The sequence below is a fragment of the Paenibacillus sp. 2TAB23 genome (assembly GCF_052115165.1).
Classification (GTDB): domain Bacteria; phylum Bacillota; class Bacilli; order Paenibacillales; family Paenibacillaceae; genus Pristimantibacillus.
Map to the genome: position 1 here is coordinate 115,344 of NZ_JBFRGD010000016.1, position 57,671 is coordinate 173,014.

The window sequence follows — 57,671 nt, forward strand, 5'->3', positions numbered from 1 at the left end:
TGTATGGTCACATCCAGCGAAGTAGTCGGCTCGTCCGCAATGAGCAGAGACGGCCGACATGCAAGTGCAATTGCAATCATAACCCGCTGACGCATACCACCGGAGAACTCATGGGGATACTGTAGGTAGCGAGCTTCACTATTCGGAATGCCTACAAGCTTCAGCATCTCAATCGCCTCGGCTTTGGCCTGCTGCTTGTTCAGCTTCCGGTGCTTGATCAAGCTCTCTTCGATCTGCTTGCCGATCCGCATCGTCGGATTAAGGGAGGACATCGGATCTTGGAAAATCATTCCGATATCGCGGCCTCTGATACCTTCCATTTCCTTATCGGACTTGAAGGCTAGATTCTGCCCTTGGAATAACACCTCGCCATTTTTTACCATAGAAGGCGGCGATGGCAGCAGCCTCATAATCGTGCGGGCAGTAACGCTCTTCCCGCTCCCGGATTCACCGACGATGCCCAGCGTCTCGCCTTTATGAACTTCAAAGCTGACATGGCGAACGGCTTCTATTTCCTTATCATGAGAAAAGAATGATACGGATAAATCGTTAACTTGAAGTAATGTATGCATATCGTCACCTACGTTGTTATTATTTTCCAATAAAATCCAAAAAGATTTCAAAAAGTAAGTAACTAATTTATATCTCTACCCTATTATATATTGTATAATGATTATAGTTTCAATCCAACCTTGAGGTTATTGACTTTTTTCTATCCTTAAAATAAAATCTACTATATCGATCGGAATAATGCAATTAAAAAAAGCTTGAGCGAAAAGGAGCGGACTAGCTTGATAGGGCACGCTACTGCAACGGGTAATGGCTTTGCTGATCGTTTGGCCGCCATATACCGCAAAATGTTATTACATCCATCTTACAGGCTGCTTCTCCTGCTTGCTGGAGCACCTGTTACGGTTATCGTTTATGTGGCGTATCAACTGCTCAAATCCAAGAGCGGCTACACTCGCATCGTGGAAGAAACGAGAAACAAGCTGCTGCAATCGGGTTATCTGGACGAGCTGCTTCTCGAAGCCCAGGACCAGCTGCAGCGGAAGCATCGCTTCTTCAAGCAGACGGTCAGCGCGGAGCAGACAGCTCGCGAAGCCAAACAGCTCGCCGCACGGAAGTTCGAAGAAACACTGCAAGCGCAGTTAAAGGAACGCATGTCTAGTGAGAGCGGCCTAAAGATTACGTTCGGCGACACTTACCATTCGCTGGCGATGAACCCTTTCTTTATCGTTCTTTCGGTTATCATCGGATTGCCCATGTATCTGCTGATGGCGATCTATGCCAATCCTTATGTGAAATATATCGTAGAACGGCTGTTCATGGCCATTTTCGTTATTTTCGGAGTCGCATTCCTAGTCTTCACGATTCTATACATCTCGCCGATGAATCCGGCAGCGAATCTGCTGGGCGAAACCGCTACAGCCGAACAAATAGCAACGTTCAACCATCTTTACGGATTGGATCAGCCTTATCTGGTTCAGCTATGGAATACGATTAAAGGCATATTAACCTTTGATCTTGGCAAATCATTTGCTGGCAACGAGAACGTAACAACGGCAATCGCGAATAAATTTCCGGTTACGCTAACCTTAACGTTTATCTCGACGTTGATCGCTGTTCTGATCGCCCTGCCAATTGGAATCCTGTCCGCTACAAGGCCGAATTCCTTTCTCGATTATACCTTTATGTTCATTGCCTTGCTTGGACTGTCCATTCCCAACTTTTGGCAAGGGCTAATCTTCATCCTAAATTTCTCTATTAAGCTGCCCTGGTTGCCCGCCACTTATAATCCCGACAATTGGCTGTCCGCGATTATGCCAATCGTCGTGCTTGGTACGGGACTAACGGCTGCAGTAGCCAGAATGACGCGCTCCTCGACGCTGGAGGTCATTCATGAGGATTATATTACGACCGCCAAAGCAAAAGGGCTCGCACGCCGGCATGTCTTGTGGAAGCATGCTGTCGGCAACGCGCTTATCCCGATCATTACGGTTATCGGCCTCCAGTTCGGCGGCATGCTCGGCGGAGCAGCCGTCACGGAGAAAGTATTCAATATTAGCGGTATCGGAAGCTATATCGTAGACAAGCAGTTCATTCCCGATATCCCGAGCATTATGGGCGGAGTTGTCTATACAGCTATTACCATTTCTATCGTGAATGTGATTGTCGATTTGCTGTACGCGTTTTTTGATCCGAGAATTCGTTCCAAAATGAAACAATACTAAAGCAGGTGCTACTTTTGACGAATCCGTCCATCACCAAGCAAGAAGTCCAGTTCCGGCTGAAGTCCAGTCAGGAGTATGGGCAAGCAAGCTTCTCAGGCATCGTATCCTTGGCTCTGGCGATTGTCCTGCTGCTGAACAGCTATATGCCCAGCACGGGAGCTTTCAAGCCTGCCGTACTTATAGCCGGTCTCGCCTATATCGTGTTTACGCTGTTTCAGTTCGGCGTATGGGCGCTAATTCGCAGGGATCTCATTCGAAATGGTGCCATAAAACGTTCTACGAGGTCACTCGGATATGTGTTGCTGCTCAGCTTGCTGAGTGCCAACATATTCATCGCCACCTCTGCTTTCCAGCTTGTGAAGGCGAAGAAAAGCGCTGCCTATACGCTGGCCGCGTATGCATGGCTTACAACGGTGCTCGTTTTCGCCGTTTCCGCGCTTAATCTATTCAAGCCTTATGTAGCAAACGGATTTCTGACTGGCATGTTTCTGCTGATTATAGCCGCTGTGCTGCAGCTTGCCGCACTGCTTCTTATCGCTAGGCATGCCGACAAGGTCATTTTGCCTCGCTGGATGTGGGCGGTTGCTGCCGTGCTTCTCTTGACCTCGGTCAGCGGCAATTTGTTCGCCTTGTTCCTCGGGCTGCTGCTCATCTCCAAGCTTCGCGACAAGGGGCATACGGCCGGTTCCAAGCTTGGCGAAGTGGTAGAGCGCCTTTCCCGAAGCTCAACTTCGATGCTCGGGCTGCTCTTTATTCTGTTTTTGCTTACGTTGTCCATTACGAGCTATCTGACCTTCGATTACGGCATGGCCATCGATAACAATTACAGCTTCATTCTGCAATCGCCGGATCTAGCCTATCCGCTTGGTACGGATAATTTCGGCAGAGATTTATTTTCCCGGATCGTGTTCGGCGCACGAATCTCATTGGTCGTTGGCCTCATGTCCACGCTCATTCCGGTTGTGATCGGCGGCGCGCTTGGCGCCATCTCCGGTTATTACGGACGCCATACGGACAACGTAATCATGAGAGCGCTGGATATCCTGTATGCCATTCCCGGTATATTGCTCGCCATCGCCATCATTGCGGCATTCGGCGCAAGCACCGTCAATCTCATTCTAGCGCTGAGCATCGGAGCCATTCCGACCTATGCCCGAACGATGAGAGCGAACGTGATGCTGGTCTCCACGCTTGAGTATGTGCAAGCTGCGCGCGCGTTCGGTGCAAGCGACGGCGCCATTCTGTTCAAGCACATCGTGCCGAACTCCATCGCGCCCATGATCGTGAAGTCCACGCTTACGATAGGCACGGCAGTCATCTCGACCAGCAGCTTGAGCTATCTAGGACTTGGCGTAGAGCCGCATATTCCGGAATGGGGCAACATCCTCAAGCTTGGCAGCGCGTACCTGGAGACGCATGCCTATACGGCCATTTATCCCGGTCTTGCCATTATTGCGCTCGTACTCTCGTTCAACTTCCTTGGCGACGGCCTGCGCGATGCACTCGACCCGAAGCTGGACTAAATCCAGCTTTATAAACACGTAACTCATTCATATTCCATCGACTTCTACGTTACGAAACCATGAACGGACGATGAATGAATGTGAGTTAAATATAGAAATAGAATATATATCTGGAGGGAATACCATGAAGAACAAAACCAAGCTTGGCGCTTTGCTGCTGCTCAGTGCTTCTATTATGCTCAGCGGTTGCAGCGTAACCACTAAGAACGACGCCGCGGAATCACCGAAGCCGACTGAAGGAACAGAACCAGTCGTTGACAGCAGCCCGGCTGATATCGAACTGCTCGGCATGAGCAGCAATGAGGCTGACATTAACATTATCCGCGATCAGCTGACTAAAAACGGCTTCAACGTGAAGCTCAATGTACAAGCTGATTACGGCAGCTTCAAGTCACAGCAAGACGCTGGCAACTACGATATCGCATTGTCCAGCTGGACAACAGTAACTGGAAATCCGGATTACGCGGTTCGTTCCCTTTTCAAAACAGGCGGGGACTACAGCATTCTAGCGGATGCCGATATCGATGCTCTAATTGATGCTGCTGGCGCTCAAACACCGGCAGAGTATACGGAAACCTACAAGCAATTCGAGCAGCAGCTCGTATTCGACAAAGCCTATATTGCTCCACTGTACAATTCCTTGAAGGCACAAGCGTTCAACCAAGAAGTATTGAACAAAGATTCCGTTCGCATCTCGAAATCCCGTTCGCTTCCATGGGAAGCTCTTGATTTCAAAGACACAGCCAAGCGCGCCAAGGATGCGTTGGTACTGCAATCGACGATGCCGACCTTGACATCGCTTGACCCGATCAAGGGCAATGACGGCTCCATCAATATTATCAATACCAATATGTACGTTCGCTTGGTGAACCTGACGGATGACGATAAAATCACTTCTGACGGCTCCCTGTCTTACAATCATGCAATTGCTGAAGGTAATTCTGATTACTACTTTATCCTAAGAGACAATATTAATTTCGCTCAAATTAAAAACAAGCTTGCCGTAGATACAGGCGAGCGTGTAGGTGCAGACGATGTTATCTTCTCCCTTGATCGGGCGAAAGACAAAAACTCCGTGCCTGACCACCGTACGTTCACGCTTCATGAGCATATTTCAAAAATCGAACTTGTTACCGACGCAGCTTCGCTTGATAGCGTAAAAGTAACAGGCGGCGGCGATAGCGTGAAAGCTGCTCTAGAAAAAGGCCTAGGCGCACCGATTTCTTCACTTGTATCCGACAAAACGCAAGCAAACAGCAAAGAGGGCAAATACCAGGTCGTGAAGCTTACGACTACCGAGCCTTTCCCGCAAGTACTGAACTATTTGGCTCACCAATCCGCTGGTATCGTATCCAAGAAACAAGTGGAGAGCATCAATACGTATGACGTAGCCAAATTCGATGTGAACAAAGACATCCCTTACGGCGACCAGAACACAGTAACGGAAGGCAAAGCATACAACAACACGCTTTATACAAGCGGTCCTTACATCCTTTCCAGCAAAAATGATTACGAAGCTATTTTCTACAAAAACCCTGCTTACTTTAAGGGCACAGACAATGAACCAAAAATCAACAATATCAAAATCCGTTTCATCAAAGACGCGGACAGCAGCTTATCCGCGCTGCGCAGCGGCGAGATCCACCTTTACTACGGCGTTGCCGAAACGAAATACGATGTAGTTAAGAGTGATAGCAAGCTGACGCTTCAAACGATTCCGAGCAACGCGGTTTCTTACCTGCTATTCAACACAAAAAACCGTCCGGTAGCAACTAGCGCTGATTTGAGAAAAGCCGTGCTTTACTCCATCAATCAAGACGAGATTCTTGCCTACTACGGCGGCAATAAATTCAAAGCGGTATCCACGCTGAGCCCGCTTGTTGACACGGGATTAGAGCTGAAAGCCGATTCGGCGAAGGTGAAGGAATTCCTGTCTGCATATAACGCAAGCAAATAAATCTCTATAACAGAAAAAGACTGCCTCAGCTCATCCATGGTGACGGGGCAGTTTTTTTCGCATTTGGCTGATCATATGCAAAACGAAAAGGAGCAACTAAACATGTCCAATATCAATAAGCCAGAAGCAAGTCTCTCTCAGTGGGATGCCCTTATGCTGGAATCGCTTAAAGCACATGGCTGGGCGAATGAAGAATTGATTAACCGAGTTCATACGGGGGATCTTCCTGCGGATAATAGCAAATTCCAATTTGATTATACAGGGTTAATCGCGTTTGCTGCCGAGAATGCGAGCAGCTTCGAGCAAGCCGTGAAGCAGGGCTATCACATCAAATATAATACGATTCGCGGCATTCACAGCTGGATCCTCGTCGCGCTTGGGCAAGAGGCTGAGCTGCTGCTGGAGCCTGGCCATGAGGCGGTAGTTGCAGCCTTGTCAGAGAGTGAAGCCCAGCAACTAACCTCTGTCCTCTCTTTTGGGTGGCAACTGGTTCTGCTAAGCGATGCGCAAGCCTCGGGCGGCAAGGCTTCATACCGGATTGAGCCTATCCAACGTTGATTCCAAACGATTACAGACCAAATAGGATCTTTCGATCAGCATACTCTGCTCATAGAAAGATCCTATATAGAAAGATCTTATTCATAAGAGCGATTTAGATCGCCCTCATACGATTATTCCTTGGGTTATGCTCGACCTCAGCAAGTCCCAATTGCTCCATCAACGGCGGGATATACATACCGAATCTCCCACGGAATCCTTTCTTCAGCCCATACCACCCGCCAATCGGGTTTTCTGCTGAGCGGCCCCATGCTTCTACAGTACCCGCTTTCGCAGGCTTCTGCTCGTCGGCGCTGCCAAGCTCCATCCAGTCACCATGCTGCTTGAGCATAGCATGCAGGTCTTCGATACAACGATAGTCATAATGCAGCACCGTTTTCCCTACTGTGCAGACTATGATTTCTTTTCCATCCTTTTCATCCTTATACATTTCATACTCCGAGGATAGCGGCGGTGTTTTAAGCTGCCATGGATTCTCTTTCGTTCCCATTGCTTCAGGCAAGTCCTCATCTCCTACTGATAGTTTCCGACCCTTGCCAGTATATCATCTTTTCAGCCTCTCACTCTGCAAAACCCCATTGGCATCCACGCGACAGGCGAATTATAATGTTGCAGACGCTTCACCCACTAAGGAAACTAACTGCTCAGAGTCGAACGACTGCCCCTGACGCAGCTTGATCGTCTTCCTCTCTGGGGGGCCATCGAACAATCCCTCTGGGAGCGATAATGCACTCGCATTAAATATTGTGAAGCTTACCGCGTCCTTTGACGCGGAAATAACGGCTGCATATTTTCCATTGTGCAAAAAATGAGGTTTTTTGTACTGCATCCGCTCCTGAATACCCGGAACAGCGGCATGCACGACCTCGCGCAGCTTGCTGCAAAGCTCCCCCTGCCATGGCTCTTTCACCGTTTCAATAAAATTCGATACTTCCTGATTCATCTCTGATTCTCCTTTTCGCCGATCGTATTTTACGATACTTATCCTCTGGAGGCCGGCTGTATGAAGACGGGCCAATATTTGCCTAACTTCCAAATATCATCTTCTTTTGAGCATACCGAGCTGGTCCCGCAGATCAGTCTCTAAGGCCAAGCCTGTCGAGCTGTTCAGCAAGCTAACTTCCTCGCAAAGCAGACGAAGCTCGATCTCTCCCTCCCCGCTGACGCTGGGGTTCGGCATGCGAAGTGCCCAGCGTATAGCCTCCTCTTCGGATTCCACATCAATCAGCGTGAACCCTGCAATAAGCTCGCGCGGGTCCTCGAATGGTCCCGCCAACACTTGCGGCAGCCCCCCGTTCTCAGCATAGGATATGCGTAGTCCGCTTGCGCTCGGCTGTAGACCTTCTGCTGCGAGAAGCTTACCCGCGCTTGCTAAAGCTTCATTGAACGCTGACATACTCGCAATAAGCTCATCGCTTGGCCTCACGCCTGCCTCGGAATATTTAGTCGCTTTCACAATCAACATATATCGCATATGATTTCCCTCCCGTCTTGGAATGCAGGCCTTATGCAAACCTGCCTCTATATAAGCGACGAACGGGAAGCTCGATATTCGACAGACACCATAACCTTCACAAAATATTTTCTCGCAAGCGTAAACGGCTGGCGCCGTCCTCTAAGGCAAAAGCAGTCGTATCGCGGATATATATATAAGCGCATTTATATGTGAATACATTTAAATGCCTATATATCAAAAAAAAGTCTCCTTAGCCGCCGTCAATCCGGGGCAGGAGACTTGCTTCTTATTCACTCGCATTCTGCCGCCCGTCTAAGGAGGAGCTCGCGCTCACGCGCATTGCGTGTCATGGATGCGGCTCGTTCGAACTCTTCTCGAGCTTCATCCATACGGTCCAGCTTAGCCAGGAGATCCGCGCGCACGCTCGGCAGCAGATGATAATCCTTCATTGCGGGCATAGCTGTCAGTTCATCAACAAGCTGCAACCCAAACGCTGGACCAAAAGCCATCGCAATAGCTACCGCACGGTTCAATTCGACGATCGGCGACGGCATGACGCGTGACAAAGCTTCATACAAAGCGGAAATGCGCACCCAATCGGTATCGGCAGCTTGCCGCGCTTTCGCATGGCATGCGGCAATGGCAGCTTGAAGCGCATAAGGCCCCAGCGGGCGGCCCAGCTTCTGCGCACGGTCAAGCGCAGCCAAGCCGCGCCTGATGAGCAGCTGATCCCAGAGAGCACGGTTCTGATCCATCAGCAGGATCGGCTCGCCCTCAACGTTTACCCTCGTTTTGAACCGTGAGGATTGAATCTCCATCAAGGCAACTAAACCGTGAGCCTCCGGCTCTTCGGGTGCGATCTCAGCCAGCACGCGTCCTAGCCGCAGCGCCTCCTGACAAAGCAATGGCCGCAGCCAGCTGCCGCCCGAGGTCGCTGCATAACCTTCATTAAACATGAGATAAATGACCTCGAGCACCGTTGACAGCCTATTCTTAAGCTCTTCGCCTGCGGGAACCTCGAAATCAACCCGCATGGCGGTGAGCGTGCGCTTCGCACGAACAATACGCTGCGCGATGGTCGATTCCGCGACGAGAAAAGCATGCGCGATTTCATCCGTCGTGAGTCCGCACAACAAACGGAGCGTTAGCGCTACGCGTGCCTCCGGGGATAATGCCGGATGGCATGTCGCAAAGATGAGCCGTAGCAGATCATCTCCAACCTCGCCATCTAGCGACATGTCCACCTCCTGCTCCGTATACAGCTCGCTTCCGCGCCCTACCTCTTCGTATTTCTGTTCGCGCAGCCTGCTCCTGCGGATCAAATCAATCGCGCGTCGCTTAGCCGTCGTCATCAGCCATGCGCCCGGATTATCGGGAATTCCAGCTTCCGGCCATTTCTCCAACGCGATAATGAGCGCATCCTGAGCAAGATCTTCCGCGAGTCCCACGTCGCGTACGATGCGTGCCAGCCCAGCGATCAGCTTAGCCGACTCTATTCGCCAGATTGCATCAATCGTTCGCTGGACGGCTTCCTTCGTCATTGCTTCTTAGATCCTTCCATTTTCTCCCGAAGCGCGACTTCCATCGCCAGCGTTTCCGGATTTTGCGTCAAATCCTCCGCCCCCATTATCTGCCGCAGCTCAATTTCCCCTTGACCGTTGCCATGCGGATCCGGCATCCTCATTGCCCATTCAATCGCTTCTTCCCGCGACTTGACTTCAATAAGCGTATAACCCGCGATAATCTCTTTCGCCTCCGTAAATGGACCATCGACCACTTTCGGTTTCTCTCCCGGATTCGGATATGATATGCGAATCCCGTTAGAGCTTGCTTGCAGCCCATCTGCAGCGAGCAGTACGCCTGCCTTGGCCAATTCCTCATTGTAGCGCAGCATCGCCTCCAGCAGCTCCTGACTTGGCATAACTCCTGCCTCGGAATCTGTCGTACCTTTAACAATCATCATAAATCTCATCGTTATTCCCTCCTGAATGTATGATGGATACGCAATGACTAGCCCTCATTCCAACGGCCAATCCCGCTCCTATATAACCGACGAATAAGGGCAGATATAATCGACAGCTCACACTGCAAATATTTCGGTGACAATCATTTTTCTGCTCCTGCTTCCCGAATAGGTATTCGTCATGCCCTTTCCATACTCCTCTTCAACGATCCGTTCACCATTGAAGAAGCAGCCTGATTCCCTGTTCCTGCCGCATGAGGCGCAAAAAAGAGCCAAGCGACTTCATCCGCTCGGCTCTTCCTTTTCAATTCTTAACACGTAAGCTTCCTTATTTATGTGCCTTGGCAACCTGTTCAATCAATGCGTCAACCGCTTCGTCAACCAAGAAAGGGCCATAATTCCATTTGTCCCGCGTCACGTTAATGATTCTATTTTCTTTGATCGCCGGTATCGCTTGGTAGACCGGCTCTTTGAATAGCTCCATCATTTGCGCCATCTCTTCATCCGTCATTTGGGTGAAGAAATAGTCGGCTGGCTTATTCACGAATTGTTCCAAGGAAATCATACTTCCTCCGTCGGCATACTTTTCGAACTGCTCCGGCATCTTGAATCCATAATCATCATAGATCAGCTTGCCAAGTGTACCGCCTTTGCCTCCTAATAAAATTTCCCCCTCGTAAAGGATGAACGTAATGGCGGTCGTACCCTCCGCAATATTGATGTCGATTTGATCACGAATCCGCTGGAGCTTCTCTTCAAACTTAGCGATCCATGCTTCAGCTTCGTCCTTGCGGTTCATAATATCACCCATTGTGCGAAGCGTGTTCACTACATCTGGATCACCGCCCCAGGCTACGGCAATCGTCGGCGCAATTTTCTCATACGCTGCAAACGCTTCTGCTTTGTGATAATCGGGAAGTATAATCAAGTCGGGCTCCAGCGCAGAAATAGCTTCTGCGTTGCCTAATCCCTCACCAATACTCTCCACATCAGCCATATCCTCCGGGTATTGATCCAATGTGCCTTGATCAGCACCTACCGGCTTCAAGTCTAGCGGAAGCAAATAACCGCCATATGTAACAACGACAACTTTGCTAGGATCGGAAGAAATTTCCACTTCACGGTCCAAAGCATCCTTATACATTCTTTTCTCTGCTGGCAATGCGCCAGCCGATTCATTCTTTTGTTCGTTATTTGCCTGAGCAGTCGGCTGCACCTCAGCCCCCGTGCCGCCGCATGCGGCTAACAACAAAGAAAGACTGAATAACAGGCTCACTGCAAAAGAAGGCTTAAATCTAACGTTCATTTCATTCACTCTCCAAGCATTTTGTTGATAATGATTATCACTATTAACAATATAGCTTTCCTCTGCTTGGGGCGCAATGAACGATTCGGGCATAATATTCGTACGAATTGAACCTTTTAACCCGAGACGGTGCATTTTGAATTGCGCTGGCGTAGCGCCAGTCTGCTTTTTGAAAAGCCGGTTGAAGTAGTAGATATCGGTATAGCCTACGCTCTCTGCTATTGTGCGGATGGGGATATCCGTTTCTATGATCAAAGCCTTCGCCTTGTTCATACGTGTGTGCACGAGATATTCCATTGGACTGCTTCCAAACTTACGCTTGAACACCCTTGCGAGATAGTGGGTACTGTAATGAAACACATTTGCCATCGTCTCCATGGGTATGGGTTCCCGGTAATGCTCATGAATATACAGTGCGATCTGCGCGGCCAAATCAGGCTCCGCAAGCTCGGCGCCATCCAGCTGCAGCTGCCGGAATTGCTCATGCACGAATTGATAGAATGAGCCTGCTGCTTGCAGGCGTTCCAGCTCGTCGCCTCTTGTCCAGTGCATATACATGCGCTCAAGCAAGGAAAGCAGCAGAATAGGATCGCTCGCATGGAATGTATAGGGTCTCTTGAATCGAGCAAGCTGCTCCAGCCGCTTCGATATGAAATCACCGGTTAACTCCAATATCGGTTTATATAGAATGAGATAATAATCAAAAGAACGATTCAAACCCTTCAAATGGAGAATAGCATCTTTTCCACCGTGAAGAACGCGAAAGCCGCTTGACGTAACCTCGATGCCATCCAGCTTCAGCCATGCCTCTCCCTGATTGGCAAACAGGAAAGCGTTGGCGGGAAGTCGATATTCTCGCGGCTCCTCCCATGGCTTTAAGACGATATGGCGAATGTCTACTATTTTAACCGGCGTCTGGCTCCATAATCGGATCGTTTCTGACCATTCCATAGCTACACCTCGCAACAAATATATCTCATTATAAATCACGACGGGTAAAAGCGGCTATTTCCACTTTCGAAGAAGACCAATCGCGTTACTCAAGCGATAAAAACCTTCCATACGCCCGCCCGCAAAATTGCGGTGAAGGGTATAGTAAGCTAAAATGTCTTTAATTAGCCACAAGGCGGTGAGCTTCTTAGTGAAGACCGATAAGAGCATGAAAATAACCGAATACGGCTCGCTCGAAGACATGCATTTCAAGCTTCGCGAAATAGAGTCCGTCAGCATGCATATAAACGACTGGAAACTTAAGCTTCAATTTATAGAATCACACCTGCTTCTGGTAGCTGCAAGCGGCCATGGACAACTGAGCGTCGACGGGAGATTTATTGAGCTGCGGCAAGGCAGCGTATATCTATGTGTGCCGGGCCAGCTCGTCGAAGCGGCAGTAGACTCGTTGGATGAGCGGGGGTTTTACCATATCCGATTCGATGTTTTTGCGGATAAAGGACAGCCGATCCTTAACAGCGTCAACGATTCTTTCAGCCGCTTTCCAGTAAAAGGAGAAGTTATCATGTCGTCTCCCGTTACGGTAGGCGCTTTATGCGAAGCCATCTATCATCATATGAAGGACGAGAACCCGCTCCAACGGTTTCGTGGACAAATCCAATTCCAAGAGGTACTGCATACGATTCTGCAGGACGCTGTTCTCGAGCAGGAGTCCGACTCGGAAGCCGTGCTTGAAAACGTAAAAAGCTACATGAAGCAGCATTACCAGCAAGAACTGAGCATCGAGCATTTGGCTAAAGTAGCTGGCATTAGCCCCCGCCATTTCATGCGTTTATTCAAAAAAAGAAATGGCTGCAGCGCAATTGATTATTTGGCGATCTACCGAATTGAACAAGCGCAGCAGCTGATGAGAACGGGCGGACACTATCGCATACGGGACATTGCACGCCATGTGGGCTACCATGACGATATTTATTTTCGGCGCAAATTCAAACAGGTTTCCGGCATACCGCCCGCTGCGTTCATAAAGAACAACAAACAAAAAATCGTTGCCTACGATCCTTTTAACATCGGACAGCTTCTTGCGCTGCAAGTGACGCCATACGCAGCGCCAGCCGAGCATCCATGGACCGATTATTATCAAAGAAAATATGAAACAAGCTCCGTGCTCGGTTTAAGCTCGCGGAATGCCGATAGATTGGAACAACTAAGGCTTGCTGCGCCAGATTATATTGTCGGCTCCGACCATCTGGTCCCAAGCGAGGAACAGAAAAAACTAAATGAAATCGCTCCTTCTTTTTTTGTTCCATGGTTAGAGAACGATTGGCGCTCGCATCTCCGCCTAACCGCACAGTTTTTGGGTCGATCAACCATTGCTGAAGCTTGGTTAGATCAATATGAGCGAAAGGCGGCATTCGCCAGCGATCAGATGAAACAGGTTTTCAAAGACGACAGCCTCCTCATATTGAGGATCGCCGGGGACAGCTTCACGCTGCTAGGCGGCAAAAGCATTGCAACTGTATTTTACGATGATTTGCATATCAGGCGTGCTCAGCATACCTATGAAGAAATATCCGATATGGAGGTAACGCCCGAACAACTCACTGCTATCGACCCGGATCGCATGCTGGTCATCGCAAGCGATGACCCCCATTCCCAGTCCAGCTGGCACACTTTAATGCTCTCTGAACAATGGCGTTCCCTGAAGGCCTATCAGAATGGCAGGATTGACTATCTTCCTGCTTACCCTTGGATTGAATATAACGCTTTTACTCATGATCTTATAGTAGATGAGGTACTGAAGCTATGGCATGATCGTACATGAAATTTTGTCGCTATCGTCAATAGGATGAATGGGCCATTTCAACTATACTCCTTTTATATGATAATGATTATCAATTTTAATTAGCGGCAGTCATTCATCAATTAGATTTACAGGAGGGGCACCACGGAATGAAAAGAAATGTACGCTTATTAACAGGATTAATGATGATCCTGTTGGTGCTGATTAGCACAGCATGTGCAGCAGCGAAAACGGAAACGAACACTACGAACGCAACGACTGAGCCTACTAGCCAGCCGAGCGCAGAAGCACCTGCTGCAGAGCGGGTCATTAATAGCCTCAAAGGAGATATTACGATTCCTGCCGATCCCAAGCGGGTCATCGGGCTTTCCGTCGTATATCCTGAATTTTTGTATGCGCTTGGCGTCACGCCGGTTGCGGTACAAAACTACCATGAGGAATACCCTTCCTATTTAGAAGAGGGATTTAAAGATACGGTGAAAATGGGCATCGCCCAAACGCCTAATTTTGAAGCAATTCTTGCCGCTGCGCCTGATTTGATCATTGCTCCAATATGGTGGTCCGATAAGGATTATGATCAGCTTTCCAAAATCGCTCCAACCATCCTCCTGCCGGAGCGTGATAATTGGAAGGACGAACTGCGTGATATTGCCGGCGTCCTTGGTAAAGAATCACTAGCAGAAACGGTCATAACCGATTTGCAGACGAAAGAAACAGCGGCTAAGCAGAAGCTCGATACCCTTGTAGGGGACGAGACGGTTATGTACATGATGGTCATGGAAAAGGAAATCATCATTTACGGAGAGACAATTGATCGGGGCAGCTTTATTCATGAGCGGCTTGGCCTAAACCCTATTAAGGAATTCCCGCAAGCCGAGCGTTCCATCTCCATATCTTTGGAAAAAATACCTGAATACAATCCAGACCATATCATCCTGCAGCTTAATAATGAGTTCAATGAAGCTATCCAGAACCGCTATAAAGAACTGCTGGACAGCTCGCTTTGGAAAAATATGACTGCAGTTAAAAACAATCATGTTTATACGATGGCTGGCAAAGAATGGTTCAATCTGGGCATGTCTCCACTCGCGGACAGCTATGCGATCGATGAAGTCCTTAACGTCTTTGAGAATAAGCAGTAATTCCGAACACTTATAGCAGGCACGGTTAAATCAAGGCAACTGAAAGAGCTGCTTCTTCAAGCTCCTTCAAGGTCTGATTGCGCCGTGCCTGCTTCCGTATGATGACAGCCTTCGATTTCACTTCATTCAGTCTCCCCGTTTTCCCAAGATCGAACTCGCCATATGCTATTGCTCAACGTCAACCTGCTGAAACATGACTTTTTATGAGAATAGATATCATTTATAATAAGAGAATCCATTGTACATCAATGAGTACGTAGATAGAAGGCAGGTTGCATAAGGATGGACATCAACGATCATATTACGCTGTGGAGCCATGCACATAGCAGAATTGCAGATATTCGACGCGTAGTCCTGAGAGCGGGAGAATCCTTATGCGCCTACACCATTCCAGCAAGTATATTTATGATGTCTGTACGGGGAACGGCGGAGCTGAGCCTGGACGGCTCAGCACATACCGTACTGCGTGTTAAGGTATTTCATGCCGGCAAAGGGGCGCGGCTGGATATACAGGCTGGCGCCGAGGGATTTGAGTATTATGTCATTTATTATAAAGCCAGCCTCGCCATGCCTGTCCGTCATGAATGGATTCGGCTTGCGGAGAAGCTGCGTCCCTTTCATGTCCAATATGGCTTTGTAATTCAAAATCCTTATTTCGGAGAATCCTTGAAGGGCGTTGCAGATATCGGAGAAGGAAACGGCAATGTTGAGATGATCTTGGATATGCAGCCTGATCTTATTATCATGGACGATACCTATCCCGAAATGAATGAGCAATTGCACAAAATCGCGCCGACCGTTATTGTTCCTTATGCATCCCTCAAGACAGTTCATGAAGAAATCGCTTATTTCGGTGAGCTTCTAGGCAAGGAGAAGGAAGCCGAGCAATGGCTTGCCGATTACGATCGCCGCACGGCTGAAGCCAAAGCGAAAGTGCTGAAGGCCGTTCCTGCTGACAGCACCTTCTCCGTTCTTGAATTAATGGATAAGAACGTATCAGCGGTAGGCGCCAATTATGGAAAAGGCGGTCAACCGATCTATGGCGCCTTTGGATTCAAGCCTCCCGCTGTTGTCGGTCCAGAGTTGACCGATCCAGGCTGGGCTTCCTTGTCCAGCGAAACGCTGCCCAAATATGCAGGGGATTATATTATTTTAACATCCGATTCTCATACTCTGGAGGACCTTAAAGCCGATCCCATTTGGAACTCGCTCGACGCAGTCAAGAACGATAGAGTGTTTCTATGGGAATCCAAACGTTCATGGTATTGGGACCCTATTGCTATTCTGAGCCAAACGGAAGAATTGGCGGATTGGCTCGTTAGCATCAAATAGGCATTAGACTTTTTTAAAATAGAAACAGCGGCAGCCATGGACGAGGAAAGAGTCCTTGCTTGCCGCTGTTTTATTGTTTTTGATGACGTGCACGTCTTTTCCCAAATGATAAGTAATCATTCGCCATTGGGCCGCCTTGCACCTCATCCCCCCGACTCTTTGCCTGAGCGATCTATACCGTATAACACATCCATATGCTCCATATGAGCAGTTCCCCAATCGTTTAATGCCTTTAACACAGTGCTTAATCCTTTGCCATAATCCGAGATTGAATATTCTACTTTAGGCGGAATTTGGTTGTATACCTCGCGATGTACGATATTGTTATACTCTAGCTCTCTTAATTGTTGGGTAAGCATCTTTTTGTTTATATCCGGTATCGCTTTTTGAAGCTCGCCGAATCTCATGATGCCGTTTGAAATAAGCTGAAGCAGAATGGCAGGCTTCCATTTTCCCACTAAATATCCAGCGCAGATTCAAACTTACAATATTCTTTCATTGCAATCCTCCACTTCCCTTTGCTATGTAAGGTAACTTTTTAGTGACTACGTTAAGATAAAGTGCCTACTTGTTTGGATTAATGACTTGGGTCTACTATATCATTAGTGGATTTCAAGTACATAGGGAGGTTGTCATTATTAATGAATATCGCAATATGGATCATTCAAGGGCTTGCCGCAATCGGATTTGTTTACTCGGGCGGGTTGAAGGCGTTTCAGTATGAAACAGCCAAAAAATCTTGGGGATGGGTCGCAGACGTTCCAAAAGCGTTCGTCGTCTTTATCGGGTTAGCAGAATTGCTCGGGGCAATAGGACTCATTCTGCCGCAAGCGACGAATATCGCGCCTCTATGGACACCCATTGCCGCAACTGGGCTCGCCGCAGTCGTTCTTCTCGGTGCCATCTTCCATGTTACCCGTAAGGAATACCGGGAAATCGGCATCAATATTGTCTTTTTCGCGTTAGCTTTGTTTATTGCGATCAGTCGGTTTTAGGTCGAGGCTCATCTAACAGCAAAGTAAAGCTTGACTCGGAATTATTGCTAGTCAATATGATGAAGCCGCTCCATTGTTAGAAGCAGCTTCAATCATTTATCCGATTTTTGAATGATCATTTCTTGCTTACTGGCTGCTATGATGCTCCTCTTTACTCTACGCTTATATAAAAACCAAGAAATAAACAGCGACTCACTAGCCTGATGACTTGAAACCTTATTTATATAATAGAAGTCTTCAGGCTCTACTGTCATTTTTGCAATTGGTTTAACGGGGGTATTGCTTATCCATTCATCAAACGAAACCAACGCATTCTTAGCTCTTTCAAAAGTATCTTGGGGCAGGAAATATACAACACCTTTTGTCCAAGGTTTTTGGCTCATCGTGTCCGGAGTCAATGAAAAAAAATAATAATTATTGTTATTGTTGCGTACCTTCAAGCAAGCGTTTCTAAAATGACCAACTAGCTTATTACGATCGAATACCGCATAAAACAATGACCAGATCCCATCTCTTGTCGCAAATACCGCCTCAACGTATTGCCCGTTATATAGCGTCTGTCTTCTGGGCTTAAGCTCCATAATTTCCGTATTATTCGAGCCGTGCAATACAACTGGCTTCGTAGAAGAAATATAATGGATGAATCGATATTTGGGGTAAATGCTTGTATACATAATTTCAAGGTTTCCACTAACCGCCTCCGAATACATTTTATCGTATTCCATTGCCTCATGAGGAGAAAATATTAATAAGGGAGACCGATAAAATAAAATACCCATAACGATTGAAACGAATTTAGTAATCATGTTCGTCTCCTCTGCATGTTTTTGGCCGAATTATGATTGGTACGATCTTATCGTCCATTGTTTGCTATGAAAGACTAACCCCGATGCAAGCAGCAATATATGATTTAATTCGTGAGAAAGAGAAGCAGTAAATTCAGCAAACTCTATCCCCATTGATGTTACTGATTGTTCCTTTTCATTATAAATCATGTAAATGACGTTTCTTGTCTTCATGTGAAATCCTCTCGTTTTACAAGTCTGGGGGAAACGATTTGCGGTACAAAGCTTCTCATTCCATTATATGGTACCATTAATCAAGAATCTAATAATAGACGATTCGTTTGAAGCAATATTCAGCAAATATGATGATATAGATGAATGTAAATTGCTGTCCCGTTTCCCACAGCATATAACTAGCACCCAAACGTTCGACCACATCAAAAAGCCGGCAACCCTCTATACAGCGGGCTGCCGGCTTTTCTCACTCTTTCAATATATATTCGTTACGCTCAGCTGTCTGTTGCACAGTCCGGCTCACTAGAGGTATCAAAAAATCCGTACTAACGGTTAATTTTATCCTTCAGCTCGCCCAGCTTCTCCTGCGCGACACCTTTGAGCTTATCCAGCTTGCCTTCGGCTTGGAGACTCTTGTTATCCGTCGCTTTACCGTAATCATCCTTCACTTCGCCTTTTGCCTGGTTCGCAAGGCCTTTTACTTTATCCTTCAATCCATCTGTATTCATATCAATCAGCTCCTCTATTCGAGTATGCTCTTATCTTACCTCCAAAAGTCTATTCTGAAACATTCAATGAAATCGAATGGTCGCCATTCATCAGCTTCTGAATCTGTTAATCAACAACAAAATGCCTCCTCCATCCAATTGGACGGAGGAGGCTGCTTAGAATTAAGAATGGATATATTGCAAATATTGGAGCAGCCTCTTCAGCATAACCGCGCTTTGGGCCCTTGTCGCGTTCGCCTGAGGAGCGAATGTCGTATCGCCCAAACCTTGGATAATTGATATTCCAACTAACTGCTCAACCGCATGGACAGCCCATTCCGAAATGTCTGCACCGTCGGTAAACTTCTGCAGCTCACCCGTATTATCTGATTGCTTCGTCTGCCCCGCGTACGTGATTGCTCTCGCAATCATGACAGCCATCTGCTCTCTCGTTATACTGGCATTAGGCCGGAATGTACCGCCCTCGAATCCATCGATTAAGCCTGCTTGCTGAGCCGCTCCTACCGCACCTGCGTACCAATTCGACGTTTTCACGTCTATAAACCGCTCATCGACAATAAGTTCCGGCAGCCCAAGTGCTCTTACAAGCAGCGCCGAGAATTCAGCCCGGGTAATGGTATGATCTGGAGCGAATCCTCCATCTGGCTGGCCATCAACGATTAGCTTATTCGCCAGCAGTTCAATCTCCTTTTGTGCCCAATGTCCTTTTAGATCTTTAAAGGTGCGGTTAGACTGGATAATCGCATACACCCCATAATGAGGCGAATGAATTGTAACGGTACCATCGCCAGCAAATTGTGATGGTGCGAAATGGAGCTTATGGCTTGCATCCATCCACACAGCCGTTGCGTTGTTCGAATCAATTGCTGCCGAAAGCCTGATTGTTCGCTTAGCAGCTGCATGATTTGCCCCGTTAAGAGCCTTGCCGTCAACATCCAAGAGGAATACAATCGCTCGATCAAGCATAAGCTCTGCTCCACGCCCGCCGGCGGCTTGCTTGATTGCCTCCATAGCCTTATCCTGCGCATGCGCTATCGTTACCGAGATCATACTTTTTCCGGTTATGTCTCCGATGGATTGCAGTGGAATTTCCAAGGTAATCTCGTTCATGATCACCTCCACGATAGCATTAGGAGCTCCATTTCGACCGTTCAATAGCGCAGCCGCAGGCAAATTCACTTCTACTGCCGAGCCGAGCCCGTCTATTGCAATGACTATATCCCCGTTGCCAGCGGCAAACGCCTTCTCCAGCTGCTCCGATGTCAAAAAGAGTTCTTTGACGATTTGTCCGTTAGCAGACGTTCCCTCTGCGACCCRCACTTCCGTTCGGACACCGCCTAGCCTAATAGTAGCCATGCTCGGAGAAATAATGCCCGGGCTTCCTGAACCTGGCACTGCCACTACGATGCCTGTGACCGAAATTTCCTTGATCGATTCATTGCCTGCACCATCACTGGCGTAAACTGTGTATACACCGTTCGTATGGACACTAAATTGTTTGGCGGCCAAAATGTCCGTGCCCGTTCCCCCATTGAAATCAACAACGCTATGGCTTCCTGGCAGCCACTTCAGCTTTGTCAGCGTATTTCCTGCTGCTGCACCATAGATATCCGCGGTTACCGTTACATCCATCATAGCTCCACCGCTTTCTCCAGCGCTTAGCACCAGATTCGGCGAAATCGCTGCGACACGAATCAAGCTAGTATCCGGCACTGTATATTCGGTTGAAGCGGCTGTACCGCTGCTCACACGCTCAATACCCGCTCCAATTGGCAGATCAAGCCGCGGAGCAATGGCGATCCCATCTTCATCCTCCATCCCTTCCGGAACGGCATACGCAAAGGATAGCTCTGAAATCGGCACATCTTGTGTGCCTGTATATGAAGCGTACACGATCTCTGACGTGCTGCCCGTTCCCATAATAAGAGGTATTCTAGGTGTACCTGTCACAATAACCTCATAACCATATTTCACTGTGAATAGCAGGATTGCCGCTTTTCCATACAGGCGATCTGCTGGAGCTTCTATTACTATGGCTATCCAAGCTGCTTCGAATTGTTCGATGGCGTCTTTAATATCCGTTATGGCAGCATCGATCTGCGCTTGGGTTTGGTTTGCAGCATCATCAGATACAACCTGCGCCACCTCGATTGCGGCTTGCAGCGCGGAACGAGCCGCTGCGGAGGCTTGCCCTGCATTCGTGCCTTCAGGATGATCCGCCAAAGCTTGGTTCGCATCATCCAGTGCCGCATCCAAAACGGCTGTATCTCCTGCTTGTATAACCGCATTCATGAAAACATCCAACGCTGCTATCAAATCGTCAGCGGCAGCATCAACCTGCGCTTGGGTTTGATTGGCCGCATCATCAGATACAGCCTGCGCAACCGCGATTGCAGCTTGCAGCGCAGAACGATCTTCTGCTGACGCTTCTCCAACATCCATGCCTTCAGCATGATCAGTCAGCGCCTGATTGGCATCATCCAGCACATTGTGAAGTGCCGTCATGTCTGGTGTGACGATCGCATCTTTAAATGCCTGAATGGCCTCAACTAAATCTGAAGCCTGATTCTGCAAATCAGCAGCCACATTAAACTGGGTGATGGCATTCACAAAGCTTTCGGCATCTGTCAATGCCTGCCTCAAATCATTGTAATCAGAGGCCGGCACCTGCCCAACAGCCGTACCAGGCATACGGTTATGCAATAGCTGACTTGCCGTTTTTATCGCATCGAATAACATTGTGCCGTCTACAAAGGTGAAACCCTTGCTTGCTGCATACGTCTGTACCCTTGAGCCTGCATAGCTGAAAATTTTCAAATTGGCCGGTATGGCTTGATTGTTATTAAATGAAAGAGGGTCAATGACGGTCATGCCGTTCAGTACCGTTACGCTAGAGAGCATGTTATAACGGAAAGAATAGCCCCCTATGCTTGTTACGCTTTCCGGAATGACTACACTCGTCAGTTGATTGCCTCTAAAAGCAAAATCGCTAATGCTCGTCAAACTTCGCGAAATGTCTACCTGAGTCAGAGCATTGTCAGAAAACGCCTCCTGCCCCATGCTTGTTATGCTATCTGGCATAACCAAGCTCGTAAGCAGATTATTTCTAAAAGCCCTTTCTCCAATATAGGTCAAGCTGTCTGGAAGCTCGACGCTAGTAAGGAAGTTATAGCCGAACGCATTGTTGCCAATGCTCGTCAAGCTGCTTGGGAAAGCGACACTGTTAAGATCAGTAATATAAAATGCCGTTTCATCAATAGCTACGACTGGATATCCACCCAAAGTGTCCGGAATCGTAACATCGGTTGAAGCTCCTCTTGGGAAATCTGTGATGGTCGCAAGATTATCGGTAACCGAATAGGTAAAATCCCCCTCCGTGTCTGCATGCACGAACGGAACATGCGATAAGGCAGCCCAGCACGCCACCATAGCCGTTAATAGGCATAAAGCTATTTTTCTCATGTTTTGTCCCCTCTCTTACTTGAATAAGATGTTTTCTTGGAGCATGACTCGCATGTCACGAGGAAGGTCCTCTTCTCCCCCGTCTTGCCCGCCAGACTCTCACCGTGTTTATACTAACAGCAGAGAATAAAAGAATAGTGAAAGAGCAGCTGCGTGAAAACATAAAAACCCGCGCAGCATCAAGGCTGCGCGGGTTTTCCAGGTATTAAAACTATTTTCGGAAATAAGGTTTCATTGGCGAAACTAGCTTTTCCTCCGCTTTAAACGGTAATTGCATTACTTTCCTAGAAAGCTATCTACTATAAATTCCAATTGCGCGTCTAATGAAAGCGGATCGTTATAATACGAGCCTTTTTCATCAATAAAATAAACCTGATTGTTCTTCACAGCGGGCAGCGTCTTCCACAATTCGCTTCCGTAAACGACATTCGAATCACCGTCATCCCATCCCCAATTGCTTGTAAAGATGTAGTCCCCTGCGTATTCAGGCAGCAGCTCAAGCGTTAAGCTCGCGCCGAACTCCGCTCCGTCAATCAGCTTCTCCTGAATAATGGCTGGAGCCTTAAGCCCAAGGTCTCCGTGAATGATTTCGCCGCCGCGACCGCCTTTATCACCCCAAGCATAAATACCTTTGGCGAACGGCTGCAGTATAGACACCGTCTTGTCTCCCACAACTTCCGCGATCTTCGGCTTAACCTCGGCAATCTTGGCATTCCACTGTTCTATCCATTGCTGCGCTTGCTCTTCCTTTCCTGTAATCTTACCAAATTCCACCAACAGCTCCTGCGGCGTTCCCGCTCCATACTTTAGTCTGACTACCGGCGCGATTTGTGCTAAATTTTCATATTGGGCTTCTTCGATATAATCAAAGGTAATGATTAGATCCGGGTCCAAGTCCAAAATAGCTTCCATGTTTGGTTCAGCGCCAATATCAATGACATCAGTCAGCTTGTCTTTGTGATATGGGCTTTGCAGCGCATCCTGCGTTGCCGCAATAGGCGTAACGCCTAGAGCAAGCAAATTGCCGATCGCGCTTCCCGTCAAATCAATAATGCGTTTCGGTTCAGCTGGAATGGTAACCTCTCCTTTGCTGTCCGTATAGACTTTGGTCGCCGCAGCGCTGCTTGGATTCACAGTCTCGGCCGATCCTTCCTGACTGGCGTTTGAAGCAGCATTCCCGTTCGTGCCTGCATTCGTATTCACAGCATTCGTGGCACTGGAGCAAGCACTAATCAGCAAGGTAAGGCATAACAGCAAGGCTGCTGTTGCTATTGAAGCTGACTTATTTACTTTCTTCACATGTATTCCCCCTCGTAACGCTAAATGATAATGATTCTCGTAGTCTTTGACACTATAGCACTGAGAATCCGCAGTAACAAGGGCAGATTTCATATGAAGCATGGGCAATTCTGATACCGAATCCATATCCTGATAGCTTGCTCTGAATTGTGCTGGAGGCAGGCCGTAGCTTTTCTTAAAGCTGCGGCTGAATGTATGCGCATCAGGGTAGCCAACCAGCTCGGCAATTGCCTGAAGCGAATGGCTGGAGCGAATCAAATAACCTGCGGCTTTCTCCATGCGAATGCGATTGAGCAACCGAATTGGACTCTCATTTAGCCGATTCTTGAACAGCTTCGTCAAATAGCTGACGCTGCAGCCAAAYTGCCCAGCTATCGTCTCTAATGTGACCGGCTTCATATAATGGTCCTGCATGTAACGCAGCACTTGAGCCATCAAATCGGGCTGGACCTGATTTATCCCTTGGCTTTGTATTTGTCCGAACAGCTCATGAACAAATTGATAAAATAGTGTCCTCGCGTGAAAAGCATCGAGCGGACTGTTCATCATCCAATCCTCGTGCATGCGCTCTATTTTTTCCAGCAAAGGCAATGGATAAAGCGGTACGAAGCGATAGGGATATCGAATTAGGCTGTCTCTCTCGATCTGTCGGCTTCGTTTGCTAGAGGCTGGCAGCATCAAAACGGCTTTATATAGAATCAAATAATATTCAAAGGTTTCTTCCGCTAACATCGATAGAATTGCACCGCGCCCGCCATGCAGGATATGGTCTCGTCCCACTGAATGCAGCGCATCATCCATCCTTACCTGGGCATGTCCGCTTCGTGAATAAAGATACACACTCGCCGGCAGACGGTAGCTTTGCAGCTCAGCTCCTGATTCCAGCACCCCATAGCGAATATCCAATACTTTAATGGATGCCTGATTCCAAAATGCAATATGATCATTCAGCTTCATCGCCGTTTACCGGCCCCCATCCGTCGCAACTTTTACTCTTATTATATTGATATTCATTCTCATCGTAAAGAGCGAAGATCGCTAGAAGCCGCGTCAAACAAGGATTCCAAGACATTCCCAATAACCGTAATTACCTTCGTCGTTCGAGCCTCAATCCAGCATTTGGCCGTAAAGCCTAAACCATAAGATTACACATGATAAACGTAGGAATACATCTTCAGCAGGCCGTGCAACTCCTTTATGCTAAGGATATAGGATCATACAAAAATTGCATGAAATTCCATGTTATTTAACGATTAAGAAAACCAATATTTATTAAATATCGGTTTTCTTTGCGTTCTTAATCGTGACAATAAGGGAGGTGGTTGCATAGGGGGACGAAACTGCACTGAAATGTAAGCGCATTATTTATAGGCTCGACATCATTTTAATAGGAGGCGCTTTATGTATCCAATGAGCAAAATGTTAAGCAAAAACCCAATCGCCATCTTGTTTCTCGCCTTTGTTGTACTTCTGTCGCAGTACACGCTGTACCCTCCCGCCGCTTCCGCCGCCGGGGGACCTAATCTTGCTCTAGGCAAGACGGTAACAGCCAGCGGACACGCCGATGTATATGTCGCAGGCCATGTCAATGACAACAACCAAGGCACGTACTGGGAAAGTACGAACAATGCGTATCCGCAATGGATTCAAATCGATCTTGGCACAAGCGCCAGCATCGATCAGCTTGTACTGAAGCTTCCCGCAGGCTGGGGAACGCGCACACAAACGCTAGCTGTTCAAGGCAGTACAAATGGCTCAGCATTCACCAATATTGTCGGCTCGACGAGCTACTCCTTCAATCCTTCAGTCAACAACAACGCTGTGACGATCAACTTTTCCGCAACCAGCACCCGCTATGTTCGATTGAATATCACGGCTAACACAGGCTGGCAGGGCGGACAAATTTCCGAATTCGAAATCTATGGCTCCACGACAACACCTACGCCTACCCCTACTGCTTCTCCAACGCCAGCACCTTCCGGTGCCTATCAAGCTGAGAATGCAGCACTTGCATCCGGCGCGAAAGTAAACACCGATCATACCGGCTACTCGGGCACCGGCTTTGTAGACGGCTACTGGACACAGGGAGCAACGACCACCTTCACCGTCAACGCAGCTGCCGCAGGCAACTACGATGTTACGCTGAAATACGGAAACGCCCAAGGCGGCTCCCGTACACTGAGCATTTATGTCAATGGCTCAAAAATTCGCCAGACAACGCTGGCCAACCTTGCGAACTGGGATACTTGGGGTACAAAAAGCGAGACACTGTCGCTTAATGCCGGCAACAATACCATTGCATACAAATACGACTCTAGCGATTCGGGCAACGTCAACTTGGACCAAATCGCAGTTGCGCCTTCAACTACGGTGCCTACGCCTACTCCAACGATCGCTCCGACTGCTACACCTACTTCAACACCAACAGCTACGCCAACACCTTCAGCAACTCCAACTGCTACACCTACACCGACAACAACACCGACGCCTCCTGCAGGCGGCAACCTAGCTTTGGGCAAATCGATCACTTCCTCCTCTACCGTTCACACGTTTGTAGCTGCGAATGGAAACGACGGCAATACGGCTACATACTGGGAAGGCGGCAGCAATCCGAGCCAGCTGACAGTTGATCTTGGCTCCAATCATACGGTTACTTCGATCGTCGTGAAGCTGAATCCATCCAGTGAATGGGGTGCTCGCACCCAAACCATTCAAGTGCTGGCCAACAATCAGGACAACGCTTCATTCACCAACCTGGTTTCTTCAGCAGCCTATACGTTCAACCCTGCCAGCGGCAATTCCGTAACGATTCCCGTTTCGGCTACGGCCAAGCAAGTTAGGCTGAACATTACGGCCAATACTGGCTCGTCTGCTGGCCAAGTAGCCGAGTTCGAGATATATGGCTCGCCTGCTCCGAATCCAGACTTAACGATTACAGGCATGTCATGGACGCCATCGGCTCCTGTTGAGACTAGTGCAATTACGTTGAACGCAACGGTCAAAAATAACGGAAGCCTCGGCTCGCCTGCATCAACGGTTAATTTTTATTTAGGCAACGTGCTTGCCGGATCTGCTCCTGTCAGTGCGCTGGCGGCTGGCGCTTCGGCTACCGTATCGCTCAATGCGGGAACGAAAAACGCCGGCACGTATGCGGTTAGCTCCAAAGTTGACGAGGGCAACGCCGTTGTCGAGCAGAACGAGGCCAATAACGCTTACAGCAGCACGGCTTCGCTGATCGTTGCTCCTGTTTCCAGTTCGGACCTCATTGCAACTGCCGCATGGAATCCAAGCAATCCAAGCGCTGGCAATGCCGTCACGTTTACGGTCAATGTTAAAAACCAAGGAAACATCGCCTCTGCCGGCGGCGCTCATGCGATTACTGCCGTTCTTAAAAATGCAGCCGGCACGACCGTTCAAACCTTGACCGGCTCCTACAGCGGAACGCTTGCAGCCGGCCAATCAGCCAACGTGAATGTGGGAAGCTGGACTGCGGCGAATGGAAGCTACACGCTAACGACTACGGTTGCAGTTGATGCAAACGAAATCAACATTAAGCAAGCCAACAATACAGGCACTGCGAACCTGTATGTGGGCCGCGGAGCGAATATGCCTTTTGCTATCGTTGAAGCCGAGTCGTCCTCCAACACGACAAACGGCACGAAGCTCGCTCCAAACTTCACGCCGGGCGACTTTGCAGGTGAAGCTTCCGGTCGTTCCGCCGTACACCTTGACGCCGCAGGCGAATATGTAGAGTTTACGCTCGGCTCTGCGGCTAACGCATTTGTTCTCCGCAATGCGGTAGCAGAGAATACGACGGGTACCATTAGCATTTATGCGGATGGCGTGAGCAAAGGCAAATTCACCGTTTCATCCAAGTTCTCCTACTTGTATGCGACACCTAGCACGCTTGGCCGACTAGGCTATGACAATGCGCCTGGAGCAGGCTTAACCGCCTATTGGCTCTATGAAGACGCTCAGCTTATGCTTGACCAAGTATATCCAGCAGGTACAAAAATCAAAATTCAAAAGGATGCCGGGGACGTGCCGTGGATCTATGTCGACATGATCGAAACGGAAAACGTAGCACCACCAGCATCAAACCCTGATCCGAGTAAATACGTTGAGGTTTCCAGCTCCAAGTCCATTGAGCAAGCGCTCAATGAATTCAGGCAGGATGCCACGAAGAAAGGAATCTTTATTCCTGCAGGTCAATGGACGATTAACAGTAAAATCTTCCTCTACGGACGCGCGACTGAAATCGTAGGCGCCGGTCCATGGCATACCAAACTAGTTGCGCCGCAGGACCAATCTAACACGGATGTCGGCTTCAATATCGGCGCTACCGCTAACGGCTCAACCATTAAAGACTTGTCGGCATGGGGCAACTATATTTACCGGACAGACGGCCCTGGCAAGTTCATCGATGGCAATGGCATGCAAAATGTTACCGTTCAGAACATTTGGGTCGAGCATTTCATCTGCTTGTACTGGGGCGTCAACTCCTCCTACAATACGTTCAAGGACAATCGGATCAAAAACACATTTGCAGATGGCATCAACATGACTAATGGCTCGTCCTACAACGTCATCGACAACAACTATTCCAGAGGTGCCGGAGACGATGCCTTCGCCTTATTCAGCGCGGTAGATGCCGGCGGCTCCTACAACGTAGGCAACAAATACATCAATCTCACCGCCACGTGCGTAAGGCGCGCAGCCGCTTTTGCCGTATACGGCGGCTCGGATAACCTCTACCAGAACCTTTATGGAGCAGATACGCTTACTTATCCGGGCATCACGATCAGCAGCTTAAGCTTCGGCTACAACACTTTAGGCTTTGGCGACGTGGATACCGTAATCGACGGAGTCACGTTAGATCGTACAGGCGGAGACTTCTGGACCAGTGTAGGCGCGGATGACAAGATCAATGATTATCAAAACTTTGGAGCCATTTGGTTCTTCGGCGGAGATAGAACGTTCAAAAACATTTTGGTAAAAAATGTAGATATCAATAACCCGGTTTACTTTGGCCTTATGTTCCAGACCAAGTCGCCGGAAAACCTCGCTATGCAGAACGTTCGCGTTGAGAACGTCAATATCAACAACCCGACCCGCTACGGGATCAAGCTTGTAGCCAGAGGAGAGCAAGGCCAAGGACCTGTTATCGGGCAAGCAAGCTTTACGAATGTGAAAGTGAATAACGCAGGCGTTGCGGCTATCTATGGCGAAGACAAAAGCCCGAACTTCACTGTCGTAAGAGTGTCCGGAAACAACTGGTAATTAATTAAAAATAACGCAAAACAGCTTACTCGGGAAACCTTGTAAGCTGTTTTTTGTCGTCTGTGTTCTTTTGGACAAACGTTGTTACTAAGAGACCTTAACTGATCATGCTCATGATGAAATCGTTATTCAATATTTGTTGCATTAACTTTGAAAGCTTCGCAGCTGACTCCTAGCGTGCTCGGAAATTTGTTAGTATGATATGAGAGCTAACTCTGTCCGAACTCTATCTATCCATTTATTAAGGAGAACATTGATGCTAATTACGATACTCATCCGGCTTATTTTGCTTAACTTAACGTTATCTGGACTATTCATAAGGGATAATCAGGCGCCTCTCCTTCCCGCCGAGCAGGCTTCCTATTATGTTGCGCCCAATGGCAGTGATTCTAATGCGGGGACGATTGACTCACCCTGGAAAACGGTGCAGCATGCTGCGGATCTTGCAGAACCCGGCAACACGGTATATTTGCGCAGCGGTGTCTATAAACAGAAGCTCGTCATTTCCCGCTCCGGCTCTGCTGGCAATGGGGCAATAACGTATTCCAATTACCGATCTGAGAAAGCGGTACTCGACGGAGCAGGCCTCACAGTGGAGGGTTTGGAAGGAATCATCACCCTTAACGATGCTAGCTATATTCAAGTAAAAGGCCTGGAAATTCGGAATTACAAGTCACGTTCGGGCGATGCTGCTCCCGTTGGCATTCTCGTTCAAGGCGCAGGGGGCTATATTCAGCTCAAAGGCAATAACATTCACAGCATCCAGAATACGGTTGTCCCTACGGGCAAGAGCTTGCTTGGCCGTGATGCCCATGGCATTGCCCTCTACGGAACAAAGGCTCCAGAGTCTCTTCATCATATGACTATTTCAGACAACGAGCTGCATAATCTAGTGCTCGGGTCCAGTGAGTCGCTCGTGCTGAACGGCAACGTCGAGCAATTCACCATATCGAATAACCGTATTTATGATAACGACAATATCGGAATCGATATCATCGGCTTTGAAGGCATCGCACCGAGCTCCGCATTCGATCAAGCGCGAGACGGACGGGTACAAGGGAATACGATATATAACATTTCATCGAACTACAACCCATCCTATGGGACAAAGCTGCCCAATGACAGCAACGCGGCAGGCGGCATATATATCGATGGCGGGAAAAATATTGTCGTGGAGCGCAATCTCAGCTATCGCAATGATATCGGGATTGAGCTCGCCTCCGAGCATAAAGGCAAAGCGACGAGCGGTATTACCGTTCGCAGCAACGTCATTCATAGCAACCGGCTGACAGGAGTCGCAATCGGCGGCTATGATAAGCAGCGCGGCTCTACGACTGACAGCCGTATTGTCAATAACACTATTTACGACAATGATACCTCTGGCACAGGCAGCGGCCAGCTGTTCATCCAGTACGATACGAGCAACAACCTCATACGAAACAACATCATAGCTGCAGCCACCGGGAATATGATGATCTACAATGAATACAAGAAGAATACTGGCAATGTCGTTGATTATAATTTGTATTTCACGCCCGACACGGGAACACAGGCTGCGTGGGTGTGGAAAAATAAAACCTATACAGGGTTGGCTGATTATCAATCCGGTACCGGCCAGGATGCTCACTCGCTATTAGCCGATCCGAAATTTTCAAATCCAAAAAGCTTTGATCTCCATCTTAAGTCTGGCTCTCCAGCCATTGATAGAGGCTTTAATGATCGCGAGTTAAAGCATACGCATGACTTCGACGAGAAACCGCGAGTAAAAGGCAAAACGATTGATATTGGAGCTTTCGAGTGAAGATATTCTCTTGGACAAGGTGTCGCCCTACGCCAAGTCATTCAGCATCAAAATAATCCGGCTTCGTCGTTGAATTACATTAGCTGCTGCCGGGTGCGTACTGTTCCTGAGAAGAAGCAAGCGGCTAAATCGCACAATGCTCGGTGCATTAGCACATGAGAATATCGATGGTCCTGTAAGTGGTTGTTTACTCCCCCTTTCCCCCGTATAATTATTCCATATATTTCAGCCATTCATTATGGTTATGGGGGAATGAAGATGGTTTATGTAGCATTATTGAGAGGCATTAACGTTGGCGGCAACAATAAAATAGACATGAAGCTCCTTAAGGGGACATTTGAAGAAGTCGGCTTGCAAAAGGTCATAACCTACATCAATACGGGTAACATTATTTTCACAGATGACACTCGAACCGCTGAGCAACTCTCCGCCTTGCTTGAGGAGGCTATTCTTCGCGACTTCAGCCTACCCATCAAAGTGATGATTCGATCATTAGAGGACATTCAAACGATCATGGATGCCCTGCCCGTTGAATGGGCGAATGACCCGAGCATGAAAAGCGATGTGCTTTATTTATGGGATGATGTCAATGAAGAGTCTGTGCTCGAGAAGCTCATTATTAAGCCCGAAGTCGACCGCGTTATTTATGTCAATGGCGCTATCCTTTGGTCGTATAATAGAGAACACGCAGGCAAAAGCGGCATGAACAAAATTATCGGCACAAAGCTCTACAAACAAGTGACTGTACGAAACGTCAATACAGCGCGCAAAATTCACGAGCTTATGAAAGCATCGGAGCAATAAGTGGTCCTGTTAAACAAATCATATTCCAAATGATCAAATTTGATTGGAACAGGGCTTCCAGCCATGCCATAACCATATGAATGCTCATAAATAAAGAGCCAAGGAGACATACATCTCATTGGCTCTTTTGCTGAATACCAAAATTCATTCAAATAGGCATCCCGTCGCTTCCGGCATTCTTCATTCCATTTTTTCACGTAGGCGCCTGCCTTGTCCTTCAGCTTGCCGAATCCTTTATCTGCAGCAAAAGGCTTTAAAGAAAGGTACCCTGACAACGTGCCAATAGAGTCTTTGGGATCAAACTTATAAAGCATTGGGTTAACAGACCATTCAAAGGTTACGGCTGAAGCTAAGTAATCTATTTATTTTTTTCTCCCATACTGCTTGGCATAAGTCATAATGTTACGATACAGTGTTTTATCATTCAAATGCTTCAAAGGATAGAACTGAGGTCTCGTGTTCACCTCTAGAATCCAAACGTTTCCTTTACTGTCTAAGGCAATGTCGAGTCCCAGCTCTCGAAATCCGCTGCTATGTTTGTCAAATAATTTCCCGACTGATTTGCCAAGTTTCTTTAGTTCCTTTTCTTTGCGTTCGATACTTAACTTGCTGAAGCCTGCCTTTGACAGCGTTGTACGGAAATAACCCAGCTCGCCGCCTTGATGGTAGTTTGTCGCCACTTTGCCCGGCATGCCTACTTTCGTGAAAAGCGCCGTGCTCTTCCATATGCCGTCATTCGTTTTTTGAACCATGACACGAATATCAAAGGGTCTGCCCTTCACAGTGGCTAACTTGATGCCCTTCTGCAGCAGATAAGAGCGATTCTTGGCTCGTTTCTGCAATTGGTGATAGAGAGAATCCTTTGTGGCACAATGGTTTTTTTGCGAGTTATGCTGAACCTGATAGCCATGGTCCCGTTTTTTAATGCGCACAATATTAAAGCCGCCTGTTCCGCCGGTGGGCTTGAAAAACACAGTTGAATGCTGTGAAAGAAGAGTACTTAGATTGCTTCGGTTAAAGAGCAAGGTTCGAGGAACGTATTTTCTTATACTTGCATTCTTAAGCAGCCACTTCGTTTTTACCCATTTACTCTTAATCGTTGTGCTGCGATAACTCATCATATCCCCCCCCCTTTCCTCAGCATATGGGAAGTTAAGAAGGTTTGCTCGTGCTCCTGTCTAGTAGCTTCATGTAGCTTTATAATAAAGTCTGATAATTTTAAAGCTACAAACCCTTGGTTTTTCGTTAAGGAGTTCAAGTGTTTTTAAAATAAAGTTTGATAAAGCTGAACTTAATGACATTGACCACCAGGCAGCCCTTTTAGTATTCACCTATCGTTTCCCGTAAGCACATTAATTTAGCGCTTGTCGCATCTTATGTCACAAATGCTATAGCAGAATTGTCTTAAATAAAAATAGATAAAGGAGGCAGTAACGAATGAAGATTTTAGTTGCTGGAGCAAGTGGTGTCATCGGGAGGGTACTCATTCCGATGCTAGTACAAAAGGGACATGAGGTGATTGGGTTAATACGCAACCCGGAGCATGCAGAAAGTTTAAAGAAAGATGGGGCTTCATTCGTCCAAGCGGATGTATATGATCGCAAGAATTTGTTCAAAGTACTTGCCGAAACGTCCCCAGAGGTGGTAATTCACCAACTGACTTCGCTGCAGGCCTTGGATCCATCCGCCAATGCAAGAATTCGCGTGGAAGGAACGAGAAACTTAGTGGATGCTTCGCTTGCCGCTGGCGTTCGCCGGATGATCGCGCAAAGCATCACAATGACCTATGCGCCCGGAGAAGGGCCGGCAACGGAGGATTGTCCACTAGACTTTGATGCTCCTGAACCGCAACTCACAAGCGTGAACGGTGTTCATGCACTAGAAACCGCCGCTGCGGAAATGCTGGAGCATGTCATTCTTAGATATGGCGTGCTGTACGGTGAAAGGACCTGGTACGATTCGAATGGGTTGTTCGCAGAGCAAGTTCGGCTTGGGAACTTGCCTGCTACTGACGGCGTCACTTCTTTTGTGCATACAGAAGACGCCGCAGTTGCAGCTGTTTTGGCACTGGAATGGCCCACAGGAACATATAACATTGTGGATAGCGATCCAGCAGCGGGTACTGAATGGGTGCCTGTCTATGCGAAAGCCCTTAACGCTCCTGAACCCAAGACAATGCCCGGAAGCGTGAGAGGAGAACGTGGAGCGCTTAATGCAAAGGCACTTCGGAATGGCTGGAGTCCGCGGTTCGCTTCATGGCGTGAAGGTTTTCCTAAGACGCTTCATTAAGCGGCAGCTGAAGAATAAACAATTGAATCTGTTCAAACAAGCGGAGATTTTTATCTCCGCTTTTTCATTAAAATTATAACATTTTACATAAGAAGAAATCATTATTGGAAACAATGCCCCCTTAATGCTCCTCCTGATCGAATTCGATTTTCATTATAGAATACCGTATTTATTCAAGTATCTTGCCCGTTAATTTAATGAAGCACCATCAGTCGATTTATGGCTGAAATATAGGGATTATTATCAATCTTTATTCTAAATTATCAAACTTTGTTTTAAGTCTACACTTCAAATAGAGCTGTTTCCATTGAACGCAAAAAAATAGCGCCCGCTTTTCCGGACGCTATTCGTTATGGAGACGCTGTGCGCAATGGCAATCTACCCACCTCTTAGTGAATAGGAACGAAAATTGCCGGGCACGCTAATGATAAAAACGTACGTAGAACTAAGCCTGTGGAACGGGTTGCGGTGCGCTGCTTAGACCAAGTGATTGGGCTGTTGAGGAATGAACCTCATGCAACAGCTCAGGATTATTCATGAGTGAAAGGCCGTAAGAAGGAATCATTTCTTTTAATTTCGGTTCCCATGCTTTTACATGCTGCGGGAAGCATTTGTTAATGACCTCAAGCATAACGTGAACGGCAGTAGAAGCGCCTGGCGAAGCGCCAAGCAAAGCAGCTACGGAGCCATCAGCAGCGCTGACCACCTCTGTACCAAATTGAAGCGTTCCTTTGCCGGCAGGCGTATCTTTGATAACCTGCACACGCTGTCCTGCTACCAATAGGTCCCAATCCTCGCTTTTGGCATTCGGGACGAACGCTCGCAGCTCTTCCATGCGCTTTTCCTTCGATAACATGACTTGCTGGATGAGGTAGGTTGTCAATGGAACGTTTTTGGCGCCTGACGCAAGCAGCGTTAAGAGATTATCAGGCTTTACAGAAGTAATCAAATCGAACATGGAGCCGGTTTTTAGAAACTTAGGCGAGAAACCGGCGAACGGCCCGAATAGCAAAGATTTTTTGTTGTCGATAAATCTAGTGTCCAGATGCGGAACAGACATCGGCGGAGCGCCTACCGCAGCTTTACCGTACACCTTCGCGTGATGCTGGGCAACGACATCCGGATTGTTACATACCATAAAGAGCCCGCTTATTGGGAATCCTCCGATATGCTTTCCTTCAGGAATATCGAATTTCTGCAGTAAATGCAAGCTTCCTCCACCGCCGCCGATAAAAACAAACTTGGCATTATGGCGTTCTACGGTTCCGTTATCGACATTCTTCACTTTCAATTCCCACGTGCCGTCGCTTGCACGCTTAATGTCATTAACGCTTTTTTTGTATTGAATATCGACGTTTTTAGTCTTTAGGTGATCGAACAGCATGCGCGTCAAAGCACCAAAATTGACATCTGTCCCCGTGTCGATTTTGGTTGCCGCTATCGGTTCTTTCGAAGTTCGCTCATTCATAATAAGCGGAATCCATTCCTTCAGCTTCTTCGGATCATCGGAAAATTCCATCCCTTGAAACAATGGATTACTTGTCATCGCGTCAAAGCGTCTTTTTAAAAACGCTACGTTCTGTGCCCCTTGCACTAGGCTCATATGTGGCAATGGCATAATAAAGTCCTGCGGATTGCGAATGAGGTTGCTGTTTACTAGATAAGACCAGAACTGCATGGAAACCTGGAACTGTTCATTCACATTGATCGCTTTGCTAATATCCACAGATCCGTCCGGCTTTTCTGACGTGTAGTTCAGCTCGCATAGTGCCGCATGTCCCGTTCCCGCATTGTTCCATTCATTAGAACTCTCTTCTCCTGCGCTTCCAAGCTTCTCAAACACTGTAATTTTCCAGTCAGGTACTAATTCTTTCAGCATTGACCCCAAAGTCGCACTCATGATTCCGGCACCAATTAAGATAACGTCTGTTTTGGTTTGTCTGTCGCTCATTTTTACCTTCCTAACACTCTAATATTTGAAGAAAAGATATAGGCGCTCCTGCTCAGGCTGCACAACAAGCCTCATACGTCCTAGTCACAAACCTTTTCTGTATCAATCCTATCCTGATCATCGTGCAACACCATGATTAATAAACTTAACTACCTACTATTATATGATAGTTATATGCTATTTAAAAGCTGGTAAATTTCAGTGAGGATATGCAGCTCGATGCAAGCAATTAGAAATCGTCCAGAAAGCCTCAAGAAAAGGAAAAACAATGGCTTTAACCGATTTGTTTCCGTGAGTTGCAGCTTTGGGTACCACCCATTATTTGTAATAGCATTACTAATTAAGGTGATTAAAGAAACTTTCACAAGTCGTACATGAATGGTCTGTTCCTTACCCGATCCTCAAGTGCAGCTGGGAGACTCCGGGCTGATATGTAAATAAATATTGACATAATGTATACTATATATTACATTATGTTTGAAATACTTTACTAAAGGTAAAGATCATCATACAGGAGGAATGAATATGTCTTATCAAGAAAAAAAGAATATCGTATCCTTAATGAGCACCGTACTGATTACAACCCTCTATTTTGTGTATGTGCTGCAAAGGTACCAAGATGTGGCCTTAGACCAAACAGATACCTTTCGATTCTGGGGGAGTGCTATCTTAATCTTAATTCCAGTGTCGATCGTAGCCAAAATCATCATTCATATTATGTTCAGCATCATCAACACCATTGCCACGAAGGAAAAGGATCCCGCATTTTCTGATGAGCTAGACAAGTTAATTGAATTGAAAGCAACCAAAACTTCTCATTATGTTTTTCTTCTAGGCTTTGTTCTCGCGCTGGGATCTCTCGTCATGAATATGCAGCCCTCCACCATGTTCATTATTCTTTTCTTCTCCGGCTTTGCAGCAGAGCTAGCTGGCACTTTCACACAGCTTTATCTTTATCGGAAAGGAGTCTAAGATGGGCAAATCTCTTATTAGCAACAACATTCGGAGCTTACGATTCAACCATAATGAAATGACGCAACAGCAATTGGCTGAAAAAGTGGGGGTAACACGACAAACCATCGTAGCGATGGAGAAAGATAATTACTCCCCTTCTCTTGAGCTAGCTTTTCGAATAGCTATTGTCTTCAACTTGCCTTTGGAATCGGTATTCTCTTATCAAGATGATCCAAGACAGCAAAAGCTATAAATACAATGCTGTGCCGTTAGTTGCCTGATGGGCATATGGCATGATTCTTTCATAAGGAGGATTCTAATCATGAGGGTAGTTTCAGCGACCAAATACGGGTCACCAGAGGTTCTCCAGCTTAAAGAGCTCGAAAAGCCGCTTCCCAAAGACAATGAAATATTGGTCAAAGTCCATGCGACGTCCGTAAATGTTGGGGATTGCAGAATGCGCAGCTTCACCGTCCCCCCCTTATTCTGGCTCCCTGGACGGATCGCTTTAGGTTTGAGGAAACCCCGAAATCCGATATTCGGCATGGAGCTGGCTGGTGAAGTGGAAGCAGTCGGCAAACATGTGAAAAGGTTCAAGGCAGGGGATCCAATTGTCGCATCGACCTTCGGGGTTCATTTCGGCGCCCATGCCGAGTACAAATGTTTTCCTGAAGACGGTGTAATCGTAAGTAAGCCAGTCAATATGACCTATGAGGAGGCTGCCACACTCTCTATTGGGGCAACAACGGCATTGTTCTTTCTCAAAAGAGCAAACATTAAGCCCGGACAGAAAGTGCTCATTATTGGCGCATCCGGATCGGTTGGCACGTTTGCCGTTCAGCTTGCCAAGTACTTTGGGGCGGAAGTAAGCGGGGTATGCAGCACTGCCAATATAGATATGGTGAAAGCTCTGGGGGCTGATACGATTATCGATTACACCAAAGTCGATTTCAGCCATAACGGACAGACCTACGATATTATTTTTGATACGGTAGGCAAAACTACGTTTCCACAAAGCAAGCGTTCGCTCAACAAGCACGGAAATTACCTTCATACGGGTATGGCTGGCTCAGAACTGAAAATATTATGGTATTCAATGACAACAGATAAGAAGGTTATTGGCGGAACAGCAGCCCCACGAACAGAAGATCTCCTTTTTCTCAAAGAGCTCGTTGAGGCCGGGCAGCTAAAAACTGTGATTGATCGCTGCTTTCCGCTAGAGCAGATGGCCGAGGCGCATAAATATGTCGAGCTTGGCCACAAAAAAGGCAATGTCGTCATACGTTTGCTGGACTAGGAGCATGTGAAATACATCGCCAAAGGCAAAAGCCCATCTGGCGATGTATTTAAATCTTTTTAGACGAACCCTCTCCGCTCGATGTTACTTATTCCAAGGTTGCAAGCTGTGCGATTAATTCTGCGATACGCTTGTTCATATCCCCTCTCAGCAGCCCGCCGTGATAACAGACGACCGTTTCAATATCGAACGCTTTGAACTTCTCCACCGAACGGATAGCTTGTTCCATGTTAATCGTAGAGTAAGGTGAGGAACCCAGCAATTCGCCATTATGGACAACTAGAGCATCTCCGGCTATGAGCGTCTTGCTTGCCTGATGATAGAGGCTGAAGTGACCCGGCGTATGACCTGGCGTGTGAATGACAGTTAGTCCGCCTCCTATAGGAAGCGTCTCTCCGTCTTCTACAAGCCGCGTTACATTCGGCTTGGACGGATGAAGGAAGATACTCTCGAACTGAGCGCGAAGTTCTGCTGGCAACGTGTCGAGCTCTGCGTTCAAGCTCTCTTGGGGGAATTTCAGAAGCGGCGCTTTCCCATCGATCGTGTCCCTATCGTCTTCGTGGGCGTATACTTCGAACGCTGCCGCGCTCATATTCGCGATGAACTCAGGCAAGCTGCCAATGTGGTCAATGTCCTGATGAGTCAAAATAATGGCTTGCAGTGGTTTGTCGGAAATTCCGGCTTGCTTGGCATGGGCAAGAATGATGCTCGCTGAGCCAGGCATCCCCGTATCAATTAATGTCCAAGAGTCATTGTCATATGCAATGATTGGATGAATCGCCATCGTACGGTCGCCAAGCTTCATCTCTAAGTCCAACATCTCTAAACCTTCCGCAATGCGCATCCTTGTTGCCGAGCTGGCGCTTGGGGTCAACTCGGCACACCTCCTTTATTTTCATATAAAAAAACTAATAAGTTCAATATAGAACTAATGAGTTTTAATGTCAACGGCAGAACGTTGACCTCGCTTGCGACACATGTCAATATAAGGTGGGGTGGTAGTCAACATGAAAGATTTAAAGAAGGCCGCAATTCTTGAAACGGCCATGGATTTATTTCGAAATAAGGGTTATGGTGCCGCCTCCATGCAAGACATCGCTGAAGCATGCGGGATGGCCAAAGCCAGCATATACAAATTTTTCGCTTCCAAAGAGGACTTATTCACAGCAGCGTTCGTCGCATGCCATCAGCTGCTGCTTGATCAGGCGAATGAGCTTGAACGCACCGGAATGACTTCTGGCCTGTCAGCCAAGGAGAAGTTAAGCCGCAAAATCGATTTCTATATATACTATGTTCTAGAGAATTACTTGTTTATGATCGCGTTCGGTGAGTCTCCTATTAAGGAAAATGAGACGTTCGTAGAAGCGCAGAAGAAGACGAACCTAACTCTGCTTACCTGGCAGAAGGAGATGCTGATCGAAGCATTCAGTGAGCAGCTCGAACCGCAGGCATGGGACGCAGTAATGATCTTCCGGGGCATTCTTCACGAATATACGAATGGCATTTTGCATAAGGTCATCTCGCTGCCGATCCCTGAGCTCGCGGACTACATCGTCGATCGCATGGAAGCCGTCGTTCTAGATTTGATGCGGACGGCACCTAAGCCGATTATCGGTGAATGGATTGTCCACGTTGATCCGCCCCGCCACAAAGATAAGGAAGCCCGGAAGGAAACGGTTGGCGAATTTCTTGCAGCGATGGAGGAAAGGATACAGTCACTCCCCCTGCCGGATGCCACTCGTCTGGAATTAATAGAGGTTGTTACCCTGCTGCGCAAAGAAGTGCAGAATGAGCAGCCTAACCTTACTCTGATCCGAGTGTTGAAGGCCCATTTGGAGGCTGTCCCGGAGCTGCGCTCGTATTTGCGCCAGCTCAAGCTGATCATGAGCTAGATTACAGGGTTCTTAATATTTAGATTGGAGGAATAATCATGTTGGATGAGATAACTCCTTATCAGGAAAGTGAGCATGATATATTAGTCGATATTTGGTATAGGGCCGTATGTCTAACCCACACCTTTTTGACGGATTCAGATATCCAATTTTACCGTCAAATGGTTCAGAATGGAGCTTTAAACGAGGTTGAGATTTGGGTAAAAAGAACCGAAGACCAAAAACCGGTAGGATTTATTGGGCTTGACGGGGCCAAGATCGAAATGTTATTCGTAGATCCGGAATACCACGGCATGGGGATAGGCAGTCGTTTAATCAAACACGCTCAAAGGATAAAAGGAAACGCTCTCCTTGTTGATGTGAATGAGCAAAACGATGGCGCATGCGCATTCTACAAACGGTTTGGTTTTATACAGCTTGGAAGATCGGAGCTGGACGGTTCGGGAAAGCCCTTTCCCCTGCTTCACCTCGGCCTATAACGTTTATTAACCCATTGCTTCATCAGGCAGGCTTTTTTTAGCTTTGGGGCATGTTGATTTTAAACCTCCTGCGTCTGTACGAACGCATGCGTTCTTACAAAGCAGCAAGGCGTGTGCACAAGCACCGACGATGGCATGTGCACAAGGGCCGACGAATGGCTGTAAGCACGCATAGGTGCTTACAGCGTCAAAAGTAACCAAGCGGAGCGACTGTAAGAACGCATACGTTCTTACAGAGCAGATAGGCGTGTGCACAAGCGCCGACGAATGGCTGTAAGCACGTATAGGTGCTTACAGCGTCAAAAGTAACTAAGCGGAGCGACTGTAAGAACGCATGCGTTCTTACAAAGCATATAGGCGTGTGCACAAGCACCGACGAATGGCTGTAAGCACACATAGGTGCTTACAGCCATAATAGTGACCAAGCGGAGCGTCTGTAAGAACGCATGCGTTCTTACAGAGCAGACAGAACAAATGCTCATTCGCCAACCATGGCATGTACACAAGTGCAGACGAATGGCTGTAAGCACAAATATGTGCTTACAGCGTCAAAAGTAACCAAACTGAGCGTCTGTAAGAACGCATATGTTCTTACAGAGCAGACAGGCGTGTGCTCAAGCACCGACGAATGGCTGTAAGCACACATAGGTGCTTACAGCGTCAAAAGTAACCAAGTTGAGCGTCTGTAAGAACGCATGCGTTCTTACAAAGCATATAGGCGTGTGCACAAGCACCGACGAATGCCTATAAGCACACATAGGTGCTTACAACGTCAAAAGTAACCAAACTGAGCGTTTGTAAGAACGCATGCGTTCTTACAGAGCAGTCAGGGCATTACTCATTCGCCAATGAATGGCTATAAGCACAAATAGGTGCTTACAGCATCAAAAGTAACTAAGTTGAGCTTCTGTAAGAACGCATGTGTTCTTACAGAGCAGACAGACGTGTGCACAAGCCCCAAAGAGTGATTGTAAGCGCAAATAGGTGCTTACAGCGTCAAAAGTAACCCAACTGAGCGTCTGTAAGAACGCATGCGTTCTTACAGAGCAGACAGGGCATATGCTCATTCACCGACCACGGCATGTGCATAAGGGCCGACGAAGGGCTGTAAGCACAAATAGGTGCTTATAGGAAGGGTAAAATAACTATGTAATCAAAAGGTCGGAACTCCTTATAAAGGGGTTCCGACCTTTGAAGCATTACCTTGAGCAAGGATGAGCAATTCTGTTACATATAACTGCGTATCCCCTAGCATTTCACGAAAGTCCTGCTTACGGCGAGCTATGTTACCGTCTAACCTTGACTTGATGCACCTGCTAGGTTTATTTCACTATCAGTCCCGCACCTGTTGTCATATCTTTCGGCTTGCGGTGCAGGAGTCGATCCAGTCCTTTGTGTATTAGCGGAAGGACAAAGCGGTCTAGTCCGAAGCGTCCTGCGTTAGCACCGGCAAAGATGACGACCATTCCAAGCAACAGAAGCCAAGGGTTAGTGCTTACAGTACCGGCGAACATGAACATGAAGTTCATTAAAGCTCCAAAGAAAGCGGCAGTGACTGTTAGTGTACCAAGGATAAGTCCAAGTCCTACAAGAAATTCCCCCAGTGGAATGGCATGGTTAATGATCTTAATGTTCGGCAGTGCAAAATGTTCTAGAAAAGCCGTATACGTTGGGTAAACCGCCTCGCCTGTGGCTTTATCGAGCACCGGGTTGTTAACGGCTGCTTGGAGGAAACCTGTTGCGTCGAAAGGCTTTGCTCCTGTAAGCTTATGCCATCCAGCGGTTAACCACGCATACCCCGCTACAAAACGGATAATAGTGACTAGTATACCAGCGATTTTATGCTCTCTCCAAAATTTTAGCATGATACTCACTCCCATTTTTCATTTTTAGATTTGATTGCTATAGCTATTAAAATTGACTCACCGTTGTTGGATTAACTGCAATTTCACCGAAATTTGAGATCGTAACCTATTCATCGGATTCACCATCCTCGTTTAGTTTCTAGCTGCTAATACTTGTTGTATTTGATGTCTTCATTATAAAACGAAACTCAAACAGACATTGTGATTAAAATCACAATGTCTGTTTGAGAAGGTGAATACTTTGTGAATAAGCGCGTTACCCTTCGGCTATTCCCCTAAGGAGGCTGCAGCGTGCTGTAACAATCCGCCATATCCAGACAGCGACATCCATAGGCTTTGAGCTCACCCCCCGTCCCAAGCATGATCGAAATAGGACTGGAATCCCTCCTTCGAGGGCTCCAGTCCTTTTGTTTGTTTCGTTTCGATAATATGCAGCGGTAGTAAGACCTACACAGTCTGAAAAGAAGCTAGCGTCTTTATTATAAAACCAAACATGATATCCTAGTCGCTATTCGCTATTGTTCCTAAGGCAGAAACTTTCACTCATTAACTGCAGCGTTTAATAAGATCTGCCCATCCGCATAAACAATATCCGAAATAAAATCGGTTCCCTTCGTATTGAAATGAGTAAAATCTTCCATGTTTGAGATGGCTGCTGCGTAAAGTGACAAGCTGCCGTCGTGATTGTCCACGAGGGTCATATCCTCATTCATATTCGTGTATGGCAAGGTAACCACTTCTTTAGCAGTCGGGTTGAAATATCCGACATGGGAGCGGTGGAGCCCGGAGCCCCATGAATAAGTAACATACAATTCCGATTCCCCGTCACTATCCAGATCGGCTAGAGCCATGCTCGTAACCCCATGCCCGCCGAGCCACTCACCAAGCGGGTACACCTCTCCTTCAAACAGCAAAAAGGATGCCGCGGATTGAGCATACTTGAAAATTCGATAATCAGAGTTTTCTATAATTGATGCCGGTGTGATATTATAGCACTTGTCATTGTCGTAACCAAATTCGGATTCCTTTTGCAATGCTAGAAAGGCATCGACGCCGTCCTCCGTCCCCGCAATGGCAGCAGTTTCGGGTATTTTCTCGTCAAGCTTCGAAATGTTATAAATACTCCAGATATATTCGCTCTTTAAGATATTGACTTTGTCCATGTGTATTTTCGCCAGCCATACCTCATCATCCATCATATATATACGATAACCTGGATTAGCATCAGAATGGTTAAGAACGTACTGATAGCGCTCCTTATAGCCAGAAATAGCAGGAACATTTATGCCAGGCATCATAAAGCTGCTCTTGAACTCCTTCTCGTCAAAAGCTTCCCGTTCATAGACTGCCGCGATTTTCTGTTGATTACCCGCTTCGTCCGTTACGATAAGCGAATTTTCGGTAAGCGTGTAGTACTCCTTAAACCCTTCAAAGGCCAAAAATGAACTCAGCGGATTCATATATACTTGCTCTTCGAAACGATAGCTGCCATACGGTTCACCAGTCTTCTTCAATAATCCATTCACGACTGGATTTGTGGCACAGACGGCGACAGCAAGCATGCATATAGCGGCAGCGAAGGCGATTATTCGTTTTTTTGGCGTCTTAAAACGCAGTACATTCTTTACACGCTCCCGAACCACCGTCTCTCCGAAGGCCAGCGGACTTGCAGTCGGAAAGCGGCGATTAGCGGCAAAAGCGAGCAAAGACGTACAATATTCCTTTGCGATACCAGAGCCGGCCTCCGACAGCACCTTTTCATCACAGCTCATCTCCATGTCTTTGGCCATAAATACGAAGGCAAGCCAAGCAAGCGGATTAAACCAATGGACGGCAAGAACGGCAAAGGCAAGCGGCTTGACTAGGTGGTCTTTCCTTCTTAAATGATAGGCCTCATGCTTCAGAATATAGAGCCGTTCCTGCTCCCGGAGCCCAAAGGGGATATAAATTCGCGGCTTGATAAAACCAAGAATAAATGGAGACCGAATGTTGTCGGACTCGAATATATGTTTATCCAGACGAACTGCCGTTGCCATGCGGCGTTTCAAGCGGAAGTAGGATACTATCGCATAAATAAGCAATGCCGCGGTGCCTGCACTCCACACGATTGTGCCGAGCTGTATTGCTATTTGCACAGGATGTACGCTTTCGACCGGGGCAGCTGGGGGCAGACTTTCGCTTATGATGGCGTTTATGGTCGGTATGCCCACTGTCATCTTCGGTTTATCCATATCGCCGATATCTGCAGGGACATAGCTAAGCGCCGCCGCCTCGCCGTTCTTTTGCGCTGTGGTCATATCAAAAGGGGCTGCATTAAAGAGGCTGAACTCCGATGAAATCGACACCGGACAGACTAAGCGAAACAGAACAATTGCCCACAACAAATAGGAATACTTCTTCGGCGCCCGTTTCAGCAGTAACCGCATGAGAAACACGAAGACGATCACATAAGTGGCAGTGACGGACATATTGAGTATTTTGAGAAACAACGTTTCCATACTCACCCCTCCTTATGCTCGTCAATTAGGCGCTTTAGCTCATTAGCTTCCTTATTGGAGAGGGCTTTGTTGCCAAAAAAGGCTACGAGAAACTGAGGCAGCGAGCCCTCGAAGGTCCGTTCAATAAAATGCTCGCTTTCGTAAGCTTGTATTTGCTCCTTTGGAATCACGGAGCTTACAATGGTAGCCTCATTTTTAAGCAATCCTTTTTCACACATTTTCCGAAGCACGGTATAAGTGGTCGGCTTCTTCCAGCCAAGCTTTTCTGAGCAAAGGGTTACCAGCCTTCCCGATGCCACCGGCTCGCTCTCCCACACGACAAGCATAAAGCGATAATCACTTTCGCATAGCTTCAAGTTGCTCATCATAACCTCTCCTATCCGGTTTACAACTGTAAACCCACACGCTGAGTTTATAACTATAAACCAGGATAGTCAATGCATATAGGAAGACAAAGTTAGACTAGTTCTTCAACCGACACTAGATACAATGAATGGCCTTCACTAAACAGCACGCGATTTTCTCGAAAATCCTGTGTCAGCGGAACAAGCGGCACGGCCCTTTCATTCAGAAAACGGATATTATGTCCCGTAGACAATCTCCCTGGCCTTTCAATTTTCTTGAGCACGTAGGTTCCGCTCTTCCCATAACCGCCATCGAACAAAAAATGATAACCATCCGTACAAAATCCCGACGATCCCGAAATTTCTGGATTCATGAATGAGACCTTGGGCTGCCCAAGTCCGCCTGAAATGCAGCCGAGCAAAAAGTCCGTATAATAATAAAACCAGACCTCCTCATCCTTCACTGCATTGAGCGCATAACAATCGGCAATTTCCGACACTTGATCCTCATAACGTTTGTTGCCATGCTCATCCCAAGCCAAAAGGCCTTGCGCGCCGATCGGTTTATCCCATCCGTTGTTTCCGAACACACCTTCGTCAAAGTAACTGGTCCATATGGTCCCTTGTTCGGTTACCTGCACGCTTTGGATTCCATCTCCAAGCATAAACACTCGAATCGTATTTCCTTTATAGTCACACACTTTGGCATTCAGATCATAGTTGCCTGCGCCATAATAAGAACAGCGTGCTCCGACTAGCAGCAGCTGCCGATGAAGCGGCTGGACATAATGATAATTGAAATGCTGGTTCGCAATGACTACCTCCTCGATATCTTGATCGTCTAAGTACAATACCTTGTAGGTGTAGGATTTCTTAAGCGTTGTTGGGACGAACATGCCTCGTTCCCGCACGGGGATCTGGTTAATCAGCAGAACATACATGCAGCCATCCGAGCCAATTTGTGCGGAGACGATCTCGAAACCCTCCGTATATGCAGAAATATCAGCATAAGGCTGCAGTGTCACCGTTTTAGTGAACATGCCAACTCCTCCTCAAAGACAGTTACACCGCTACATTCTAAACTGGTTATTTGTATTATGTCTGAGCAGAAGGCTTCTGAACATGGTCAAAGTATGGCGATAAATATAGTCCTGCTTGTTTTAGCTTCACTACTTTAAATCAATAATGATATCTTCTAATACAAATTGTTCTTCACCTTTTCCGGATTTTGATTTATCATTCACGCTATCTGCTGGACCATGATTTTCGGAAGTGAATGCATACAATCTAATCTTAGGCGTAATAATTAGCTTCGTCGCATACTGATCCAGCTCTTCGAACGTTTTGCTCCAGCTCATATTTAAGCCCTCAGCATCACCATATCCTCCATTGCCTTTACCAGCGTAACGATTGCCTAAGTCGTCTCTAACCTCTATATCCACATCGGCTCCATCCCATTTGCTTCTCACATTCTCCGTAACGGCTTGATCGTAATATACGATAAAAGACATAGGCGTAAAAGCTATTTTCCCTATATGCGCAATAACTCCGTCTTGTTCTGCACGACGATCAATCCATTGCGTATGGTTATCCGTTGCCGTTAACCCAAATGCAAAGCTCCAGCTTCCTTTAATGACTGCTTCGCTTTCGTGATTCGTTATGCTTTCTATGTTCCACTTGAGCTTAACCGAATCTTTTTCTTTACGATTATAGCCAGTTGCAGTAATTAAGCCCACATAATGATTGGCATCGACTTTAGAAATTTGATTACTCCCCCCTGAACCGCTTGACCCCTTTATATCTAAAATGCCAAACAAATAAGGAGAATCGCCTAAATCCTGATCACTTTCTAACGAGTATGCGATGGACACCGTTTCTCCGTCAAACACGGCATCATTTATCGTTATTGTAATGCCTTTGTTTTCCTCTGCCATATTTATGACGCTCGAATAGCTCTTATATTCATCAAATAGGCTGCCTGTTCTCCCACCATCCAAAAATTTGAATATATCGCCTATCACCGGAATCCGACTAGCATACGCGGGAGAGGTTAAGGCTAACGTTGTTAATGAGCACCCGATTAGAATAACGGCAACTGCCGTATTCACTTGCCAACACCTTGCCTTCTTCGTCTTTTTCTTTATCATGCCTCTTAAAGTTTGTTTCATCTTCGCTCTTTCCAGCTCACTTACTTCCATTTCAGCAAATTCATTCTCATCTATATCTATTTCATTTAAATAGGCGTATATATCCTTCATAGTCCACGACCTTTCCAATTCAATTGCAACATCATGTTATTCAGTTTCTTTTTTCCTCTATAAATTCGGTTATCTACCGATGCACAGGTCAATCCCAGCTTTGCTGAAATATCCTCCGTTCTGCTCCCTTGGAAGAACCTCATCATAAAGATATCGCGATCCACAGGCTCTAAGAGATCGATTAATTTCATAAGCTCCGTTTTATTCTCCATCATGATTAGCTCATCTTCAGCCGATTTCTCATGATTCAGATCTATGAACGCTGCGGTGAATTCTACTTTTTTACTCGTTCTTCTGTAGTAATCGATAGATTTATATTTCGCGATCGCACAAACCCACTTTTTGAAATCAGAGGAATCTCCGTTGAATTTGTCTGAATTATTCCATATGGATAGTAAAATATCGTTCATACATTCCTCTAGTAATCCACTGTCCTCAAGAGGAGCGAGAACCTTATAAGTCACTCCCTTTATTAAGGGCAAATAGGTATCCACAATATAATCCAATGCGTCTTCTTTTTGCTTTTTCAAGCGATGAATGAAGTTGCTTTCATTAGTCCTCAACGACACCCCTCCTTATTTGTAAAATCATTCATACTTTATATAACGAAGCCAAACATATTTTCTCTCACTAGCTCTTCAACTTTATCATGCTTTATTGCCTGCATAGGGTGATTAACCGATTTAGCTTGCATTTTCGGCTATGCTCGGCCTTTATTCATAAGCTGGTCGCAGCAAAAAAGCGCCTACTCGTCCGGTAAAGAACGATTAGGCGCTTTTGAAAGAACCCTATTAGATGTGGAAAGATTGTAACCTCGCTTATTCCGTCGGATTAACCGCAAAGAGGGAGTGGATATTGCCCTCGGGATCAGCGAAAAATCCGGTTGTATGTCCCCATGCTTTACTCACTGGTTCAGTAATAGCAGTAGCGCCCTTCGCTACCAATTGCTCAAATAGCTCATAGACAGCTTCTGGAGAATGACATTCAAAGTTCAGCTCGAAAGCCTGCCCTTTGCGATCCTCAATGAAGGAAAAATGCTTATTTGTATTGTCGGCCATCAATGGTCTGGAGCATATTGCGATACGAACTCCCTTGTTATCAAATTCCACATAATGCTCCTCTTCAACTACTGCTTTAAAGCCGATGACATCTCGATAAAATACGGCTAATGCAGATACATCGTTAGCTAGCACCGTTATACCTTCTAATCGAACGTCCACGATTCAACCCCCTTTCTTAATATCCAAATTATTTCACTCCATCATTCATCATGACTACAGATGCTATTGTAATTGAACCGATATTTCGCTGCACAAAAACGACGCTGAGAATCCGGACACGGCATCCAGCTTAACACGGATTCGTTTGCCTTCATATGCGAAACCCAGCTGCAAGCAAATATTGCTATCCTCCACGGGCGAGAGGCTCTCCTCTTCGATATGCTCGAAATAAAAATCAATGTCCTGTTCCAGCCCACCTGCCGAGGTATGTCTGACCGTCACAGACAGATTCTTCTGTTTGTCATTCTGCTTTCCCGCTTCCATAAAGACCCTAGTCATTTCATCGTAATGAAACGGGGGGATATAACCGCATTTATCGATCATATTATGTGCTCCATCAATGGAAATGAGCGGCGAAAACAGGCGTTCAAGCTGTCTTATATCCATTAGTTGCAGCTCGTACTGGCTACTCGTATACAGCAGGATGCAATCAGAGCCGCATTCGACCACCGTTCCGATAAATGCAGTCCAACTGGAATTTCCCCATTCACCTACGGTTAGCAAAATCTGGTCATGAGCAATCAACTCTATTGGCCGATCCGTATTAAAATATATCCGATAGCCCCGTGCCTGCATCTGCCAATCGGTGTTTGGAGCAAAGCGGATCTCTTCCCGTTCCACAGCTCGAACACTCACATTCCATACCCATATCTTCTTCATAGATTCCCCCCTATATAATAGGAAGAAGACACGACGATCTCCCTCTTCTTACACAAAGACCATCTTTTTCTAAAATAAATCATAGCACTAAAATTTCTAAGTATATACATTTATTATACAATTCGCCCGTATCCGTGTTGCACCAGCGCTGCGGTTCCAAGAAGCAAAGGCCGGCCCCTATACAATCGGAGCCGGCCTGTTTCAGTTGCCAATAAGGAAGGGTGCTCTTCTTCCTAACGAAAAGCACTCCCTCAAATGACATCCATATGATCAAATCTTCATTTATGGCTTCATCCGTTCTACGCGTCCGCCTATGCAATTAAACTGCCCTGTGTTCGCCACTCAGCATTACGGGATCAGCGAGACGATGAGTCGGGTTACGTTGGCTCCGCCCATACCGCCATTCATTCGAATGACATTATTCGTACCTGGGTTCAAATCGATTAAACGGCTGACTCGACCCGTGTAAGTGCCCCAGCCTCCTGTGCCAGGCATTGAAAGGGAATAACCGTTTCCAGTGAGATCACCGCTCGCGTTCACCGTAAAGGTTGCCGCGGTTTCCGCAGAAGCGTAGAGAACAGTAAGAAGCGCCTGGCCGCCTGCGCCGCCGTTGACTCCTGAAACTTCAAAATAGGAGCCTGGGATATGCATATTTTCAATGCTTTCGCCCGATCGAGTCGCCCCTCCCCCGAAGGACACATGATTCCCATTCACTGCATACTCCGTTTCCTGAGCAGCTTCCGGGATCAAGGATACGATGACGCTAGATATGTTGGCTCCTCCCATACCGCCGCTGAGCCTGATCATGTTATTCGTGCCCGCATTCAAATCAATCAGACGATTAGTTCGGCCGGTATAGCTGCCCCAGCCTCCCGTGCCGGGAAGGGAAAGAAAATAACCGTCTCCTGCCGGATCACCGCTAGCGTCCACCTTAAAGGCAGATCCGCTGTCGCCTGAAGCGTAAAGCACGGTAAGCAGAGCCTTTCCGCCTGTACCGCCATTGATGCCATTCAGCTCGATGTAGGAACCTTGCGTATGCATATTTTCAACAATCCCGCCCGACCGAGTCGCTCCTCCACCAATAGATACATGACTATCATTCATTGTATATTCCGTTTTTTGGGTATATGCATCAAAGCTCTCGTTAATCAGATCGTCATACTTTATTTCCGTAGCATGGGAACGAGGCCCAACTGCCGGGACTCCTGTAGATGTTTGTATAACCTTTTGAATCGTTCCGTCCGGATTAAAGTATAACCGATCTACAGCCACGGACCGAAGCGTACCGTTGGAAGAGATTTTTCCATTATGATAGAACATATACCAGTTGCCCTTATACTCCACAACGGACCCATGCGACGTTTCGCTATTCAATACCGGATCCAAAATGATGCCGCGGTTTACCCACGGTCCGAGCGGGCTATTGCTGGTGGCATACCGCATTCGGTTTCCGCCTGAATTATTATCGGAATACGTCAAGTAATACACGCTTCCTCGTTTAAAAACCCATGTGGCCTCATGGAAGTCCTCCAGCTCGGTGAACTGCTTGATTGGTCCGTCTATCGAAACCATATCGTCAGCCAGCTTCATCCCATAGCTGCTTCCTCCGCCGCCAGCATAAAGGTAATAGTCTCCATTGTCATCGCGGAACACATTAGGATCAATTAAATTGCTGCCGGGAAGCCCCCCTATATAACCTTGGACAGAAAAATCCGCGGCAGGCTTATCACTGGTTGCTACCCCGATTTTCCAGGAATTATTCCAATTGGTATCACTGGGATGAGGGAAATAGAAGTAATAGGTTCCGTCCTTGTACGCGGCGTCAGGCGCCCACATAAATCCGCCCTCCGGCCGCCCCCACGGAACATCATCAGCACGCAGGATCTCTCCCTCATCCACCCAGTCCACCATATTATCAGACGAGAAGACATGATATTTATCCATCAAATCGCTGCCCCTGGAAGGAAATATATCATGTGAAGCGTACACGTAAATACGTCCGTCATTCCAAACATGAGCAGAAGGATCGGCTGTGAAAATACTAGTGAATATGGGATTTCCAGACTGGGTAACGGTATCAGCTGCTACAGAAGAGGACGTGAATCCAACGAAGACGGACAGCAGCATGGTTCCTGATAAGAACAGACTTAATAGCTTTTTTCTCATAAGTATTGCCTCCCATTACATGAATTAGGGTTGCATCCCGGCATACCATTTTCAAATTCATACTATTAGCTTGCTTAGCAACCAGACAATAAGATAATCCCATCATCACCTCGCCATATTCGAATTGGAAAAGCTGTACATACATGAATCACTAATAGCTTACAATATTTGTAACCTAGTAAGTAGTAAGGCATTATTAAACTTTCCCTGTCATTCTTAGCTTCATGGAAAGAGCTTTGGCTTCGCTGTACACCCTGTTGCTGAATTTATCATTTCTAAAATATTTAATTAAAAATAGATAAAGCCGTTGGTTGTTCCTGCCCTAAACCTTGATTCTGTTGGCGGATGCTCTCGCTTATTTTATAATAAAGCGAAGCCGCTTCACGCGGCATGACATGTATGCAAAAAGGGAGATGAAGCAGCTTGTCCACCGCCTCAACTGTAGAACTACACCTGTCCACTGCGATAGGCAATCATCCTGATCTTCCCGCAGCTATCGATTCCGGAGATGGAGGCCATGCAGCCGTTGACTGGGAACCCATCCAGGCAGAGCAGTATGGAAAGCCAGGGACATTCATCGTGCGGGGAGTAATGGCCGGAGGCGAATTTCCTAACCCGCTTATTCTGAACCGCGCCGATCCTTATATCATCAAGCATACAGATGGATATTACTATTTCACAGGCTCCGTGCCAGAATATGACCGGATTGTGCTGCGTAGATCGAAAACGCTTACAGGACTGGCTGCAGCAGAGGAAACGGTCATTTGGACCAAGCATGCTGCCGGCGAAATGGGCAATCATATTTGGGCACCGGAGCTGCATTTTATAGATGGAAAATGGTATATCTACTTTGCAGCCGGAACAGCGGAAGATAAATGGGCGATACGCCAGTATGTACTGGAATGCGGGACCGATAATCCCTGTACAGGAGAATTGCTGGAAAAAGGGAAAATTATTATGAATTTTGAAAGCTTCACGCTCGACGCCACCACCTTTGAATTGAACGGCATTCGCTACTTGGCATGGGCGCAGGTCGACGAGGTATCCAACCTTTATATCGCACGCATGAGCAATCCATGGACGATTGAAGGCGAGCAGGTTCGTATCGCTTCCCCTACGCTGGAATGGGAACAGCACGGCCATAAAGTAAATGAAGGGCCCGCCGTGCTTGTACGGAACGGCCGCGTATTCATGACCTATTCGGCAAGCGCGACCGATGATCGTTACTGTATGGGCTTATTGACAGCATCGGTATCCAGCGATCTGCTGGACCCTGCATCCTGGACCAAATCTCCGGAGCCCATATTCCGCAGCCATCCGGCAGCTTGTGAGTACGGCCCAGGCCATAATAGCTTTACGCGCGATGAAGCAGGCGAATCAGATATTCTCGTCTATCATGCGCGCTCTTATAAGGATGTCGAAGGAGAGCCGCTCTATGATCCAAACCGGCATGCACGAATCCAGCGTATGGATTGGAATGAGGATGGTACGCCGAGGTTAGGCTATCCTGGTCGGCATGCTAAGCAAGCTCATTGCGTTGTTACAGTCGAATAGAATCGAAATAAGCTATAGTGACAAGAAGATTATTCCTCCGAAAAGAAGAGAGCGACTGGATTATATCCCTTCGCTCTCTTCTATTTGAACTTTTTTCGCTAATAGCATTGAACCTTATTGAGGATGTCGATTCAGAATAATATCGATATCTTCACTACTAATCCGAAGGAAGAGTTTCAATACGAATCATACTTTGCACGATTAGCAACTGTGGATAAGGCCCATCCCATCGTCTCAACCGCAATACGCATGCATTTTCTAGATCAATTAACCGATCAAGACATAGAGTCGATTACGAAAATGGGGGAAAGAACAAAAAAGCGATTATAGACTCCGGCAGAGCGCCGCAGCCATAATCGCTTTTTTTGGTATCTTCATGATGCATGTGTAGGAGTGTACCCTTTCCATACCTGTATCAGCGAGACTAATCCACGCTCTAATACTGTAACTTTCCTCCACGTTAGCGCCAGCGATCCCCGCGTTTCTTTACGTAATTTGCAAACACATAGCGCCATGGAATAAAGAAAGGAAAGATCACGACCAACAAACAGGCTGAAGCCGTCTCCCATGTTGAGTCATTCATTGTACCTGTTGTCCATTGCGGGAACGCAACGACGAGCAGCCAAATCGACTTCCATCCCAATTCCCAAAAAAGCAACGGCAGCATCCGCAGCGGATAACGCAGCCCCAGGATTGATAATACCGAAAAGGAAGTCAGCATGCAGGCGACCACTCCCTCCATTAACTCCCATGATTTTTCCTGATGAACGATATGGTCGATGACTACCGGCCATTGCACAATACCGAGCCCAACGATGACGAGAAGGTACAGCGCTCTCAGCAAATAAAGACGAATCAGCGAGACCCCATTCGTTTCTGCCGTTTTTTTGTTTGCAATCATGTTTGTTCCTCCTATTATAATATATATGAATGGGACAATCCTCTGCCGTACGCCTTCTTCATCGACTTGGTAATTGCTAATTCAATCCCTTTTCACTGTACTAGATAAATAGTACACTAACACAAATATTTCTGTCAACGAATATAAAAAAACAGTCTGGAAATGATCCAGACTGCTCTTAAAAATTCAAAAATTTACGACACTCTATTGACGCTGCAAGCGTATTGATATGCTCCGCTGCACTTTTATCGGTTACATGTCCTACCTGATGAAAGGAAAAGCTTTACGACTTTGTTATCTCGAAATTCAATAATCTCGTTCTCGTAACCATTCCTCCGCTTTCCAACGTTCGTTTAGAGGCTTCATTATAATACCAGCAGCCACTTATAGGTGTGATGCCGTTATGGCTGCACCAGTTTCGTAATTGTATGATAATAGCTCTTCCTATCCCTTGCATCCTGCAGCTTTCATGAGTAAACATGCCGATACTCGCTAGTCCATCGAACATTTTTGACTTTCCAATCAGTCCGATGCCAAGCAGGTCAACTTTTCTGTAATAAACAAACAGCTCTCCTCTTGCAATCCATTGGTCATACTCGTCGAGAAAATCCCCGCATACCGCTTGTATCTGCTCAAGATCGCCTTGCTCAGCAAGACGAAATACATCGCCATCTCCCAATTCAGCTGCAATGCTAACTAAACTATCCTGAAAAAAATACGCTTGTTTGTTTATGGCCATATCCAGATCTACAGCCAAGCTAATCAATAATTCGTCGCTGGTTGGAACGAACATAAATCGGATCGCATGACGTTCCAGCGCCTCAACGAATAAGGATTGTGCGTGCATCTGATAAGCGCTGCGGATATAAAACTGGGTGAGCCTTTCTTTGTTATATACAGCCATATAACCGACATCATTCGAGTCATCTTGTATCGAATAAAAGGTCGATGAGAGTATATACTCCTCCAGAAAGGAATCGAAGGGCGATGATAAGCCTGCCAGATACTCTTTAACGAGATGCTGAATTTCAGCTAACGCGCATTCTTTTATAATCATCCGATTCCCCGCTTTTAATAATAATGTGTAACGTGTAGGAAGAAAATAAAGTTGTAGACTGGAGTTGTTGATTTAACGGGGGTTTTGAATTGAAGAATCGTCAGCTTTTGAAAAATAAGTTTTAGACTGAAGTATTAATATAAACAGCGGAAGACCAAGACTCGATAAATAAGTCTTAAACGGCCACTGTTATCATTGGACTAACGTTTCCCGCTAGCGTAATGAACCTGCTAATCCATTCATTTTTATAAATTAGAAAGAGCCACCAAAGCCCTCTTACGTTCTTGCATACTGAAGAGGGCTTTTACAAGGAGTGATGAAGCTTTACCGTTATGCAGATACTAAAGCTTCTGTAGCACATACCATACTGTGTACAATGCAAAAGCAAATATGGAAAAGAATACTGCAAGCAGCGCCCCTCTGACAACCCACTGCCACCTGATACGGATCAACCCGTAACATCCACCATACACAATCATTCCGGCAGCAGCTCCTTCCAAAAAGGCGCTCGGTGCCCGCAGGAGAACAATATAAAACAAAACGCTTATCCCTAACAAAAAGTAATTCATCCACAGAAACGCAATTCTGCCTTGCTTTTGCATCAAGCTTATCCCCCTCCATACAGTCTGCCGCGTCATGCGCACAGTCTTTATGTCTTCTAGATACGAGGATTCATTTCCTTCTATTTCCTTTGATAGCGCAGTTTGTTTCAATCTGAGAAATTTAATCCCAGTCTAGAAAAGAACAAACTCGTCACCGCCTCTAGAGAATGCTTCCTGTTAATAAAATACAACATGAAGAAAAATATAATCGTAATCAAAAAAGTGAAAATTAAATTAGGGTTATTGAAATACGTAGTTGTAATCCGATTAAGAAGTTTAAGCTAAAGGGTACTGTGAAATAAGTGAAAAAAGCCATAAACAAAATTTGATTACTTTATAGGAAGTAATTTGGGCTTCATAATAAGTGTGAAAGGTAAAATACTCGATTTATGAAGGGAATCGAAGCACCCTTATTAATAGGTCAGACATTAAGTACTCCTTTGAATCATTTAATTCACATATATTTTGTATAGGCAAAAGTTGAGGTGTCTTACATACTTTTTTCAATAGTTCCGTTTCTAACTCCGATACTGCCGCTGTTTTATTGAGCTGACGTTTAGCTTGTGCTACATGCGTTTCTTTGGCTATGTCGATCCCTACGACGAGATGCGAGGTGATCATTCGTTCAATCCGTTGATTTTGTGCGTCTGATTTCTTAAACTTCATAGTAAGAGCGCCTCCTTGATGATGTATTGGACAAACCCATCATACCGAGGCGCTTCTTTATTGAAAAAGGCTATTTCTTAACCTTAACAGGAAGGTTTAGTTTAATAGTAGGTTGCCCCGACCACCGATATACTTAATTTATTTTACTAGAATCTTGTACGCAAAAAACTCTTGTCCGCGAAATGGGCGGTAAGAGTTTTTGCTTTCAGCAGTTGCGGGTTACCAGGCGTAAACGCCCTTCTCATCCAAAAATTCACCGTTATGACGTTTGCCATCTGTCGCATAACCCACTATAATCGCAGCGGCGGCTTCCTTCGATTTACCGCCTGCGGCATTACCGTTAAGATCTGTTGAGGTGAATCCAGGCGTTACCGCGAATACTTGAGCGCTGCTGTTTTTGACTTCATAAGCCATTGAAAGAGTCATGGCATTGTTAGCCGTTTTAGAGGAGTTATAATCGAATGCGTTTAAAGTAAATTCAGCATTTTGCATATGGTCCAGAGAAGCCATGTCGGTCGATATATTGATGATTGTGCCTTCGTTATTTTTGAATAACGGGAACAAGCGCTGATTCAAACGGAAGGTCCCGAAAAAGTTAACTTCGAAGGCATTCCGCAGATCTTCCTCTTTGGTATCCGTAAAAGAACGGGAGAAAGCGCCAGGCATACCAGCATTATTGATCAGAAGCTTCAAGTCCGGATAATTCTTGTTGATCGTAACGGCTGCCTGTTCGATGGTTTTCAAGTCACCCATGTCGATTTGTATAAATTCTACGTCTAACCCCTTGGAAGCTAACTCGGAAACGGCTGCTTTACCCCGATCGGCACTCCGTGAACCAAGGATGACTTTCCAGCCTGCTTCACCTAACTGCTTAACGATTTCAATTCCGATTCCTTTATTTGCTCCGGTTACAAAGGCGGTCTTTTTCATGCGAAACCTACTTTCCCTAATTTAATTTTTCTTTAACAATCTATAAGTTACTATGCTACACTTAGTGTAGGTCAACAATTAATTTTTTATAAAAGAGGGTTAGAATGTTAACGATTGGAGAAGTAGCGAAGGAAGTCGGGATCAATATTGGAGCGATCCGCTTTTACGAAAGAAAGGGACTGTTGAAACCTGCTGCCCGAAGCGAACAGAATAACCGTCTTTATAAAGATGATGATCTGAACTGGCTGGTTTTTATCAAATGTCTTCGCGAAACCGGGATGAGTGTGGAGGACATCAAAAAGTATTATGATAAGGTGAACGAAGGAACCTCAACCCTGCCGGAGAGAATCAAACTGATTGAAGATCAAAAGCAAAAGCTGCTGAAAGATATTGAGGAGAAGGAAGCGCAGCTCGTTCATTTGGAAGAAAAACTGAAGCGCTATTATCGCGGGGAAAATTATTAATATAAGCATTTAAACCAGGTCATATAGACTTAACTTTTGAATCTCATGTAAGAGCAAGTACCATAATGATGTTATCCATATAAGAATGCCGAAACGTTATCTTCCGAAACCCATTCGTTTACCGCTGTCAGCATTGCATCGATTTCTTCGTCCGTATGCGCTGTGATCA

Annotated in this window: 48 protein-coding genes (1 of these 48 only partly in view); 19 read left to right on the top strand and 29 right to left on the bottom strand. The window is 46.6% G+C overall.

Annotated features, from left to right (window positions below):
- Positions 1-572 carry the beginning of an ABC transporter ATP-binding protein gene (locus tag AB4Z29_RS21605; protein WP_441945064.1) on the bottom strand. It extends 1,165 nt beyond the left edge of the window, so the window shows 572 of its 1,737 coding nt (coding positions 1-572); it begins with the start codon at positions 570-572; its stop codon lies beyond the left edge, outside the window.
- A gap of 219 nt (positions 573-791) precedes the next feature.
- Here AB4Z29_RS21605 and AB4Z29_RS21610 point away from each other — a divergent pair, with 219 nt between their 5' ends.
- The 4 genes from AB4Z29_RS21610 (at position 792) to AB4Z29_RS21625 (ending at position 6,272) form a co-directional block, all read left to right on the top strand.
- On the top strand, positions 792-2,234 hold the full coding sequence (locus AB4Z29_RS21610) for an ABC transporter permease (protein ID WP_441945065.1): 1,443 nt from the start codon (positions 792-794) through the stop codon (positions 2,232-2,234).
- A gap of 14 nt (positions 2,235-2,248) precedes the next feature.
- On the top strand, positions 2,249-3,757 hold the full coding sequence (locus AB4Z29_RS21615; RefSeq protein ID WP_441945066.1) for an ABC transporter permease: 1,509 nt from the start codon (positions 2,249-2,251) through the stop codon (positions 3,755-3,757).
- A 124-nt stretch (positions 3,758-3,881) separates the two neighbouring features.
- Positions 3,882-5,714, top strand: coding sequence for an ABC transporter substrate-binding protein (locus tag AB4Z29_RS21620; protein ID WP_441945067.1), 1,833 nt, complete (start codon positions 3,882-3,884; stop codon positions 5,712-5,714).
- A 102-nt stretch (positions 5,715-5,816) separates the two neighbouring features.
- Entirely contained in the window at positions 5,817-6,272 is a 456-nt protein-coding gene (locus tag AB4Z29_RS21625) for a hypothetical protein (protein WP_441945068.1), read from the top strand.
- Positions 6,273-6,366: 94 nt separating this feature from the next.
- Here AB4Z29_RS21625 and AB4Z29_RS21630 read toward each other — a convergent pair whose 3' ends face one another.
- From AB4Z29_RS21630 to AB4Z29_RS21655, 6 genes are all read right to left on the bottom strand, one after another.
- Entirely contained in the window at positions 6,367-6,774 is a 408-nt protein-coding gene (locus tag AB4Z29_RS21630; RefSeq protein ID WP_441945069.1) for a DUF6855 family protein, read from the bottom strand.
- 99 nt (positions 6,775-6,873) lie between these two features.
- On the bottom strand, positions 6,874-7,215 hold the full coding sequence (locus AB4Z29_RS21635; RefSeq protein WP_441945070.1) for a DUF1801 domain-containing protein: 342 nt from the start codon (positions 7,213-7,215) through the stop codon (positions 6,874-6,876).
- 96 nt (positions 7,216-7,311) lie between these two features.
- Positions 7,312-7,746, bottom strand: a complete 435-nt coding sequence (locus AB4Z29_RS21640) for a YciI family protein (RefSeq protein WP_441945071.1) — start codon at positions 7,744-7,746, stop codon at positions 7,312-7,314.
- A 272-nt stretch (positions 7,747-8,018) separates the two neighbouring features.
- The gene (locus AB4Z29_RS21645; RefSeq protein ID WP_441945072.1) at positions 8,019-9,269 is read right to left on the bottom strand and encodes an RNA polymerase sigma factor; all 1,251 of its coding nucleotides are present in this window, start codon (positions 9,267-9,269) and stop codon (positions 8,019-8,021) included.
- A complete protein-coding gene (locus AB4Z29_RS21650; protein ID WP_441945073.1) occupies positions 9,266-9,700 on the bottom strand; it encodes a YciI family protein in 435 nt (144 codons plus the stop codon). Before AB4Z29_RS21650 ends, AB4Z29_RS21645 begins: the two co-directional genes overlap by 4 nt.
- A 319-nt stretch (positions 9,701-10,019) precedes the next feature.
- The gene (locus AB4Z29_RS21655) at positions 10,020-11,948 is read right to left on the bottom strand and encodes an ABC transporter substrate-binding protein (protein ID WP_441945074.1); all 1,929 of its coding nucleotides are present in this window, start codon (positions 11,946-11,948) and stop codon (positions 10,020-10,022) included.
- Positions 11,949-12,138: 190 nt separating this feature from the next.
- Here AB4Z29_RS21655 and AB4Z29_RS21660 point away from each other — a divergent pair, with 190 nt between their 5' ends.
- The 3 genes from AB4Z29_RS21660 to AB4Z29_RS21670 all read left to right on the top strand — a co-directional run bounded on the left by AB4Z29_RS21660 (position 12,139) and on the right by AB4Z29_RS21670 (position 16,226).
- Entirely contained in the window at positions 12,139-13,773 is a 1,635-nt protein-coding gene (locus AB4Z29_RS21660) for a helix-turn-helix domain-containing protein (RefSeq protein ID WP_441945075.1), read from the top strand.
- A gap of 128 nt (positions 13,774-13,901) precedes the next feature.
- Positions 13,902-14,894 (top strand): ABC transporter substrate-binding protein, encoded by a 993-nt coding sequence (locus AB4Z29_RS21665; protein WP_441945076.1) that lies wholly within the window; start codon positions 13,902-13,904, stop codon positions 14,892-14,894.
- A gap of 282 nt (positions 14,895-15,176) precedes the next feature.
- Positions 15,177-16,226 (top strand): ABC transporter substrate-binding protein, encoded by a 1,050-nt coding sequence (locus AB4Z29_RS21670; RefSeq protein ID WP_441945077.1) that lies wholly within the window; start codon positions 15,177-15,179, stop codon positions 16,224-16,226.
- Positions 16,227-16,369: 143 nt separating this feature from the next.
- Here the strand turns inward: AB4Z29_RS21670 and AB4Z29_RS21675 are convergent, their stop codons facing one another.
- Positions 16,370-16,684 carry a winged helix-turn-helix transcriptional regulator gene (locus AB4Z29_RS21675; protein WP_441945078.1) on the bottom strand — a complete coding sequence of 105 codons (315 nt, stop codon included), beginning with the start codon at positions 16,682-16,684 and terminating at the stop codon, positions 16,370-16,372.
- Positions 16,685-16,867: 183 nt separating this feature from the next.
- Between AB4Z29_RS21675 and AB4Z29_RS21680 the strand changes: the two genes are divergently transcribed.
- Complete coding sequence (locus tag AB4Z29_RS21680; RefSeq protein WP_441945079.1) at positions 16,868-17,221, top strand: DoxX family protein; 354 nt, start codon at positions 16,868-16,870, stop codon at positions 17,219-17,221.
- A 92-nt stretch (positions 17,222-17,313) separates the two neighbouring features.
- On the opposite strand, the gene AB4Z29_RS21685 is transcribed toward AB4Z29_RS21680, so the two are convergent.
- The 4 genes from AB4Z29_RS21685 to AB4Z29_RS21700 all read right to left on the bottom strand — a co-directional run bounded on the left by AB4Z29_RS21685 (position 17,314) and on the right by AB4Z29_RS21700 (position 24,467).
- Complete coding sequence (locus AB4Z29_RS21685) at positions 17,314-18,027, bottom strand: hypothetical protein (protein ID WP_441945080.1); 714 nt, start codon at positions 18,025-18,027, stop codon at positions 17,314-17,316.
- A gap of 539 nt (positions 18,028-18,566) precedes the next feature.
- On the bottom strand, positions 18,567-18,749 hold the full coding sequence (locus AB4Z29_RS21690) for a CsbD family protein (RefSeq protein ID WP_183566674.1): 183 nt from the start codon (positions 18,747-18,749) through the stop codon (positions 18,567-18,569).
- A 162-nt stretch (positions 18,750-18,911) separates the two neighbouring features.
- Positions 18,912-22,211, bottom strand: coding sequence for a leucine-rich repeat protein (locus tag AB4Z29_RS21695; RefSeq protein ID WP_441945081.1), 3,300 nt, complete (start codon positions 22,209-22,211; stop codon positions 18,912-18,914).
- A gap of 276 nt (positions 22,212-22,487) precedes the next feature.
- The gene (locus AB4Z29_RS21700) at positions 22,488-24,467 is read right to left on the bottom strand and encodes an AraC family transcriptional regulator (protein ID WP_441945082.1); all 1,980 of its coding nucleotides are present in this window, start codon (positions 24,465-24,467) and stop codon (positions 22,488-22,490) included.
- A gap of 444 nt (positions 24,468-24,911) precedes the next feature.
- Here AB4Z29_RS21700 and AB4Z29_RS21705 point away from each other — a divergent pair, with 444 nt between their 5' ends.
- The 3 genes from AB4Z29_RS21705 (at position 24,912) to AB4Z29_RS21715 (ending at position 31,395) form a co-directional block, all read left to right on the top strand.
- The gene (locus AB4Z29_RS21705) at positions 24,912-28,790 is read left to right on the top strand and encodes a discoidin domain-containing protein (protein WP_441945083.1); all 3,879 of its coding nucleotides are present in this window, start codon (positions 24,912-24,914) and stop codon (positions 28,788-28,790) included.
- A gap of 256 nt (positions 28,791-29,046) precedes the next feature.
- The gene (locus tag AB4Z29_RS21710) at positions 29,047-30,591 is read left to right on the top strand and encodes a right-handed parallel beta-helix repeat-containing protein (RefSeq protein ID WP_441945084.1); all 1,545 of its coding nucleotides are present in this window, start codon (positions 29,047-29,049) and stop codon (positions 30,589-30,591) included.
- A 258-nt stretch (positions 30,592-30,849) separates the two neighbouring features.
- Positions 30,850-31,395 carry a DUF1697 domain-containing protein gene (locus AB4Z29_RS21715; protein ID WP_441945085.1) on the top strand — a complete coding sequence of 182 codons (546 nt, stop codon included), beginning with the start codon at positions 30,850-30,852 and terminating at the stop codon, positions 31,393-31,395.
- A gap of 362 nt (positions 31,396-31,757) precedes the next feature.
- Here AB4Z29_RS21715 and AB4Z29_RS21720 read toward each other — a convergent pair whose 3' ends face one another.
- Positions 31,758-32,516, bottom strand: a complete 759-nt coding sequence (locus AB4Z29_RS21720; protein WP_441945086.1) for a YheC/YheD family protein — start codon at positions 32,514-32,516, stop codon at positions 31,758-31,760.
- 316 nt (positions 32,517-32,832) lie between these two features.
- On the opposite strand from AB4Z29_RS21720, the gene AB4Z29_RS21725 reads away from it, so the two are divergent.
- Positions 32,833-33,684: an NAD-dependent epimerase/dehydratase family protein gene (locus AB4Z29_RS21725; RefSeq protein WP_441945087.1), complete on the top strand. Its 852-nt coding sequence runs from the start codon at positions 32,833-32,835 to the stop codon at positions 33,682-33,684.
- A 445-nt stretch (positions 33,685-34,129) separates the two neighbouring features.
- Here the strand turns inward: AB4Z29_RS21725 and AB4Z29_RS21730 are convergent, their stop codons facing one another.
- Positions 34,130-35,635, bottom strand: coding sequence for a malate:quinone oxidoreductase (locus AB4Z29_RS21730; protein ID WP_441945088.1), 1,506 nt, complete (start codon positions 35,633-35,635; stop codon positions 34,130-34,132).
- Positions 35,636-36,160: 525 nt separating this feature from the next.
- Between AB4Z29_RS21730 and AB4Z29_RS21735 the strand changes: the two genes are divergently transcribed.
- The 3 genes from AB4Z29_RS21735 (at position 36,161) to AB4Z29_RS21745 (ending at position 37,886) form a co-directional block, all read left to right on the top strand.
- Positions 36,161-36,607 carry a hypothetical protein gene (locus AB4Z29_RS21735; protein WP_441945089.1) on the top strand — a complete coding sequence of 149 codons (447 nt, stop codon included), beginning with the start codon at positions 36,161-36,163 and terminating at the stop codon, positions 36,605-36,607.
- Between the two features lies 1 nt (position 36,608).
- Positions 36,609-36,842, top strand: a complete 234-nt coding sequence (locus AB4Z29_RS21740) for a helix-turn-helix transcriptional regulator (protein WP_441945090.1) — start codon at positions 36,609-36,611, stop codon at positions 36,840-36,842.
- Between the two features lie 69 nt (positions 36,843-36,911).
- On the top strand, positions 36,912-37,886 hold the full coding sequence (locus tag AB4Z29_RS21745; protein ID WP_441945091.1) for an NAD(P)-dependent alcohol dehydrogenase: 975 nt from the start codon (positions 36,912-36,914) through the stop codon (positions 37,884-37,886).
- An 88-nt stretch (positions 37,887-37,974) separates the two neighbouring features.
- On the opposite strand, the gene AB4Z29_RS21750 is transcribed toward AB4Z29_RS21745, so the two are convergent.
- Positions 37,975-38,760, bottom strand: a complete 786-nt coding sequence (locus AB4Z29_RS21750; protein WP_441945092.1) for an MBL fold metallo-hydrolase — start codon at positions 38,758-38,760, stop codon at positions 37,975-37,977.
- 133 nt (positions 38,761-38,893) lie between these two features.
- Here AB4Z29_RS21750 and AB4Z29_RS21755 point away from each other — a divergent pair, with 133 nt between their 5' ends.
- Complete coding sequence (locus AB4Z29_RS21755; RefSeq protein WP_441945093.1) at positions 38,894-39,778, top strand: TetR/AcrR family transcriptional regulator; 885 nt, start codon at positions 38,894-38,896, stop codon at positions 39,776-39,778.
- 38 nt (positions 39,779-39,816) lie between these two features.
- A complete protein-coding gene (locus tag AB4Z29_RS21760; RefSeq protein WP_441945094.1) occupies positions 39,817-40,257 on the top strand; it encodes a GNAT family N-acetyltransferase in 441 nt (146 codons plus the stop codon).
- Positions 40,258-41,579: 1,322 nt separating this feature from the next.
- Here AB4Z29_RS21760 and AB4Z29_RS21765 read toward each other — a convergent pair.
- The 9 genes from AB4Z29_RS21765 to AB4Z29_RS21805 form a co-directional block, all read right to left on the bottom strand.
- A complete protein-coding gene (locus AB4Z29_RS21765; protein ID WP_441945095.1) occupies positions 41,580-42,122 on the bottom strand; it encodes a DoxX family protein in 543 nt (180 codons plus the stop codon).
- A 539-nt stretch (positions 42,123-42,661) separates the two neighbouring features.
- Positions 42,662-44,620, bottom strand: coding sequence for a M56 family metallopeptidase (locus tag AB4Z29_RS21770; protein WP_441945096.1), 1,959 nt, complete (start codon positions 44,618-44,620; stop codon positions 42,662-42,664).
- A 2-nt stretch (positions 44,621-44,622) separates the two neighbouring features.
- The gene (locus tag AB4Z29_RS21775; protein WP_441945097.1) at positions 44,623-44,988 is read right to left on the bottom strand and encodes a BlaI/MecI/CopY family transcriptional regulator; all 366 of its coding nucleotides are present in this window, start codon (positions 44,986-44,988) and stop codon (positions 44,623-44,625) included.
- A gap of 89 nt (positions 44,989-45,077) precedes the next feature.
- Positions 45,078-46,004, bottom strand: coding sequence for a hypothetical protein (locus tag AB4Z29_RS21780; RefSeq protein WP_441945098.1), 927 nt, complete (start codon positions 46,002-46,004; stop codon positions 45,078-45,080).
- Between the two features lie 129 nt (positions 46,005-46,133).
- Entirely contained in the window at positions 46,134-47,222 is a 1,089-nt protein-coding gene (locus AB4Z29_RS21785; RefSeq protein WP_441945099.1) for a DUF4179 domain-containing protein, read from the bottom strand.
- Positions 47,219-47,785, bottom strand: coding sequence for a sigma-70 family RNA polymerase sigma factor (locus AB4Z29_RS21790; protein WP_441945100.1), 567 nt, complete (start codon positions 47,783-47,785; stop codon positions 47,219-47,221). The genes AB4Z29_RS21785 and AB4Z29_RS21790 overlap by 4 nt, the downstream gene beginning before the upstream one ends.
- 255 nt (positions 47,786-48,040) lie before the next feature.
- Positions 48,041-48,442, bottom strand: a complete 402-nt coding sequence (locus tag AB4Z29_RS21795; protein WP_441945101.1) for a VOC family protein — start codon at positions 48,440-48,442, stop codon at positions 48,041-48,043.
- 63 nt (positions 48,443-48,505) lie between these two features.
- A complete protein-coding gene (locus AB4Z29_RS21800; protein ID WP_441945102.1) occupies positions 48,506-49,162 on the bottom strand; it encodes a hypothetical protein in 657 nt (218 codons plus the stop codon).
- Between the two features lie 348 nt (positions 49,163-49,510).
- Positions 49,511-51,328 (bottom strand): family 43 glycosylhydrolase, encoded by a 1,818-nt coding sequence (locus AB4Z29_RS21805; RefSeq protein WP_441945103.1) that lies wholly within the window; start codon positions 51,326-51,328, stop codon positions 49,511-49,513.
- 423 nt (positions 51,329-51,751) lie between these two features.
- Between AB4Z29_RS21805 and AB4Z29_RS21810 the strand changes: the two genes are divergently transcribed.
- Complete coding sequence (locus AB4Z29_RS21810) at positions 51,752-52,882, top strand: family 43 glycosylhydrolase (protein ID WP_441945104.1); 1,131 nt, start codon at positions 51,752-51,754, stop codon at positions 52,880-52,882.
- Between the two features lie 460 nt (positions 52,883-53,342).
- On the opposite strand, the gene AB4Z29_RS21815 is transcribed toward AB4Z29_RS21810, so the two are convergent.
- The 5 genes from AB4Z29_RS21815 to AB4Z29_RS21835 all read right to left on the bottom strand — a co-directional run bounded on the left by AB4Z29_RS21815 (position 53,343) and on the right by AB4Z29_RS21835 (position 57,038).
- Positions 53,343-53,783, bottom strand: coding sequence for a hypothetical protein (locus tag AB4Z29_RS21815; protein WP_441945105.1), 441 nt, complete (start codon positions 53,781-53,783; stop codon positions 53,343-53,345).
- A 283-nt stretch (positions 53,784-54,066) separates the two neighbouring features.
- Positions 54,067-54,840 (bottom strand): GNAT family N-acetyltransferase, encoded by a 774-nt coding sequence (locus AB4Z29_RS21820; protein ID WP_441945106.1) that lies wholly within the window; start codon positions 54,838-54,840, stop codon positions 54,067-54,069.
- Between the two features lie 341 nt (positions 54,841-55,181).
- The gene (locus tag AB4Z29_RS21825; RefSeq protein ID WP_441945107.1) at positions 55,182-55,445 is read right to left on the bottom strand and encodes a hypothetical protein; all 264 of its coding nucleotides are present in this window, start codon (positions 55,443-55,445) and stop codon (positions 55,182-55,184) included.
- Positions 55,446-55,829: 384 nt separating this feature from the next.
- Positions 55,830-56,108, bottom strand: a complete 279-nt coding sequence (locus AB4Z29_RS21830) for a hypothetical protein (protein WP_441945113.1) — start codon at positions 56,106-56,108, stop codon at positions 55,830-55,832.
- A gap of 219 nt (positions 56,109-56,327) precedes the next feature.
- Entirely contained in the window at positions 56,328-57,038 is a 711-nt protein-coding gene (locus AB4Z29_RS21835; RefSeq protein ID WP_441945108.1) for an SDR family NAD(P)-dependent oxidoreductase, read from the bottom strand.
- A gap of 104 nt (positions 57,039-57,142) precedes the next feature.
- On the opposite strand from AB4Z29_RS21835, the gene AB4Z29_RS21840 reads away from it, so the two are divergent.
- Complete coding sequence (locus tag AB4Z29_RS21840; protein ID WP_441945109.1) at positions 57,143-57,502, top strand: MerR family transcriptional regulator; 360 nt, start codon at positions 57,143-57,145, stop codon at positions 57,500-57,502.
- Positions 57,503-57,671: the final 169 nt, after the last annotated feature.

Excerpts from the sequence above, each read along its gene's own strand:
- AB4Z29_RS21620 (WP_441945067.1), top strand. The coding sequence starts at position 3,882 with ATGAAGAACAAAACCAAGCTTGGCGCTTTGCTGCTGCTCAGTGCTTCT.
- AB4Z29_RS21625 (WP_441945068.1), top strand. The coding sequence starts at position 5,817 with ATGTCCAATATCAATAAGCCAGAAGCAAGTCTCTCTCAGTGGGATGCC.
- AB4Z29_RS21635 (WP_441945070.1), bottom strand. The coding sequence starts at position 7,215 with ATGAATCAGGAAGTATCGAATTTTATTGAAACGGTGAAAGAGCCATGG.
- AB4Z29_RS21640 (WP_441945071.1), bottom strand. The coding sequence starts at position 7,746 with ATGCGATATATGTTGATTGTGAAAGCGACTAAATATTCCGAGGCAGGC.
- AB4Z29_RS21645 (WP_441945072.1), bottom strand. The coding sequence starts at position 9,269 with ATGACGAAGGAAGCCGTCCAGCGAACGATTGATGCAATCTGGCGAATA.
- AB4Z29_RS21650 (WP_441945073.1), bottom strand. The coding sequence starts at position 9,700 with ATGAGATTTATGATGATTGTTAAAGGTACGACAGATTCCGAGGCAGGA.
- AB4Z29_RS21655 (WP_441945074.1), bottom strand. The coding sequence starts at position 11,948 with ATGGAATGGTCAGAAACGATCCGATTATGGAGCCAGACGCCGGTTAAA.
- AB4Z29_RS21665 (WP_441945076.1), top strand. The coding sequence starts at position 13,902 with ATGAAAAGAAATGTACGCTTATTAACAGGATTAATGATGATCCTGTTG.
- AB4Z29_RS21670 (WP_441945077.1), top strand. The coding sequence starts at position 15,177 with ATGGACATCAACGATCATATTACGCTGTGGAGCCATGCACATAGCAGA.
- AB4Z29_RS21680 (WP_441945079.1), top strand. The coding sequence starts at position 16,868 with ATGAATATCGCAATATGGATCATTCAAGGGCTTGCCGCAATCGGATTT.
- AB4Z29_RS21685 (WP_441945080.1), bottom strand. The coding sequence starts at position 18,027 with ATGATTACTAAATTCGTTTCAATCGTTATGGGTATTTTATTTTATCGG.
- AB4Z29_RS21690 (WP_183566674.1), bottom strand. The coding sequence starts at position 18,749 with ATGAATACAGATGGATTGAAGGATAAAGTAAAAGGCCTTGCGAACCAG.
- AB4Z29_RS21705 (WP_441945083.1), top strand. The coding sequence starts at position 24,912 with ATGTATCCAATGAGCAAAATGTTAAGCAAAAACCCAATCGCCATCTTG.
- AB4Z29_RS21710 (WP_441945084.1), top strand. The coding sequence starts at position 29,047 with ATGCTAATTACGATACTCATCCGGCTTATTTTGCTTAACTTAACGTTA.
- AB4Z29_RS21715 (WP_441945085.1), top strand. The coding sequence starts at position 30,850 with ATGGTTTATGTAGCATTATTGAGAGGCATTAACGTTGGCGGCAACAAT.
- AB4Z29_RS21720 (WP_441945086.1), bottom strand. The coding sequence starts at position 32,516 with ATGATGAGTTATCGCAGCACAACGATTAAGAGTAAATGGGTAAAAACG.
- AB4Z29_RS21725 (WP_441945087.1), top strand. The coding sequence starts at position 32,833 with ATGAAGATTTTAGTTGCTGGAGCAAGTGGTGTCATCGGGAGGGTACTC.
- AB4Z29_RS21730 (WP_441945088.1), bottom strand. The coding sequence starts at position 35,635 with ATGAGCGACAGACAAACCAAAACAGACGTTATCTTAATTGGTGCCGGA.
- AB4Z29_RS21735 (WP_441945089.1), top strand. The coding sequence starts at position 36,161 with ATGTCTTATCAAGAAAAAAAGAATATCGTATCCTTAATGAGCACCGTA.
- AB4Z29_RS21740 (WP_441945090.1), top strand. The coding sequence starts at position 36,609 with ATGGGCAAATCTCTTATTAGCAACAACATTCGGAGCTTACGATTCAAC.
- AB4Z29_RS21745 (WP_441945091.1), top strand. The coding sequence starts at position 36,912 with ATGAGGGTAGTTTCAGCGACCAAATACGGGTCACCAGAGGTTCTCCAG.
- AB4Z29_RS21755 (WP_441945093.1), top strand. The coding sequence starts at position 38,894 with ATGAAAGATTTAAAGAAGGCCGCAATTCTTGAAACGGCCATGGATTTA.
- AB4Z29_RS21760 (WP_441945094.1), top strand. The coding sequence starts at position 39,817 with ATGTTGGATGAGATAACTCCTTATCAGGAAAGTGAGCATGATATATTA.
- AB4Z29_RS21765 (WP_441945095.1), bottom strand. The coding sequence starts at position 42,122 with ATGCTAAAATTTTGGAGAGAGCATAAAATCGCTGGTATACTAGTCACT.
- AB4Z29_RS21770 (WP_441945096.1), bottom strand. The coding sequence starts at position 44,620 with ATGGAAACGTTGTTTCTCAAAATACTCAATATGTCCGTCACTGCCACT.
- AB4Z29_RS21775 (WP_441945097.1), bottom strand. The coding sequence starts at position 44,988 with ATGATGAGCAACTTGAAGCTATGCGAAAGTGATTATCGCTTTATGCTT.
- AB4Z29_RS21780 (WP_441945098.1), bottom strand. The coding sequence starts at position 46,004 with ATGTTCACTAAAACGGTGACACTGCAGCCTTATGCTGATATTTCTGCA.
- AB4Z29_RS21785 (WP_441945099.1), bottom strand. The coding sequence starts at position 47,222 with ATGAAGGATATATACGCCTATTTAAATGAAATAGATATAGATGAGAAT.
- AB4Z29_RS21800 (WP_441945102.1), bottom strand. The coding sequence starts at position 49,162 with ATGAAGAAGATATGGGTATGGAATGTGAGTGTTCGAGCTGTGGAACGG.
- AB4Z29_RS21805 (WP_441945103.1), bottom strand. The coding sequence starts at position 51,328 with ATGAGAAAAAAGCTATTAAGTCTGTTCTTATCAGGAACCATGCTGCTG.
- AB4Z29_RS21815 (WP_441945105.1), bottom strand. The coding sequence starts at position 53,783 with ATGATTGCAAACAAAAAAACGGCAGAAACGAATGGGGTCTCGCTGATT.
- AB4Z29_RS21820 (WP_441945106.1), bottom strand. The coding sequence starts at position 54,840 with ATGATTATAAAAGAATGCGCGTTAGCTGAAATTCAGCATCTCGTTAAA.
- AB4Z29_RS21830 (WP_441945113.1), bottom strand. The coding sequence starts at position 56,108 with ATGAAGTTTAAGAAATCAGACGCACAAAATCAACGGATTGAACGAATG.
- AB4Z29_RS21835 (WP_441945108.1), bottom strand. The coding sequence starts at position 57,038 with ATGAAAAAGACCGCCTTTGTAACCGGAGCAAATAAAGGAATCGGAATT.
- AB4Z29_RS21840 (WP_441945109.1), top strand. The coding sequence starts at position 57,143 with ATGTTAACGATTGGAGAAGTAGCGAAGGAAGTCGGGATCAATATTGGA.